Genomic DNA, 57,671 nt, shown 5'->3' on the forward strand with positions numbered 1-57,671 from the left:
GTCCGGCGGGGCTGCTGGGGGATGGCCCGGGTGGCGTCGGGGTCGCTGGGGGGCTGGTCCCCGTAGATCCACCCGAAGTCGGCCCCGTCGTCGGAGCCGCCACGGGAGCCTCCGGGGGGCGGGCGCTCAGGCATGGCCGCGACGCTACCGTGCCGCGCCCCGCCGGACCGGCCGTCCAGCCCGGTGGACCCGGCCCGGCGCGTCGGGAGCGCTGTGACGGATGGGACTGGTGATACTGGCCGACGTGCTGCCTTCCCCCAGTGCGAACCGACGTCCGAACGACCCCACCCGACCCACCGGCTCGCCCCGTCCCCCGCGCTACACCGCTGCTGAGCGGGCCCAGCGCGTCCGTTTCCGACGCGCCCTGTCCCTGATGGCGATGACGCTGGTGGTGCCGGGCTCCGCCCAGCTGCTCGCCGGCAACCGCCGTCTCGGGCTCGCGGCCTTCCGGACCTGGCTGGTGCTCGTCGCGGTGACGGTGGCCGTGCTGGTCTCGGTCGCGGTCGACCGGGACCTGGGCTTCACGATGCTCACCGAACCGGGCCTGCTCGGCGTCGTGCGCCTGGTGCTGATGGCGCTGGCGGTGTTCTGGGCCGTGCTGTTCATCGACGCCTGGCGGCTGGGGAAGCCGTTGACCCTGGCGATGGGCCACCGCCGCGCGGTGGTCGCGGTCAACGGCGTGCTGTGCCTCACGGTCGCCGGCACGCTGCTCACCGGCGCGCACCTCATGGGGGTGCAGAAGGACTTCATCACCACCATGTCCGGTGACGGCATCGTCACCGCCGCCACCGACGGTCGCTACAACGTGCTGCTGATGGGTGGCGACTCCGGTGCCGGGCGGGTCGGGCTGCGGCCGGACTCGATGACGGTCGCCTCCATCGACGCCGACACCGGGCGGACGGTCCTGGTCTCGCTGCCGCGCAACATGAAGGGGTTCCCCTTCCGTGAGGGCAGTGTGATGGACGAGGAGTTCCCCGACGGCTTCGAGGAGGACTACCTCAACGGCGTGTCCACCTGGGCCGAGGACCGCCCCGAGCTGTTCGGGAAGTCCGACCAGCCCGGCATCGACGCCACCGTGATGGCCGTCGAGGGCATCACCGGCCTGGACGTCAACTACTGGGCCATGGTGAACCTCGAGGGGTTCAAGGAGCTCGTCGACGCGGTCGGCGGGGTGACCCTGAACGTCCGCCAGCCGATCCCGGTCGGGGGCCTCGGCGACGACGTCGTGCGCTACATCCCCACCGGCACCCGCGAGCTCGACGGCATGGACACCCTCTGGTACGCCCGGGCCCGCGACGGCTCCGACGACTACTCCCGGATGGCGCGCCAGAAGTGCGTGATGGCCGCGATGGTCTCCCAGCTCAGCCCGCAGACGGTCGTGCGCAACTTCTCGGCCATCGCCGACGCCTCGGCCGAGCTGGTGCAGACCGACCTCCCGGTCTCGGAGCTGGACACCTTCATGTCCCTGGCCATGGAGGCCAAGGACGAGAAGATCGCGACGCTGTCGCTGGTCCCGCCGATGATCGACACCGCTGACCCCGACATCGACCTGATCCACGAGAAGGTCGACGCCGCGGTGCAGCGCTCCGAGGAGCCCCCGTCGCCGTCGGTCGGCAGCGGCGGACGCAAGAAGGCACCCACCGCGGTCACCGGCGGCTCGCTGGGCTCGATGTCCGACGGCTACGCCGCGAACCAGGCCCAGGACCTCAGCGCCGCCTGCTGAGCCTCAAGCAGGCCTCGAGCGGGCCTCAGCGGGGCGCGTCGAGGGCGCCGGTGCCCAGCGCCTCGCCGACCCGGCGGTAGGTCTCCTCGTCGGCGGCGCAGACCAGCGGTCCGCCGCCGGTCGCGCGGTGCGGGCGGGTCGGGTCGTAGGCCCGGCCGTCGGCCACGGCGGCCCGTCCGCCGGACTCCGTCAGCAGCAGCGTGCCCGGGGCGTGGTCCCACGGCAGCGCCCCGGAGTAGAGCAGGACGTCGGTGTCGCCGGCCACCAGGTGCGGGTAGTCGATGCCGCAGCAGACCCAGGTCAGGGTCATCGGGGCCGTGCCCTCCAGGCCGGGCAGCTCGCGCCCCACCCAGCCGCGTCGCGAGGTGGCGACCTTCCACGCGGCCGGGTCCGGGCCGGGGGAGGGGCGGGTGAGACGGACGCCGTTGCGCCAGGCGCCGGCGCCGCGCTCGGCGACGTAGGCCGCCTCGTGCTGCGGCTGCCAGATCCAGCTGCGCACGACCTCGCCGGCCTGCAGTTCGGCCACCATCACCGCGTGGTCGGGCGAGCCGTGCACGAAGTTCTTCGTGCCGTCGACCGGGTCGACGGTGAAGGCGTGGTCGGCCGCGGCGTACCGCTCCATCACCGAGGGGTCCTCGGCGTACGCCTCCTCGCCCAGCACGACCGCGCCGGGGTACGCCGCGCGCAGCGCCGCGGTGATCTCGACCTCGGCCTCCCGGTCGGCGACGGTCACCAGGTCGCCGGGGTTCTTCTCGGAGATGTCGGCGTCGTCCAGGGCGCGGAACCGCGGGGTGATCACCCGGGCCGCGACATCCTGCACGAGCTCGAGCACGGCGTCGGTGTCCACGGGTTCCAGACTAGGGTGGCGGCCGTGCGGGTGACGGCGGTGGTGGTGACCTACGACCGGCTGCCCCTCCTGCGGGTGCTGCTGGCCCGGTTGGCCGAGGTCCCCGGGCTCGACGAGGTGCTCGTCCTCGACAACGCCTCGACCGACGGCACCGGCGCGTTCCTGGCCGGGCTCGACGGCCACGACGGCGTGCACGCGCGCACCCTGCCGACCAACACCGGGGGTGCCGGTGGCTTCCACGACGGCCTCGCCTGGGCCGTCGAGCGGGGCGCCGACCTGGTGTGGCTGATGGACGACGACGGCCTGCCCGACCGCGACTGCCTGGACCTGCTGCTCGCGCACCGCGGCGACCTCGACTTCTGGGGCCCGGTCGTCGTCGACGAGGCCGACCCCGGTCGCCTGGTCTTCCCGATCCGGCTCCCCGGCGGCACCCGGACGGTGCGCCGGATGGACGACGTCGCCGCCGCCGCGGTCGACGGCCTGATCCGCGACGTGGTGATCCCGTTCAACGGCGTGCTGGTCACCCGCGAGCTGGTGGAGCGGATCGGGCTGCCGCGCGCGGAGTTCTTCATCTGGGGCGACGACCACGAGTACCGGCTGCGCGCCGAGCGGGCCGGCGGCCGGGTCGCGACCGTGGTCGGTGCGCGCGTGCTGCACCCGAGCGTGGGCGAGCTCGGGGCGCCGATGATGGGCGGGCGCACGACGTACAACCACAGCCCCAGCGACCTGAAGCACTACTGCATGGCGCGCAACAACCTGCTCAACCTCCGCGACTACCGCGGGTGGCCCCACGCGCTGGCGTTCGTGCTCAAGACGCTGTGGTTCTACACCGTCACCCGGCGCGACCCCGCCCGCGTCCGGCTGAGCCTGGGCGCGATGCGCGACGGGCTGCGCGGCGACTTCACCGGACACCGGAGGTTCCTGCGTGGCTGAGGGACGACCCACCCAGGACCGGGCGCCCGAGACCGTCGCGGTGGTCGTGGTGACCTACAACCGCGCCGACCTGCTCGAGGGCATGCTGGCCGGCCTGCGCACGCAGGAGCGCGCACCCGACGGCGTGCTCGTGGTCGACAACGCCAGCACCGACCGCACCGCCGAGGTGCTCCGGGCGGCGGTGGCCCGGGGGGACCTCCCGCTGGAGGTCGTCACGAGCCCCACCAACGTCGGCGGGGCCGGGGGCTTCCGGGCCGGGCTGCGGGCGGCGTACGAGCGTGGCTTCGACCGGTTCTGGCTGATGGACGACGACGTCGTGCCCGCCCCGTCCTGCCTGCGGGTGCTGATGGAGGCCGACGAGGACTGCCTGATGGCCGTGCGCGAGGACCGGCACGGCGCGCTGTGCGAGAAGGCGGCGCTGCGCTTCGACCTGCGCGACCCCCGGGCGCTGAAGCCGAAGACGGCGATGGTCGAGACGACGTACGGCACCCGCGCCGCGATGCCCGAGCGGGTCGAGCTGGAGAACGTCGCCTTCGAGGGCTTCCTGGTGCGCCGCCGCGTCGTGGAGCGGATCGGGCTGCCGGACGCCTCCTACTTCATCTTCTACGACGACGTCGACTTCGCCGTCCGCGCCCGGCGGGCCGGGTTCAAGATCTGGGCGCTGCGTGACGCGGTGCTCGTGCGCCAGCTCGACTTCGACCAGCAGCACGACCTGGCGGGGTGGAAGGGCTACTACATGTACCGCAACCTCTTCGCGGTCCACCTGCGCTACGGCGAGAACGCCGCGGTGCGGGCCAAGCCGTGGCTGGTGACCGCCGGCGTGGTCGCCCTGAGCCCCCTGCGGGGCGGTCGTGCCGAGGCACGCAACGTCATCCGTGGCCTGCGCGACGCGCGCCGGATGCGCGAGCAGCCGCCGACGACCGTAGAGTGATCCACCGTGTCAACCCCTGATCTCGTCATCGTCGGCTCCGGATTCTTCGGACTCACCCTCGCCGAGCGCTGCGCCACCGAGCTCGACCTGCGGGTCCTCGTGCTGGAGCGCCGCTACCACCTGGGCGGCAACGCCTACTCAGAGAAGGACCCGGAGACCGGGATCGAGGTGCACAAGTACGGCACGCACCTCTTCCACACCTCCAACGAGCGGGTCTGGGAGTACGTCAACCGCTTCACCGACTTCACGAACTACCAGCACCGGGTCTTCGGCAAGTACCAGGGCCAGGTCTACTCGCTGCCGATGAACCTCGGCCTGATCAACCAGTTCTTCGGGCGGGCCTTCACTCCCGACGAGGCGCGCGCGCTGATCGCCGAGCAGTCCAGCGAGATCGCCACCGCGGACGCCACGAACCTGGAGGAGAAGGCGATCAGCCTGATCGGCCGCCCGCTCTACGAGGCGTTCATCAAGGGCTACACCGCCAAGCAGTGGCAGACCGACCCCACCGAGCTGAGCGCGGACATCATCACCCGGCTGCCGGTGCGCTACACCTTCGACAACCGCTACTTCAACGACACCCACGAGGGCCTGCCGGCCGACGGCTACACCGCGTGGCTGGAGCGGATGGCCGACCACCCCAACATCGAGGTCCGCCTCGACACCGACTTCTTCGACGTGGCCGACGAGTACAAGGGCACGGTCCCGATCGTCTACACCGGCCCCGTCGACGAGTACTTCGACCACCGCGAGGGCCGGCTGTCGTGGCGTACGGTGGACCTGGAGGCCGAGACGCTCGACGTCGACGACTACCAGGGGACCGGCGTGGTCAACGCCAACGACCAGGACGTGCCGTGGACCCGGGTGCTGGAGTTCAAGCACCTGCACCCCGAGCGCACCCACCTGCCCGGCAAGACGATCGTGGTCCACGAGTACAGCCGGTTCGCCGAGGACGACGACGAGCCCTACTACCCGACCAACACCGCCGAGGACCGCGCCAAGCTGATGAAGTACCGCGAGCTGGCCAAGAAGGAGCCGCTGGTGCTCTTCGGCGGTCGCCTCGGCACCTACAAGTACCTCGACATGCACATGGCCATCGGGTCGGCGCTGTCGATGTTCGACAACAAGCTGAAGCCCTACTTCTCCGACGGAGCGGCCTGGGCCAGCGGAGGAGTGGACGAGTGACGATCACCGACACCACGGCCGGCAGCACCGGCCCCGGCACCGGGACGAGCCCCGCCCCGGCGGGCACCGTCGGCCCCACCGTGCGCCGCCTGATCCAGCAGCAGGTGCTGCCCGACGGCTCCGACAGCGACGTCGTCTCGCTCTACGTCGACACCGAGCCCGCCGCCGTCGAGGTCGACGGCGACGAGGGCGGCATGTCGCGGCGGATGCGCGACGCGGTCTCGGCGGCCATGGGCAGCGCCAGCGCCTCCGCGCCTGCCCTGCACCCCGACCAGATCCGTTCGCGACGCTCGGTCGTGGTGAGCTCGGGTGCGAAGCTGTCCTTCGGCACCTACTTCAACGCCTTCCCGGCCAGCTACTGGCGACGCTGGACGATCGTGGAGACCGTGAGCCTCGCCGTCACCGTGCGCGGCCCGGGCGCGACCGTGGTGCTGATGAAGTCCATGGCCAACGGCCGCTCCCAGCGCGTGGACGCCGCCTCGACCAGCGGCGCCGAGTCCGAGACCTTCAGCTGGGACCTCACGCTCAAGCCGTTCGTCGACGGCGGCTGGTACTGGTACGACGTGGTCGCCGGCGACGCCGACGTGCTCGTCGAGGACGCCCGCTGGACCGCCGACGTGCCCGAGGAGCGCGCCGAGCACGGAACGGTCGACCTCGCGATCACCACGATGAACCGCCCCGACTTCTGCGCCAAGCTGCTCGGCCAGATCGGCGACGACGCCGACCTCCGCCCGTACCTCGACGAGGTCCTGGTCATGGAGCAGGGCAAGGACCTGGTCACCGACTCCCCGGAGTTCCCCGCCGCGCAGGAGGCGCTCGGCTCCGTGCTGCGCGTCATCGAGCAGGGCAACCTCGGCGGGTCCGGCGGGTACGCCCGGGGCCAGCTGGAGTCGGTGCGCAAGGGCACCGCCACCTACCTGATGTGCATGGACGACGACGTGATCTGCGAGCCCGAGGGCATCATCCGGGCCATCACCTTCGCCGACCTCGCCCGCCGCCCCACCCTGGTCGGCGGCCACATGTTCAGCCTGTACGCACGATCGCGCCTGCACAGCTGGGGCGAGGTCGTCCAGCCGTGGCGCTTCTGGTGGCAGTCGGCCGCCGGCGTGCACTCCGACTGGGACTTCTCCGCCCGCAACCTGCGCTCCTCGCGCTGGCTGCACAAGCGCGTCGACGTCGACTTCAACGGCTGGTTCATGTGCCTGATCCCGCGCGTGGTGCTGGAGGAGATCGGGCTGTCGCTGCCGGTCTTCATCAAGTGGGACGACTCCGAGTACGGCCTGCGCGCCAAGGAGGCCGGCTACCCGACGGTGTCGTTCCCCGGCGCCGCTGTCTGGCACATCCCGTGGACCGACAAGAACGATGCGCTGGACTGGCAGTCCTACTTCCACCAGCGCAACCGGTTCGTGGCCGCGCTGCTGCACTCGCCGTACCCGAGCGGCGGCCGGATGGTCCAGGAGAGCCTCAACCACCAGGTCAAGCACCTGGTCTCGATGCAGTACTCCACCGTCGAGATCCGCCACCAGGCGCTGCTCGACCTGCTCGAAGGCCCGGAGTTCCTGCACCGCACCCTGGCGACCCGGCTGCCCGAGATCCGCGCGATGGCCAAGAAGCACACCGACGCCCGCCTGGTCACCGACCGCGACGACCTGCCGACGGTCAAGCGCAAGAAGCCGCCGCGCAAGGGTCGCGACGACGTCGGCCACCTCGGTCCGCGCCAGATCACGATGCGGGCGCTGCGCTCGCCGATCCGGCAGTTCTCCAAGCCGCGCGAGCTGTCGCGCCGCTACGCCGAGGCCGAGATCATGGCCATGGACGCGCAGTGGTTCCGGCTGACGCGCTACGACTCGGCGGTCGTCTCGATGCCCGACGGGACCAGTGCCGCGTTTTACCAGCGCGACCCCGAGGTGTTCCGCGACCTGTTCACCAAGACCGTCGAGATCCACCTGCGCCTGCGGCGCGAGTGGCCCCGGCTGGCGACCCAGTACCGGGCGGCCCTGACCGAGATCACCTCGCCGGAGGCGTGGGAGCGGACCTTCGAGCCGTGGACCGACGGCCCCCGGGACGGGGCGGATGACTGACGTCGAGACGCCGCACGCGGCGTCCGAGGGCGAGCCGCGCGCCGAGGTGCGCGTCGTCGACGCGCCGCTGCGGCCGCCGTCGGACACCACCGGCCTGATGGAGGTGTTCCGGCGCCGCTACCTGCTGCGGCTGCTGGTCAAGCGGGAGATCAGCGCGCGCTACCAGGGCTCGTTCCTGGGCCTGCTGTGGAGCTACATCAACCCGCTCAGCCAGTTCCTCATCTACTACTTCATCATGCAGATCGTGATCGGGCGCGGGCAGTTCGAGAACTTCGCGGTGCACGTCTTCTGCGGTCTGATCGTCGTCCACTTCTTCACCGAGACGTTCAACGCCGGCACCCGCTCGATCGTGCGCAACAAGTCCCTGGTGCAGAAGATGGCGGTGCCCCGGGAGATGTTCCCGGTGGCCTCCATGCTGGTCTCGCTGTTCCACGTGGTGCCACAGCTGGTGATCCTGGTGGCGGTGAGCCTGCTGTACGGCTACACCCCGGACCCCGGGGCGTTCGCTGCCGCGTCGCTGGCGCTCGCGATCGTGATGGTGCTCGGGACGGCCCTCGCGCTGCTCTTCAGCACGGCCAACGTGTTCTTCCGCGACTTCTCCAGCGCGGTCAACATCCTGACCAACTTCACCCGGTTCGGCGTGCCGATGATCTACCCCTACACGATGGTGCAGGAGCGGTTCGGCTCCGCCGCCGAGTACTACCTGTGGAACCCGATGGCCAACGCCGTGCTGCTGGTGCAGCGCGGGTTCTGGGTCGGGACGACCAAGGACCCCGAGGAGACCGCCCGGGTGCACCTGCCGGCGAACCTCTTCGAGCTGGGCCTGTGGTCCCTGCTGGGCAGCCTGGTGCTGCTCGTGGTCGCCCAGCGGGTCTTCTCCCGCCTCGAGCAACGGATCCCGGAGCGCCTGTGAGCGACAGCATCGTGGTGGACCACGCCACCAAGAACTTCACCCTGCGCTACCACCGCACCCTCAAGGACATCACCGTCGCGATGTCGCGCGGCCGGGCCATCAGCGACACCTTCCAGGCCGTCGACGACGTCTCCTTCACCGTCGGGCAGGGCGAGTCCATCGGACTGATGGGCCTCAACGGCTCGGGCAAGAGCACGCTGCTGAAGCTGATCATCGGCGTCATGCGGCCCGACTCCGGCGAGGTGCTCACCCGGGGCAGGGTCTCGGGCCTGATCGCCACCGGCGCCGGGTTCCACCCGCAGCTCACCGGACGCGAGAACATCTTCCTCAACGCCGCCATCCTCGGGATGACCGAGCAGGAGACCAAGGCGAAGTTCGACGACATCGTCGAGTTCGCCGAGGTCGGCCGCTTCCTCGACACCCCGGTCGGCACGTACTCCTCGGGGATGTACGCCCGGCTCGGCTTCGCGGTCGCGATCCACGTCGACTCCGACGTGTTCCTGGCCGACGAGGTGCTCGCGGTGGGGGACCGGCCGTTCAAGAAGAAGTGCCTGGAGCGGATGCAGGAGATCCGCCACAGCGGCCGCACCGTCTTCTACGTCAGCCACTCCGCCGGCTCGGTGCGCAAGATGTGCGACCGGGTGATCGTGCTGGAGAAGGGCCGGGTCGCCTACGACGGCGAGGTCGACGCCGGCATCCGGTTCCTGAAGTACGACGACCCCGGCCAGCCCGACCTCGACGACGAGATCGGCGCCGACATTTAGCTCGGCCGGTCTCTCCAGAAGTCCCCGGCCGGCCGGGGACTTCTGAGCTTGTCGGCCTTTGCAAAGGCCGACAAGTTCGAAACTTGCCCGTCATGTCGGGGCATCTGGGGCATCCGGGGCGGCCGGACGGTCACCCCCCGGTCGGCCCCGCAGGCCGGTACGGGCGGCGGCGCGACCCGTCGTCCTGGCAGCACCCCGACCGCGCGGCCGGACCGATTGATGAGGACCGTACGGCGTGTCGACTGGAAATTACATGCTTGTAGTTACTCACTTCCCCTTCCGCTGCCCTGTGGCGCGTGTGAAAGTTGCAGCCTCCTGTGACTCTTCCCCCGCTCAAAGGCTGTCCAGATGTCCCTTCCCCCCGCCCGCTCCCGGGCCGGTTTCGTCTCCGCGTGCCAGCAGGTGCTGGCGCTCGGCGTGGTGCTGGCGGTCCTGACCCCGGCCGCGAGCGTGCTGTCGCTCGACGTCGTGCGCGAGGCGCCGGCGTCGTCGGCGACCTCCTCCGGCGTCGCGCTGCCCGGCACCGGCCGGGCACCTGCCCCGGGCGCGGCCGTGGAGGCGGCCACCGTCCCGACGGGGCCGGTCGACGCCGAGGTCGAGGACCACCAGCTCACCGCCCCGGCCGGCGCCCGCGTCGCGCCGGGCCGGCTGGACGCGCGCACCCGGGTCGCCGCCGGCGCCACGCAGGTGCGCAGCGAGCCACTGGCCGTCGAGGACTTCGGCACCGTCGGGGTCACCTGGGCGCCCGGTACCGAGCTCGACCACGACGCCGTCGGGGTCCGCTACCGCGACGCCGAGGGAGCCTGGTCGCCCTGGACCGAGGCGGAGGTCGAGGAGGACCACGGTCCTGACGCGGGCACCCCCGAGGACCTGCGCACCCGCCCGGGCACCGACGCGGTCGTCGTCGGCGACGTCGACGAGGTCCAGGTCCGGGTCAGCTCCGCCGGGGACGCCCCGGCCGACCTGCGCGCGGTCGTCGTCGAGCCGGGGGAGGCCCTGGGCACCGCCCGCGAGCTGCCTGCGATCGACACCGCCGGCGAGGACGACACCAGCGACGCCTCCGCCGCCGGGGCCACCACCGACGACGCGCTGGAGCTGGCCGCCACCGGGTCGGCCCCGCGCCCGATGATCTACTCGCGCGCCCAGTGGGGCGCCGACGAGCGGCTGCGCAGCGGCTCCCCGTCGTACGGCACCGTCAACGCCGGCTTCGTCCACCACACCGTCAACGCCAACGAGTACGACCGCGAGGACGTGCCGGGCATCCTGCGCTCGATCTACGCCTACCACACCCAGAGCCGCGGCTGGAGCGACGTCGGCTACAACTTCCTCGTCGACCGGTTCGGACGGATCTGGGAGGGCCGGTACGGCGGTGTCACGCGCGCGGTCGTCGGCGCCCACACGCTGAACTACAACTCCTACTCCTTCGCGATGTCGGCGATCGGCAACTTCGACGTCGCCCGCCCGCCGCAGGTGATGGTGGACGCCTACGCCGCGCTGTTCGCCTGGAAGCTCGGCATCCACGGGGTCGACGCCGGCTCGATGCGTCAGCAGGTCGGCTCACGCACCTTCCCCGCGATCAACGGGCACCGTGACGCCGGGTCGACCGCCTGCCCCGGCCGCTACCTCTACGAGAAGCTGGCGGCGATCCGCCAGGGCGCGAACGCGCTGCAGGAGGCCGACCCCGAGCCCGAGCCGCAGCCGGAGCCGGAGCCCGAGCCGCAGCCCGAGCCGCAGCCGGAGGCGGCCCCGCTCGACTCCGACCTGACCGGCGACGGCTACCCCGACCTGGTGCTGCGCCGGGCCTCGGACCAGCAGGCCGTGGTCGTGCCGACCGGTGGCCTGACCGACTTCGGCCCGGCCGTGGCGATCGAGGGCGACTGGGCGGCCTGGCCCGAGGTGTCGCTGAGCCGCGACCTGAGCGGTGACGGACGCGCCGACCTGCTCGCCCGGGACGCGGACGGGACGACCGCGGTCGCCGTCGGCGCCGGGAAGGGCGTCTTCGCGACCCCGGCGACCGCTCCCGGCGGACCCGACGCCTCCCACGAGCTGGTCGTCGCGGTCGGCGACGCCGATGCGGACGGCTCCGCCGACCTCGTGGGCCGACGCACGGGCACGAGCCGGCTGGTGGCCTTCGTCGGTGACGGCGCCGGCGGTTTCACCCAGGAGCGCCTCGGCCTCGGCTGGGCACGCTTCGAGCGCCTGCTGCCCGCCGGCGACCTCACCGGCGACGGCGACCCCGACCTCCTGGCGCAGCAGGGCGACGGCAGCCTCTGGCTCCGCGCCGGCGCCGACGGCCAGGGCTACGACGCCCCGGTCCCCGTGCCCGGCACCTGGTCCCTGGACGACGCGGTCGCCCCGGCGGGCGACCTCACCCGCGACGGGCTCGCCGACCTCGTCGTCCGACGTGCCGTCGACGGCACCACCGTGGTGGTGCCCGGCCTCGGGGACGGCACCCTGGGCGAGGGCCTGGGCCGCCTGGCCCGGGTCCGCTCCGGCGAGGGCCTCACCGGCGGGGTCCAGGTCGGTGGCTCCGCACGGCCCGACCTCGTCGTACGCCGCGGCGACCGCCTCGTGTGGCTGGCCGACCGGGGCACGACCGAGACCCTCCCGGTCGTCGAGACCGGCCTCGACCTCACCTCCTCGGCGGTCGTGCTCAACGCCGGTGACTGGGACGGCGACGGCGCCGGCGACCTGGTCACCCGGAGCAAGGGCGTGCTCTCGCTGCACGCCGGCGACGGCACCGCCTCCTTCGCCGACCCGGTCGCGCTCGGCCGCGGCTTCGCGAAGGTCCGCAGCCTGCAGGCCGTCGGCGACGTCACGGGCGACGGCCGTGCCGACCTGACCGGGCGCCGTGACGGCGTGCTCCAGGTCTACCCCGGCGACGGGGCCGCCGGCATCGGCACCGGCGTCGAGCCCACCGGCGTACGGGACCCGCGCGAGGACGTCGACCCGGGCACCTACAGCTCGCTGGTCGGGGTCAGCGACCTGCGCGGCAAGGGGCCGGCCGACCTGGTCGGCACCGACCCGGACGGCCGGCTGTGGCTGCTCCCCGTCACCCGCAAGGGCGTCGGCGAGGCGTGGCTGCTGGCCGGGCCACCGGGACCGCCGACCGCCTCCGCTGAGGTCGGCGGGACCGGTCAGCGGTCGCGGGCCGTGGCCCGCTCCGCGGCGTAGGTCGCGTCGAGCCGGGACGCGTCGGCCCGGGCGACGAGGACCACCGAGCCACCGAGCACCAGCGGCTCGGTGAAGGAGACCAGACCTGGTGGGGAAGCCGGGTTGGTCTCCGTCAGCAGGCGGTCGCCGTCGGTGAGGGGACTCCCGGCGGCGGCCGCCCGCCACAGGTCGCCCTGCGTCTGCTCGACGCCGTCGACCTCGACCGCGACGTCGTGGTGGCCGGGCGGGTCCAGCGGGGTGAAGGCGTCGGGCTGTCCCCAGACCTCGATGCCGACGTCGTGCACCCCCGGGGGCAGCGGCTCGGCGAAGCGCACCCCCATCGGGCGCAGCGAGCAGGCCAGCACCGGGACGTCGTCGGCGTGCGGCGCCCAGCGGGCGAGGCCGTCGGGCCCGCAGACCACGGCGTCCGCCGGGTCGTCGCCGCCCAGGACCACCACCAGCCCGGCGGTCCAGGCCGCCCCGAGGAAGACCGGCCCGAGCCAGTGGACCGGCAGGTCCACCCGCAGGCGGTCGCCGCGCTCGAGGTCGTGCTCCTCGCACAGCAGCGAGGCGGCCTTGGCGACCCAGTTGGCGTAGGTGGTCACCGACAGCTCCACCCGCTCGTCGGTGACGTGGTCGTAGAACGTCACCAGCGGACGGCCGGGGTCGTGGGCCAGGGCGCGGGCGAGCACGCCGGCGAAGGTGGACGGCGGGGTCGTAGGCATCGGCCTCAGCCTAGGGTGCCGCCATGTCCTCCACGTCCTCCGCCGTGCCCCACCTGTGGGCGGTCGTCCCCGCCGGCGGCGCCGGCACCCGGCTCTGGCCGCTGTCCCGGCGCCACGAGCCGAAGTTCCTGCGCGACCTGACAGGGAGCGGACGCTCGTTGCTGCAGGCCACCCACGACCGGCTGGCGCCGCTGGTCGAGGACCGCTTCCTCGTCGTGACCGGCGCCGCCCACCGCGACGCCGTAATGGGGCAGCTCGAGGCCCTCGCCCCGTCCGCGGTCCTGGCCGAGCCGTCGCCCCGGGACTCGATGGCCGCCATCGGCCTGGCCGCGGCGCTGCTCGAGCAGCGCCACCCGGACGCCGTGATGGGCTCCTTCGCCGCCGACCACGTCATCACCGACGAACCGGCCTTCCGTGCCGCCGTGACGGCCGCGGCCGAGGTCGCTCGCGGCGACCGGCTGGTCACCATCGGCATCGAGCCGACCTTCGCCTCCACGGCCTTCGGCTACCTGCAGGTCGGGGCGGCCCTGCCGGGCTCGGGCGGCTACCGGGTCGAGGCCTTCGTCGAGAAGCCGTCCGAGGAGGTCGCCCGTGGTTACCTGGCCAGCGGCCGCTACCGGTGGAACGCCGGGATGTTCGTGGTCCGCCCCACGGTCCTGCTGGATCTGCTCGCCCGTTGGCACCCCGACTTCGCCCGCGACCTGCGCGCCCTGGCCGCCGGGGGCACCGACGGGCTCGAGGACCGCCTCGCGCAGGGCTGGGACGCGCTGCCGAGGATCGCGCTCGACCACGCGGTGGCCGAGCCGGCCGCCGACGCCGGCGTGGTGGCCACGGTGCCCGGCACCTTCGGCTGGGACGACGTCGGCGACTTCGACTCCCTGGCCACCCTGCTGCCCGAGCCCGCCGACGGCCCGCGGGTGCTCGGCGACGAGGAGCTGGTGACCGCGATCGGCACCACCGGCCTGGTCGTGCCCGCGGGCGGCCGCGTGGTCGCGGTGGTCGGCCTCGACGACGTCGTCGTGGTCGACACCCCCGACGCGCTGCTGGTCACCACCCGGGCCCGCGCGCAGGAGGTCAAGCAGGTGGTGGCCCGGCTCGTCGAGCAGGGCCGTGCCGACCTGACCTGAGCCGTGCCGACCTGACCCGAGCGGCTCAGCCGCCGTTCGGCTCGGGGGAGTCGAAGTAGGGGTACTCCTCCATGAACGAGGACAGCGCCTCGCCCGAGAACTCCGAGCAGTACTGCCACGCGCCGAGCTGGTCGCTGACCTCGGTGTTGCCCGCGCCGCCGGCCGACCAGTGGGTCAGGGCGACGTGCTGGCCGTCGGGGAACGGGTCGCCGTCCTCCTCGGTCCACGGGACGGCCTTGAACTTGTAGCGGTAGTTGTCGGTGCCGGGGAACTGGCTGGCCACCGCGCGCAGCTCGGTCATCGCCTCGTCGTCGGCGGCGATCGTCTCGTCGTACCAGACGAAGGTGTAGCCGTGCTCCAGGTTGTGCACCAGCTCGCGCAGGTCCGGGCGGTCGTCGTCGGTGTAGAGCTTGCGGTCCATCGTGTCCGGGGTGTTGTAGTGCGCGCCGAACGCCGGCGGGCTCTCCTCGTACTCGACCGGCGTGCCGTCGGGCACGTGCTCCTGGTTGCCGTTCGCCTTCTTCGTCTCGACCTCGCCGCAGGCGCTGACCGGGGCGCCGAGCGAGGCCAGCTCGACGTCCTCGAACTGGCGCAGCTCCCACCAGTTCGCGATCGGGCGGTAGGCGGCGGCCCCCACGATCAGCAGCGCGACGACCACGCAGACCACGACGATGGCCAGGCCCCGGCCGCGCTCGGCGGACCGCTGCTTCTTGGTCAGCGCGTCGATCTTGGCCTTGCGGTCGGTCTTCTGGCTCTTGGTGGACTTGGCCACGGCGCGGAGCACCTCCGGGTCTGGTGGGGGCGGGACGGGTGAGCAGGTGGCCCGCCGCGGTCACGGGACCGGGCGCGCCGACGGGCGGCTCGCTCGGGATCCGCGGCTGAGTCTACGGACTCGCCGGTGGGCCGGCGGACCGCGGGCGCAGTGCGTACGTGCTGCCCCCCGCGCCACGGTCGGCGGTCCACCCGTGGGCGAAGGCGACCGCGTGCACGCCGCCCTCGAGGAGGGTGTCGCCGCGGTCGGGGTCGGCGTCGAGGTGCAGCAGGTCCGGGCCCGCGGGGCGGACGACCGCACCGTCGCCCAGGGCGACCGCCAGCGCGGCGGCGAGGTCCTCGACGTCGGCGGGCACGCCGAAGGGGGCGGCGTCGTCCGCGGCGCCGCGCACGGCCCGTACGACCGCCTCGCGCGCGCCCCAGCCGAACAGGTCGGCGCCCTCGGGCCGCACCACCGCCCGGGCGCCGGGGCCGTGGTCCCCGGCGGCGAGGACGAGGTCCGCCCGGCCGCGCACGACGGCGAACGGGCGGGCGTGCAGCTTGCCCTGGGCGAGCTCGGCGGCTCCGGCGAGCTCGTCGGCCACCGCCGGCGCGGTCACCAGCAGCGGGTTGCCGTGGGCGTCGGTACGGCCGGCGTGGTCGTCGAGGACGACCAGGCCGGCGGCACCGACGGCGATGTCGGTCTGGCCCTCACGCCACGCGCGGCCGGCGGTGTCGGTGACCACCACGCCGACGGTGCGTCCGGTGCGCGCGAGCACGTCCTCGCGCAGGCGGCGGGCGGTGGCGTCGGGGTCGACGGGCAGCAGGACGACCCGGCCGGTGGCCACGTTGGAGGCGTCGATCCCGGCCGCGGCCAGGGTCAGCCCGTGGTGGGTGCGCACGATCCGGGTCGGTCCGCGGCGTGCCACCAGGCGGGCGGTCTCGGCGTCGAGGTGATCCTCCCGGGTCCCGTCGACGACGCGGCCCTCCGCCTTGGCCACGGCCTTGCTGGTGACGACCAGGACGTCGCCGTCGGCGAGGTCCAGCCCGGCGTGCCCCAGCACGGCGAGCACCAGGCCGAGCAGGTCGTCGCCGGCCGCGACCTCCGGCGTCCCGTCCGGGGCGTGGACCTCCAGGGAGCCGCCCGGCGTCACCCGCGGGCCGGGGCCGCGGCGGCCAGGTCGAGGGCGGCGCGCACCATGGCGGCGGTCGCCTCCAGGTCGGTCATCATCAGCGGCACCGCGCGGGCCGGCAGCCCGGCGGCCGAGACGCGCTCGGCGTCGGCGGCGTCGGCGGTGTCGACCAGCCAGCCGTCGAGCACCCCGCCCGCGGCGCGGGAGCCGTAGTGCAGGCCCACCCCTGCGGCGCTGACCTCGACGCCGACGGCCTCGAGCATCTGACGCGCCATGCCCCGCACGTGGGTCCCGCCGACGATCGGCGACAGCCCGACGACGGGGGCCGCGGTCGCCCGCAGGGCGTCCCGCACGCCGGGGACGCCGAGGATCGTGCCCACCGACACGACCGGGTTCGAGGGCGGCAGCAGGACGACGTCGGCCTCCGCGAGCGCCTCGAGCACCCCGGGGGCGGGGGAGGAGTCGTCCAGCCCGACGACGACGACCTGCTCGGCCGGGACGGCCGCACGGAGCCGGATCCAGTACTCCTGGAAGTGCACGGCCCGGCGCCCGCTCGGCGCGTCGGGGTCGGCGACCACCACGTGGGTCTCGACGCGGTCGTCGGTCATCGGCAGCAGGCGTACGCCCGGCCGCCACCGGCGGCACAGCGCCTCGGTGACGGCCGTGAGGGGGTAGCCGGCCTCGAGCATCTGGGTGCGGACGAGGTGGGTGGCGACGTCGCGGTCACCGAGCCCGAACCAGGTCGGCTCGACCCCGTAGGCTGCGAGCTCCTCCTTGACGCCCCACGTCTCGTCGCGGCGGCCCCAGCCGCGCTCGGGGTCGATCCCGTCGCCCAGGGTGTACATCACGGTGTCGAGGTCGGGGCAGACCTTGAGGCCGTGGACCCACAGGTCGTCGGCGGTGTTGGTCACGACGGTGACGTCGGCGTCGGGGAGCAGGTGGAGCAGGCCCTGGAGGAACCGGGCGCCGCCGATGCCCCCGGAGAGCACGGTGATCTTACGCATGTGCCTACTGTGCCGGGTGGGTTCTGCACATAGCAGATCCGGGCTTGACTTCCGTGGCACGACAGGCATGTAATTCCCACAGTGTCGTTCGGGTCCCCACCCTCTCGGCGCTGGGTCGGAACCACACCAGCAGGGTCGAAAGGGCGTGCACCATGAGAGAGCTTTTCCTCCTCGAACCCGAGATCGACACCGAGGGTTGGCAGGAGCGTGCCCTGTGCGCGCAGACCGATCCCGAGGCGTTCTTCCCGGAGAAGGGTGGGTCGACCCGCGAGGCCAAGAAGGTGTGCCTGTCCTGCGACGTGCGCACCGAGTGCCTCGAGGCCGCGCTGATGAACGACGAGCGCTTCGGCATCTGGGGCGGGCTGTCCGAGCGTGAGCGCCGCAAGCTGAAGAAGCTGGCGATCTGAGCAGACCCGTCCTGCGCCGCGTCCCGTGGCGCCCGGCGGTCCTCTGCGTTTGTACAGTGGTCGTCCGTGTCTCCGTCCCCGGCCGTCGCTGAGCCTGCCCCCGTGCCCGCTCCGGCGTCGGTCGCCGTGCTGCTGGTCAGCCACGACGGCGAGCGGTGGCTGCCCACCGTGCTCGACGGGCTCGCGGCCCAGGACCGGGTCGGACGGGTCGTCGGTGTCGACACCGGCAGCAAGGACGCCAGCGCCTCGCTCGTCGAGGCCGCCCTCGCCCAGGGCCCGCTGCGCGGCGAGGTCGTCCGCGCCGGCCCGGCCACCTCGTTCCCCGACGCGGTCCAGACCGGTCTGGACCGCCTGGCCGCCACCGGGGAGCCCCCCGAGTGGATCTGGGTGCTGCACGACGACGCCACCCCTGCCCCCGGCGCGCTCGACGCGCTGCTGGCGGCGGCCGCCGAGCACCCCGAGGCCGACCTCCTCGGGCCGAAGCTGCGGGAGTGGCCCTCGCTGCGCCGGCTGCTCGAGCTGGGCGTGACGATCTCGGGCACCGGACAGCGTGAAACGGGCCTCGAGCGCGGCGAGTACGACCAGGGCCAGCACGACGAGCTGCGCGAGGTGCTCGCGGTCAACACCGCGGGGATGCTGGTGCGGCGCCGCCTGCTCGAGGAGCTCGGCGGCCTCGACCCCGCGCTCCCGGTCTTCGGCAACGACCTCGACCTCGGCTGGCGCGCGGCCGCGGCCGGGCGTACGACCCTCGTGGTGCCGCAGGCCGTCGTGTTCCACGCCGAGGCCGCCCACCGCGGTGCTCGTCGGACACCGCTGACCGGCCGCCACACCCACTACCAGGAGCGCCGCGCCGCGCTCTACACGCTGCTGGTCAACGCCCCCGCCCGGCGACTGCCGCTGATGGTGGTGCGGCTGGCCCTCGGCACGCTGCTGCGGATGCTCGGCCTGGTGCTGGTCCGCGCGGTCGGCGAGGCCCTCGACGACCTCGCGGCCCTGCTCTCGGTGCTCTCCTCCCCGGGGGAGCTGCGTGCGGCCCGGCGTGCACGGACCGCCGCGCGGGGCGGGCGGGCGGCCGACGAGGCACGGGTCAGCCGGCTGCGGGCGCCGTTCTGGGTGCCGTACCGGCACGGGCTCGACGTCGTGTCGGACCTGGCCTCGGCCCTCACCGTCCAGGCCTCCGACGTCGCGGAGCGGCGGCGCGCGGCGACCGCCGCCCACGACCCGTCGTCGATGGCGGCCCGCCGCGCCGAGCCCGAGGACGACGACCAGGCCCTGGCCGACAACGGGGTGCTGGTGCGGCTGCTGACCACCCCGATCGCCGTCCTCCTGGTGGCCGTGGTGGTCGGGCTGCTCGTCGCCGGGCGCGCCGGCCTGGGCTCGGTCAGCGGCGGCGTGCTGTCGCCGGCGCCGGAGTCGGTCGGTGCCTGGTGGTCGCTGTACGCGGGCTCCTGGCTGCCGCTCGGCCAGGGCACCGCGGTCCCCGCCCCGGCGTACGTCCTGCCGCTCGCGCTGCTGGGCACCCTGCTCACGCCCACCGGCGCGGTGTCGGCCCTGCTGGTGCTCGCCGCCCCGCTGGCCCTGTGGGGGGCCTGGCGCCTCCTGCGGGTGGTCGGCCGGCTGGCCAGCCCGCGCGGGGCGTCGCGGTGGCTGCTGCTGGCCGGGTCGACGACCTACGCCCTGGTCCCGCTGACCAGCGGAGCCTGGGGCGAGGGACGGCTGGGACCGGTGGTGGCAGCGGTGCTGATGCCCTGGGCAGCGCACGCCTGCCTCGGCTTCGCCGACCCCGACCCGGACCGTCGCTGGCGCGCCGCGTGGCGGTCGGGCCTGCTGCTCGCGCTGGCCTGCGCCTTCGCCCCTGTCACCTGGTTCGCCGCCCTCCTGCTCGGGGTCGTGGTGCTGGCCCTGAGTGCGGCGCTGGCCCCGCGTGCCGTGCGTGAGCGGTCCGCGTGGGGCCCGCCGGCGGCGGCGCTCGGCGCGGTGCCGGTGCTGCTGCTCCCGTGGTGGCTGCCGCTGCTCGTGCACGGCGGCGCGGCCGGGCTGCTGCTCGAGGCCGGGGCCCCCGTGACGGACCCGTCGCTCGCCCCGGACGGCCCGGGCGCGCTGCTCGGGCGGGTCGGCGCGGCGGGCGCCGTCGGTGCCCCCGCCTGGCTCGGCGTCGTCCTGCTGGTCCTGGGCCTCGCGGCGCTGCTGCCCCGCCGCAGCCGGGTCGGCGTGCTGGTCTGCTGGCTGGTCGCGGCGGTGGTCGCGGGGACGGCCGCCCTGGTCGCGCTCGTCCCGCTCACCCTCGACGGCGTCACCGTCGCGCCCGGCCTCGGCGCCCTCGTCGTGCTGTGGCAGGGCTGCCTGGTGACGGCTGCGGTCCTCGGCGGGCAGGGCCTGCTCGAGGGCGGCTCGCTGCGGGCGGGCGAGACCGAGCGGCCCCGCCCGGTCGTCGCCCTGGCCGCGGCGGTGGCCGTGGCGGCGCTGGCGGTCCCGCTCGGCGGGATGGTCTGGGCCGTCCTCGACGGCCAGGAGGAGCTGGTCGACGACCCCGGCGGCGACATCCCGGCCTACATGCTCCAGAGCGCCGCGACCGGTCCCGAGCACGGGATCCTCCTCGTGCGCGGCTCGATCCAGGAGGGGCTGCGCTACACCGTGGTGCGCGACGACGGCGCGACGGTGGGCGAGGACGAGGTCCTCGCGCTGGCCTCCGAGGACACCGCGCTGACCGGCCTCGTCCAGGAGCTGGTCTCCGCGCCCACGCCGGCCGTGGTCGCCGGCCTCGCCGAGGACGGCGTCGAATACGTCGTCCTCCCGGCGCCCGTGGACGGCCGTGTCGCCGCCGGGCTCGACGCCACCAGCGGGCTGGCCCAGGCCAGTGCCGAGGACCGCAGCACCCGTGCCTGGCAGGTCGAGCGCGCGCTCGACCCCGACGCCGTCTCCGGCTCCGACGGCTGGTGGCGCCCGGTGCTGCTCGTCGTGCAGGCCCTGGCCGTGCTGGCCGTCCTCGTGCTCGCCGCGCCCACCACCAGGGAGGCCCGCCGATGAGCCACGCCACCGCCCCCGGCCGGCGCTCGCGGGCCACCACCCCCGGCCGGCGTCGACCCGACGTCACGACCGCGCTGGCGCTCGTCGTGCCGCTGCTCACCGTCCTGGCGCTGCTCGTCGTGGACGTCGACCCGGCCGCACCGGGAGCCGTACCGCCCGAGCGCGCGACCCTGACGCGGTCCACCACGACCTGCCCCGGGCTGGACGCCCCGGTGGTCGTGACCACCACCGGCGACGCGGCGGGCGAGGTCGAGGTGCGCCGGGGCCAGGACGTCGCCGACGTCGCGGTCGAGCCCGCCGTCCCCGCCACCGCGCCCGACGTGTCGGCGCCGGCCGCCTCGCTGCCGGCCGAGGTCACCGGCCAGGGCGACCTCGCGCCGGGACTGGTGGCCGGCCGGTTCCCGGAGGAGGGCGACCCCACGGCGCCGGAGTGCCGCGACCCGCGACCCGACCAGTGGTTCACCGGCGTCGGGGCCTCGCCCGGTCAGCCGTCGGTGCTGGAGCTGACCAACCCCGACGGCGGCCCGGCCGTGGCCGACGTGGTGGTCCACGGCCCGCGGGGGGTCGTCGACGCCCCGTCGCTGCGGGGGGTGGCCGTACCCGGTCAGGGCGTCGTCCGGATCGAGCTGGCCGAGGAGATCCCACGGCGCGGTGACCTGGCGCTCCACGTCACCACCACGCGCGGACGCGTCGGGGCCGCGGTCCTGGACCGGTTCGACGAGCTCGGCGCGGGAGCGTCGGGCTCCGAGTGGGCCGCCTCCCAGGCCGAGCCGGCCACCGACGTCCTCCTGCTCGGCCTGCCCGGCGAGGAGGCGCTGCGCGACCTCGTCGTGGCCAACGCCTCCGACGACGAGGCCCGGGTGGCGGTCTCCGTGGTCACCACGGACTCCGAGTTCACCCCGGAGGGGTCGCCCGAGCTCGACGTCGACCCCCAGGGCACCGCCTCGCTCGACCTCGGGGAGGTGCTGAACGGGGCGGCGCTCGACGACGTGGTGGGCCTGCGACTGGAGGCGTCCCGTCCGGTGACCGCCGCGCTGCGCACCGTCGTCGAGGGCGACCTCGCCGTCACCCCGGCCGCCGAGACCCTCGGCCAGGGCGGCACGACCACGGTGCTCCCGACCGGGGCGACCGAGCTGGTCCTCGCCGGGGCGACCGGCGGCGGCACCGTCGTGGCCACGCCCCGCGACGCGGACGGCGACGCGCTCGGCCCGCAGGAGGGTCTGCGGGCCGACCTGGCGCCCGCGCGGGCCTCGGTGCTCGAGCTGCCCGAGGGGACCCGCCTGCTCGAGGTCCGTCTGCGGGGCACCGCCGCGGCCGCGTCCGTGGTCGTCCGTGGCGAGGGCGGCGGCGGGGGAGCGGCGGTCGTCCGCCTGCACGACCTCGAGACCACCGCGCTGGTCGGCGCCGTCCGCCCCGCGCTGCCCTGAGCGTCCCCCCGCGCGCGCCGGAACCGTCACCTCGACGCGCCGCGAGCGTCACCTCGGCTGTCCGCGAGCGTCATCTCGGCTACTGGTCGGGCGGGTCGTCGGCGTAGTGGGGGTCGACGTCCTGCGGGGGGAGGCCGAGCAGGACCGCCACCTGCTCGACCAGGACGGCGTGCACCAGCGCGCGGAGGTCCTCGCGGTCCTCGGCCCGGAGCTCGAGGGGCCGGCGGAACAGCACCACCCGGGCCGGGGTCGCGCCGCTGGCGTGCACCAGGGCCGACAGCGGGACGGGGCTGCTGCCCCAGTCGGCACCCACCTGCGGCGCGTCCTCCACGGCGTACTCGACGAGCCCGAGGCGCTCGCGCCAGCGGTCCTCGATCCCGCTCACCGAGGCCAGCACCATCGCGTCGAAGCGGTCCGCCCGCGTGGGTGTCTCGGGCCGGCCGGGCACCCGCGGGAGGATCGCGGGACCACGCATCCCCCGTCCCCGGCGGTCGCGCGGACGAGGTCGGGGTGCCGGGTCGCTCGCCACGCCGCGAGCCTAGTCGGGGGGCCGGGCGCCGCCGGGTACGGTCGGCCTCGTGAGCCTGGCCCGTCGATGTTCCCGCACCCCGTGCGGTCGGCCTGCCGTGTCCACCCTGACCTACGTCTACGCCGACCAGACCGCCGTGCTCGGGCCGCTGTCGACCTACGCCGAGCCGCACGCCTACGACCTGTGCGAGCAGCACGGCCAGCGCCTGTCCGCGCCGCGTGGCTGGGAGGTCCTGCGGCTGGTCCGCGACACCCGCGACCGGGGCCCCTCCAACGACGACCTGCTGGCCCTGGCCGACGCGGTCCGTGAGGCCGCCCGGCCGCTCCCCCCGCGAGCACCGGAGCCGCCCGCCGGGGGATCGCGGGAGACCGGGCGGCGCGGGCACCTGCGGGTGCTGACCAGCGAGTGAGCCCCACCCCGGGGCGCGGCTAGGGTCCTCCCATGTCCTCCACCCTGGACCCCGCGAACCTGGCCGCCGTGTTCAAGGCCTACGACGTGCGTGGCACCGTGCCCGACCAGCTCGACGAGGAGCTCGCCCGCGCCGTCGGCCGGGCCTTCGTCCACGTCGTGGGCGAGTCCCACGTGGTGGTCGGCCACGACATGCGCCCCACGTCCCCGGGCATGGCCGGCGCGTTCGCCGACGGCGCGGCGGAGGCCGGGGCCGACGTGACGATGATCGGGCTGGCCTCGACCGACCAGCTCTACTTCGCCTCGGGCCACCTCGGCGTCGCCGGGGCGATGTTCACCGCCAGCCACAACCCGGCCGCCTACAACGGCATCAAGATGTGCCGCGCCGCCGCCGTGCCGCTGGGCGGCGACACCGGGCTGACCGCGGTCCGTGACCTCGCCGCCGCCGGCGGAGGGGCCCTCGCCGCGGTCGCCGGCTCGATCTCCTCCCACGACGTGCTCGAGGCGTACGCCGCCCACCTGCTGGGCCTCGCGCCGGTGGAGGGCCGCCGTCTCAAGGTCGTCGTCGACGCCGGCAACGGCATGGCCGGGCACACCGCCCCGGCGGTCTTCGGCCGGCTGGGGACGGACCGGGTCGAGGTCGTGCCGCTCTACTTCGAGCTCGACGGCAGCTTCCCGAACCACGAGGCCAACCCGATCGACCCCGAGAACCTGCGCGACCTCCAGGCCGCGGTCCTCGCCGAGGGCGCCGACGTCGGGCTGGCCTTCGACGGCGACGCCGACCGCTGCTTCCTGGTCGACGAGCGCGGTGCGCTCGTGCCGCCCTCGACGCTGACCGCGCTGATCGCCGAGCGCGAGCTGGCGCGCCACCCCGGCTCGACGGTCATCCACAACCTGATCACCAGCCGGGCCGTGCCCGAGCTGGTCACCGAGCTCGGCGGCGTCCCGGTGCGGACCCGCGTCGGCCACTCGTTCATCAAGGCGACCATGGCCGAGACCGACGCCGTCTTCGGGGGGGAGCACAGCGGGCACTTCTACTTCCGCGACTTCTGGCGCGCCGACTCCGGCATGCTCGCCGCGCTCCACGCCCTGGCCGCCCTCGCCGAGCACGGCGGCACCCTGTCGACGCTGCTGGCGCCGTACGAGCGCTACCGGCTGAGCGGGGAGATCAACTCGACCGTGCAGGACGCGCCCGGGGTGGTCGCGGCGATCGAGCGCGACTGGGGCGCCCGCCCCGGGGTGGGCACGGACCACCTGGACGGGCTGACCGTCAGCCACGAGGACTGGACCTTCAACGTCCGGTCCTCCAACACCGAGCCGCTGCTGCGGCTCAACGCCGAGGGGAAGGACGAGGAGACGATGGCACGCGTGCGCGACGAGGTCCTGTCGACGATCAGGGGGACGGCGTGAGCGCCGACGACCCGGTGGTCGAGCCGGTGCTCGACCCGGTCCTGCTCGACGTGGTGGTCTGCCCGGACTGCCGCTCGGCGCTGACGGTGGGCACCCCGCCCGAGGGGGTCGGCCACGAGCTGGTCTGCCAGGGCTGCGGGCTGGCCTACCCCGTGCGGGACGGCATCCCGGTGCTGCTGGTCGACGAGGCCGTCCGGCGATGACCCGGCCGTGAGCTGGTTCGACGAGGCGCGTCTGGACGACGAGTCGGCCCTGGCGTCGGTCGACCAGCGGCTGCGGTTCCTGGCCGGGTCCGGTGCCCGCGTGCGGCTCGACGCCGGCGAGTCGGCGACCGCCCTGGCCGGCGAGGCCGCGGTCGGGCTGCGTGCCGCGGAGAGCCGCCCACGGGCGGTGATCGCGGCCGGCCCCGACTCCCGGCTCCTGCGGGCCGTGCTCGAACCTGCCTGCCCGGTGCCGTTCGTCGCCTGGCCGCACCCCGTCCTGCCGGGCTGGGCCGGTGCCCTCGACCTCGTGGTCGTGCTCGCCCCCGAGGGCTCGGACCCCGGCACCGCCTCCGCGGTGGCGGAGGCCGTACGACGCGGCTGCCAGGTCGTCGTCGCAGGACCGCCGGGCTCGATGGTGGTGGAGCACGCCGCCGGCCGGGACAGCGCCGTGCTGCCGTGCACCACCCGCGACCAGCTGGCGGCGGCGGTGGTGGTCCTGGACTTCCTGCACCGGGTGGGGCTCGGGCCGCAGGCGGACCCCGAGACCGTGGCCGGCGCGCTCGACGACGTCGCCCGGTCGGCCTCGCCGCACCGCGACCTGACGGTGAACCCGGCCAAGGCGCTGGCCATCGCGCTGGCCGACACCACGCCGCTGCTCTGGGGCGGGTCCGTGCTCGCCCAGCGAGCCGCGCGCCGGGTGGCCGAGTCGATGCGGCGTACGAGCGGTCGCGCGGCCCTGGCCGGTGACGTCGACGTCCTGTGGCCCGTGCTGGCCGCGGCGCGCCCACGCGACCTCTTCGAGGACCCCGTGGCCGACGGTGCGGGACCGCCGCAGCCCGCCCTGCTGCTGCTCGACGACGGCGCCGAGGACCCGGTCACGCGGGAGCAGCGCGCGCGCCTGGTCGCGCTGGCCGACGAGCGTCGGCTGCGGGTGGAGGTGCTGGGGTCCGAGGCCACCGGCGAGGTGGCCCGCTACGCCTCGTTGCTGCTGTCGGGCACCTACGCCAGCGAGTACCTCGCCCTCGGCCTCGTCGACCGCTGACCGCGGCCGCCGGGTCAGCGACCGGGGGAGCGAGCGGGCGGGTGCGGAAATAGGGGGTCGTGAGGATTCTGTGGATGCGCGACGGCCGTCCTAATCTCGAAGTCCGCCGTCCGTCACCCCGTCCCGACGCCCTGTGCGTGGACTAAGGAGCACATCCCGTGGATTACAAGGTCGCCGACCTCTCCCTGGCCGACTACGGCCGCACCGAGATCACCCTCGCCGAGCACGAGATGCCCGGCCTCGTCGCGATGCGCGAGCGCTACGGCAAGGACAAGCCCCTCAAGGGCGCCCGCGTCGCCGGCTCGCTGCACATGACGATCCAGACCGCCGTCCTCATCGAGACCCTGGTCGACCTGGGTGCCGAGGTCCGCTGGGCCTCCTGCAACATCTTCTCCACCCAGGACCACGCCGCCGCGGCGGTCGTGGTGGGCCGCGACGGCACGCCCGAGCAGCCCGCCGGCGTCCCGGTCTTCGCCTGGAAGGGCGAGAGCCTGCAGGAGTACTGGTGGTGCACCCAGCAGATCCTCGACTGGGGCGTCGTGGACGGCGAGAACGTGTTCGCCAACATGATCCTCGACGACGGTGGCGACGCCACGATGCTGGTGCACCTCGGCGTCGAGGCCGAGAAGAAGGGCGAGGCGCCCGCGCTCGACTCCGCCAAGAGCGCCGAGCAGCGCATCGTCTTCGAGGTCCTCCAGGCCAGCCTCGCCGCGACCAAGGACCGCTGGACCCAGGTCGCCGCCGAGATCCGCGGCGTCACCGAGGAGACCACCACCGGCGTGCACCGTCTCTACGAGATGATGCGCGAGGGCTCGCTGCTCTTCCCGGCGATCAACGTCAACGACTCGGTCACCAAGTCGAAGTTCGACAACAAGTACGGCTGCCGCCACTCGCTCATCGACGGCATCAACCGTGCGACCGACGTCCTCATCGGCGGCAAGGTCGCGGTCGTGTGCGGCTACGGCGACGTCGGCAAGGGCAGCGCCGAGTCGCTGCGCGGCCAGGGCGCCCGCGTCGTGGTCACCGAGATCGACCCCATCTGCGCCCTGCAGGCCGCGATGGACGGCTACCAGGTCACCACGCTCGACGACGTGATCGGCCAGGCCGACATCATCGTCACCGCCACCGGCAACCGCGACGTGGTCACGGTCGAGCAGATGAAGCAGATGAAGCACCAGGCGATCATCGCCAACATCGGTCACTTCGACAACGAGATCGACATGGCCGGCCTCGAGGCCGACGGTGTCGCCTCGCGCAAGACCGTCAAGCCGCAGGTCGACGTCTGGACCTTCCCGGAGACGCAGAAGTCGATCATCGTGCTGTCCGAGGGCCGCCTGATGAACCTGGGCAACGCCACCGGCCACCCCTCGTTCGTGATGTCGAACTCCTTCACCAACCAGGTCCTGGCGCAGATCGAGATCTTCACCAAGCCGCAGGACTACCCCGTCGGCGTCTACGTGCTGCCCAAGCACCTCGACGAGGAGGTCGCCCGCCTGCACCTCGGTGCGCTCGGGGTCAAGCTGACCACGCTCAGCGACGACCAGGCCGCCTACCTCGGCATCCCGACCTCGGGGCCGTACAAGTCCGACGAGTACCGCTACTGACGCACCCTGCGACGGTCGGTCCCCGACCGTCCACAGCCCGGCCCCCGACCCCCCTCGTCCACCGGACGCGGGCGGGGTCGGGGGCCGTCGCTGTGAGCGTGGGGCAAGATGGGGCCATGAGCGCCTCCGCCGACGTCGACCTCCCCGGTGGCGCCGCGGCCCCCGCCCGGGGTCGCGTGCTGGTCGTCGACGACGATGCCGCCCTGGCCGAGATGCTGACCATCGTGCTGCGCCAGGAGGGCTTCGACAGCCGGATGTGCACCCGCGGCGACCTCGCGATGGAGCAGTTCCGCGACTACCGTCCCGACGTCGTGCTGCTGGACCTGATGCTGCCGGGGCGGGACGGGATCGACGTCTGCAAGGAGATCCGCGCCGAGTCCGGCGTGCCGATCGTGATGCTGACGGCCAAGGGCGACACCGTCGACGTGGTGGTGGGGCTGGAGTCCGGCGCGGACGACTACGTCGTCAAGCCGTTCAAGCCCAAGGAGCTCGTCGCCCGGATCCGGGCGCGGGTGCGTCGGGTGGACGGCCCGACCTCCGAGGCGCTGACCGTGGGCGACCTCGCGATCGACGTCGCCGGCCACGTCGTCACCCGTGACGGCACCCCGATCAGCCTGACGCCCCTGGAGTTCGACCTGCTGGTCTGCCTGGCTCGCAAGCCGTGGCAGGTCTTCAGCCGCGAGGTCCTCCTGGAGCAGGTGTGGGGCTACCGCCACGCCGCGGACACCCGCCTGGTCAACGTGCACGTGCAGCGGCTGCGCTCGAAGGTCGAGCACGACCCGGAGCACCCGGAGGTCGTGCTGACCGTCCGTGGGGTCGGCTACAAGGCCGGCGGCTGAGGTGCCACCGGCGCTCCCGACCGGCACGACCGCGGGCCTGCGCCGCTGGCTGACCTTCTGGCGGCGCTCGATCCAGGCCCGGGTGGTGGCCAGCACCCTGCTCCTCACCGCGGTCGTGGTCGGGGTGGTCGGGTGGTTCCTGCTGCAGCAGACCCGCGACGGGCTGCTCGACAACCGCGTCGACGCGGTCGTGACCGAGGCCGGGGACGAGACCACCGAGGCCGAGGCCCGCCTGGGCGCGGCCAGCGGGACCGAGAACAACTCCACCCGCCAGCAGCGCGAGCTCGCCGACCAGCTGATCTCGCGCGGGGACACCCGCGGGTTCGCGGTCGTCCTCGCCGGGCCGGTGGGAGGGCCGGACCTGGCCGACGGCGGCGCCGAGTACAGCCCCGGGCTCGAGCTGGACAGCGTCCCCGCCCCGCTGCAGGAGCACTTCTCCACCGTGGCCGCGACCGCCTGGACCTACACCTCGATCCGCACCACCGACGAGGAGGGCGTCGCCAGCACCCGCCCGGGCGTCGTGGTCGGCTCCCAGGTCAGGCTGCCCTCCGACGGCAACACCTACACGGTGTACTACCTCTTCCCCCTGGCCGAGCAGAGCGAGACCCTGGCCCTGGTCGCCCGGGCGCTGCTCACCGCCGGCCTGCTGCTGATCGTCCTGGTCGCCGGCGTCACGCTGCTGGTGACCCGCCAGGTGGTCACGCCGGTCCGCCTCGCGCGGCAGGTCGCCGAGCGCCTCGCGGCCGGGCAGCTGCAGGAGCGGCTGCGGGTGCGCGGCGAGGACGACATCGCCCGGCTGGCCACCTCCTTCAACCAGATGGCCAGCAACCTGCAGCGCCAGATCCGCCAGCTCGAGGAGCTCAGCCGGGTGCAGCGCCGCTTCGTCGCCGACGTGTCGCACGAGCTGCGGACCCCGCTGACCACCGTCCGGATGGCCGGCGACCTCCTCCACGACGCGCGGGGGTCCTTCGAGCCGACCACCGCCCGGGCCGCCGAGCTGCTGCAGACCGAGCTCGACCGGTTCGAGACCCTGCTGGTCGACCTGCTCGAGATCAGCCGCTTCGACGCCGGTGCGGCGGTGCTCGACACCGAGGACGTCGACCTGGTCGACGCCGCGGAGCGGGTGGTCGAGTCGACCCGGCCCCTGGCCGAGCAGCGGGGGGTGCGGGTGGTGGTGCTGCCGGCCGCGGGTCCCTGCGTGGCCGAGGCGGACGTGCGCCGGGTCGAGCGGGTCCTGCGCAACCTGGTCTCGAACGCCATCGACCACGCCGACGCCACGCGGGCCGGCGCGGGTGTCGAGATCCGGGTCTCCGCCGACTCGGACGGGGCGGCGGTCACGGTGCGCGACCACGGGGTGGGCCTGGCGCCGGGGGAGGCCGCGATGGTCTTCAACCGGTTCTGGCGCGCCGACCCGGCACGGGCGCGGACCAGCGGGGGGACCGGCCTCGGGCTGTCGATCGCCCTCGAGGACGCGCACCTGCACGGGGGATGGCTCCAGGCCTGGGGACGCCCGGGCCAGGGTGCCCAGTTCCGGCTCACGCTCCCGCGCCGGGTCGGTGCCGCCCTGCGCCACAGCCCGCTGCCCCTCGTGCCGGCCGACGCCGAGCCGGCCGCCGACGACGCACCGCTCGCCGGGGCGTCGTCATGAGTGGCCCCACGTCGTCCCGCTCCCGCCCGCCCACGCGTCCCTCCGCCCGCCGCGCAGCCGTGCTGGCCGCGGTGCTGCTGGTGCTCGGCCTCGCCGCGGGCTGCGTGCAGATGCCGGCCAGCGGTCCGGTCGTGGAGACCGACACCTCCTCCAGCGGCGACGACGGCCGGGCCACCGCGATCGACCCCGTGCCGCCGCAGCCCGGAGCCTCCGCGATCCAGGTCGCCCAGGGCTTCCTGGAGGCGATGACGGCCACCCCGATCCGCAGCAGCGTCGCCCAGCAGTACCTCGCCGAGGACGCGCGCACCAGCTGGGACCCGGACGCCTCGACGATCATCTACGCCGACTCGATGGCCCCGGTCAGCGTGCCCGGCGGCGCTGAGGTGGCCCTCACCTCCGCCGAGCGCCTCGACGACCGGGGCGCGTGGGTGGGGGACCTCGGGCCGGAGGCCTCGACCCTGCGGCTGCGGATGGTGATGGAGGACGGCGAGTTCCGCATCGCCGACCCGCCCGACGCCCTGGTCGTCCCGGCCTCCTGGTTCGAGCAGCGCTTCCGCAGCGTGTCGCTCTACTTCTTCGACCGCACCGGGCAGGTGCTGGTGCCGGAGTCCGTCTTCGTGCCCCGCGGGGAGCAGCTGGCCAGCAACCTGGTCAACGGCCTCCTGGCCGGCCCGGCGGGCGCCGCGCGCCTCGCCACGCGCTCGTTCCTGCCCGACGGCCTCGGGCTCGGGCTGTCGGTCCCGATCGACGACGACGGGGTCGCCGACGTCGAGCTGACCGGAGACGCACCGGTGCGCTCGGCGGACGCCAACGCGCTGATGCTGGCCCAGCTGGCCTGGACGATGCGGCAGGACACCTCGATCGCCGCGATCCGGGTCAGCATCGGCGGGGTCGCGGTGCCCCTGCCCGGCGACGCGTCCGCCTACTCCGTGCAGGGGGGCGCGCCGTACGACCCGACCGGCTACCAGAGCAGCAGCCTGCTCTACGGCCTCGACCAGGACGGCCTGCTCGTCTCGGGGGCGCCCGACGACCTCGAGCGGGTGTCCGGCCCGCTGGGCCAGGAGGACTTCGGCGTGCGCTCGGTGGCCGTGGACCTCGAGGGCACGGTGGCGGCCGCGGTCGGCGGCGGCGGCACCTCGGTGCTCCAGGCGCCGGTCCGTGAGGGTGAGGAGGCCGGACGGGTCCAGGAGGTGCTCAGCGGTGCCACCGACCTGCTGACGCCGGGCTGGGACGTCGCCGGACGGCTGTGGCTGGTGGACCGGACCGCCGACGGGGCGCGGGTGCTGCACCTCGACGAGGTCGGGTCCGGGGAGCCGCGCGAGGTGCGGGTGCCCGGGGTCACGGGCCGCGACGTCGTCGACGTCCTGGTCTCCCGCGACGCCACCCGGCTGGTCGCCGTGGTCCGCGGTCCGCGGTCCGACCGCCTGCACACCGCCCGGATCCTGGTGACCGACCAGGGCCGGGTCCGCGGCGCGGTCGCCGACACCCGGATCGTCTCGGAGGACGGGGGGCGGCTGCGGGTGCGCGACCTCGCGTGGTCCTCACCGACCACGGCCTCGCTGCTCAGCACGGTGCGCGACGACCTGGTCGAGGTGCGCACGATCACCGTCGACGGGGCCCCCAGCGGGCTGTCGACGCTGTCGACGACGGTCCGCGGTCCCGTGCGCGGGCTGGCCGGGAGCCCGGTGGTCGACCAGCAGACCTACGCCGTGGGCCGCTCCCGCCTGGTCGACGTCGACTCGGGCGGCGAGGTCCCGGTGACCGAGGTCGTCCTGCGCTCCCTCGGCTACGCCGGCTGAGCCTGCCGTGCACGGGGCCGTGGTCGATGCCGCCCTCGACCTGGTGGCGGGGTCGACCTGCTTCGGCTGCGCGACCCCCGGTCGGCCGTGGTGCCCACGGTGCGCGGCGGCCCCGGACCCGCACCCGTGGTGCTGCTGGCCGGACCCGCCGCCGCAGGGCCTGGTGCCGCCGTGGGCGGCCACGCCGTACGCCGGCGCCGTGCGCGACGCCGTCCTGGCCCACAAGGAGCGGCGCGTGCTGCCGCTGGCCGCCACGCTCGGGGGGTGGCTGGCCCTGGCCGTCGCCGCCGCCCTGGAGGACGAGCGGCCCGAGCCGGGGGAACCCGGCCCGGCGCCGGTCGTGCTCGTCCCGGTGCCGTCGCGGCGCGCCGGCGTCCGGGCGCGCGGCCACGACGCCACCGCGCGGATGACCCGTGCGGCCGCGACCCGGCTGCGCCCGGTCGTCGGCGTCCCGGTCGTCGTCGCCCCGCTGCTGCGCCTGCGCAGGGGGGTGCTGGACCAGTCCGGCCTCACCGCGTCGGCCCGGGCCGCGAACCTCGCGGGCTCGATGGCGTGCGACGCCCGCCGCGTGGGGCGCCTGGCGCACCGGGTGGGTCGGGCCCGGGTCGTCGTCTGCGACGACGTCGTCACCACCGGTGCCACGGTGCGGGAGGCGCAGCGCGCCCTCGAGGCCGTCGGCGTCCCGGTGGTCGCGGTGGCGGCGGTCGCAGCGACGACCTTGCGCCGAAAAGAGCCCTCCGGCCTTTCGCCCGACCCGGCCACCCACTAACGTCTCGTCATGGAGTCCGCCCGGGTCCGTGGTTGCGCCGACGTCGCGCCCACCAGGGCGCCGGAACGGCAAGCCGATGCCAGTCGCAGGCGAAACGGTCCACGTAAGTCCCGCCGGGGCATGCCCCGACCGGGACGATCACGGTGCGGCTTAGAGGTAAGTCCTGCCCCGTGCCACCGGTCAGACACCGGTGTCCGCGGGAGACGGCCAGTAGTGGCGCCAGAGATGGCAGACGAGCTGCGAACGCTGCCGCAGGCGGTTGTGGGGTCGAAGACCAGGTCGGCCGGGCGGGCTCCTTCGCACCACCGGAAGCACACGTCACACCCCACCCGGTCGGTGCCCCCGCCGACCGGGTCCTACGAGTGCAGGAGGTCCCCATGGAGGTCGTCGTCACCGGACGCCACTGCGAGCTGAGCGATCGGTTCCGCAGCCACGCCGAGGAGAAGCTGGCCCGGCTCGAGAAGCACGACCATCGCATCATCCGGGTGCACGTGGAGGTCGACTGCGAGGCCAACCCCCGCCAGCACGACCGCAGCACCCACGTCGAGCTCACCGCCTACTCCAAGGGGCCGGTGATCCGGGCCGAGGCGGTCGCGGACCACGAGATGGGCGCCCTGGACCTCGCGATGGACAAGATGGCCGAGCAGATGCGGCGCGCCTCCGACCGCCGCCGCGTGCACCGCGGGCGCCGGACGCCGGTCTCCGTGGGCCAGGCGCTGGCCGACGTCCCGATCGACCGCGACCTGCTCGGTGCGGCCGAGGACGAGACCGACGACGACACGGCGCGCGAGCACCGGGTCGGCCCGATCGAGGTCACCGGCGACGGTCCGCTCGTGGTGCGCGAGAAGTCGCACCCGGCGACCCCCATGACGCTGGACCAGGCGCTCTACGAGATGGAGCTGGTGGGCCACGACTTCTACCTGTTCGTCGACAAGGAGTCCGAGCGCCCTGCGGTCGTCTACCGCCGCAAGGGCTACGACTACGGGGTGATCGCGCTCGACCTCGTCGAGGAGTAGCCGCACGACGACGACGGGGTGTGGCCGGGAGGCCGCACCCCGTCGCCGTGCGATGATGCCGAGGTGGCCGCCCCCGTCTCGCCTGCCTCCGCCGCCCCGGAGCCCGTCCGCGTGATCGTGGTCGACGACCAGGAGCTCTTCCGCCGTGGGCTGACCATGCTGCTCGGCCTCGAGGACGGCCTCGAGGTCGTCGGCGAGGCCGGGGACGGCGACCAGGGCATCGCGCTGGCCGTGAGCACCGCGCCCGACGTGGTGCTGCTCGACGTGCGGATGCCGCGCCGCTCCGGGATCGAGGCCTGCCTGGCCATCAAGGAGTCCGTGCCGGCCACCAAGATCATCATGCTCACCGTCTCCGACGAGGAGAGCGACCTCTACGAGGCGGTCAAGAGCGGGGCGTCGGGCTACCTGCTCAAGGACTCCTCCATCGAGGAGGTGGCCCAGGCCGTCCGGGTCGTCGTCGAGGGCCAGTCGCTGATCAGCCCGTCGATGGCGGTCAAGCTGATCGACGAGTTCAAGCAGATGTCGCGCCCCGAGCGCCGCACCGCGGCGAACCTGCGGCTGACCGACCGCGAGATGGACGTGCTCCGGCTCGTGGCGCTGGGCCTGAACAACCGCGAGGTGGCCCGTCGGCTGACGATCAGCGAGAACACCGTGAAGAACCACGTGCGCAACATCCTCGAGAAGCTCCAGCTCCACTCCCGCATGGAGGCCGTCATGTACGCCTTCAAGGAGAAGCTGCTCGAGCTGCCCAGCTGACCGGTGCTCTCGCTCTCGACCGCCCAGGCGCGGCGGGTCGCGCTCGCCGCCCAGGGTTTCTGCGACCCGGCCCACGCCGCGCCCACGATGCGCACCCTGGACCGGGCCGTCGCCCGGACCGGCGTCCTCCAGGTCGACTCGGTCAACGTGCTGGCCCGGGCGCACTACATGCCGCTGTACGCGCGGATGGGGCCCTACGACCCCGACCTCCTGCACCGCGCCGCCGAGCGGTCGCCGCGTCACCTCGTCGAGTACTGGGCGCACGTCCAGGCGCTGATGCCGGTCGACCTGTGGCCCACGATGGCGCACCGCCGTGACCACTACCGTGCCCGGCGCGGGAAGTGGACCGTGCTCGAGGCGGGCACGGACCTGGAACGTGCGCTGCTCGCCGAGATCGCGGACCGGGGCCCCTCGACGGCCCGGGACCTCGACGACGGGCTGCCGCGCAGCCGGGAGCACTGGGGCTGGAACTGGTCGCGGGCCCGGCAGGTCCTGGACTACCTCTACCTCGTGGGGGACCTCGCGATCGCGGGGCGGACCGGCTCGTTCGAGGTGCTCTACGACCTCCCGGAGCGGGTGCTGCCACGCGCGGTGCTGGAGGCGCCCACGCCCTCGGTCGCCGACCAGCACCTCGAGCTGGTGCGACGCGCGGCCCGCTCGCACGGCGTGGTCACGCTGCCGTGCCTGCGCGACTACTACCGCCTGGCGCGGCTGGACCAGGTGCGCCCGGCGGTCGAGGTGCTGGTCGAGGCCGGGGAGCTCGAGCCGGTGCGGGTCGAGGGCTGGGACCGACCGGCCTGGCTGCACCGCGACGCCCGCCGGGCCCGCCGGGTCGCCGCCCGGACCCTGCTCAGCCCGTTCGACCCGGTGGTGTGGGAGCGCGAGCGCGCCGAGCGGCTGTTCGGCTTCCACTACCGGATCGAGATCTACGTCCCGGCCGCCGAGCGGCGCTACGGCTACTACGTCCTGCCGTTCCTGCTCGGCGACCAGATCGTGGCCCGGGTGGACCTCAAGGCCGACCGGGCCGCCGGGGTCCTGCGGGTGCCCGGGGCGTTCGCCGAGGACGGTGCGCCGGCGGGCACGGCCGAGGAGCTGGCCGCCGAGCTGGTGCGCCTGGCCGGGTGGCTGGGTCTGGCCGAGGTCCGGGTGGGGGAGCGCGGCGACCTCGCCGCGCCGCTGGCCGGGGCCCTGGCCGCGGGTTGGGGCGCTGTTCTCCCCCCTGGGTAGCATGGGCGGGCCGACGCGCGACGCCGTCGGCCCCCGATCCAAGGAGTCGCAGCACCGTGCCCGTCATCATCGACAAGCTGCTCCGCCTCGGCGAGGGCAAGATCGTGCGCCGCCTCGAGACCGTGGCGGCCGCCGTCAACGCCATCGAGGACGACTTCGTCGCGATGAGCGACGCCGAGCTCCAGGGCATGACCGACGAGCTGCGCGCCCGCTACGCCGACGGCGAGAGCCTCGACGACCTGATGCCCGAGGCCTTCGCCACCGTGCGCGAGGCGGCCCGCCGCGTCCTGGGGCAGCGGCACTTCGACGTGCAGGTGATGGGTGGCGCCGCGCTGCACCTCGGCAACATCGCCGAGATGAAGACCGGCGAGGGCAAGACCCTGGTCTCCACGCTGCCGGCCTACCTCAACGCGCTCACGGGCAAGGGCGTCCACGTCGTCACCGTCAACGACTACCTCGCCAAGTTCCAGTCCGAGATGATGGGTCGCGTCCACCACTTCCTCGGGCTGTCCGTCGGGGTCATCCTGCCGTCGATGCGTCCGGCCGAGCGGCGCGAGGCGTACGCCTGCGACATCACCTACGGCACCAACAACGAGCTCGGCTTCGACTACCTGCGCGACAACATGGCCGGCTCCCTGGAGGAGTGCGTGCAGCGCGGTCACCACTTCGCCGTGGTCGACGAGGTCGACTCGATCCTCATCGACGAGGCCCGGACGCCGCTGATCATCTCGGGCCCGACCCAGGACGAGGTGAAGTGGTACGGCGAGTTCGCCAAGATCGTCGCCAAGCTCGACCGCGACACCGACTACGAGGTCGACGAGAAGAAGCGCACCATCTCGGTCCTGGGGCCGGGCATCACCAAGGTCGAGGACCACCTGGGGATCGAGAACCTCTACGAGTCGGCCAACACCCCGCTGATCTCCTTCCTCAACAACGGGATCAAGGCCAAGGAGCTCTTCCGCAACGACAAGGAGTACGTCGTCATCGACGGCGAGGTGCTCATCGTCGACGAGCACACCGGCCGGATGCTCGCGGGTCGCCGCTACAACGACGGCCTGCACCAGGCGATCGAGGCCAAGGAGGGCGTCCGGGTCCGCGAGGAGTACCAGACCCTGGCCACGGTCACCCTGCAGAACTTCTTCCGCCTCTACTCCACGCTGTCCGGCATGACCGGCACGGCGATGACCGAGGCTAGCGAGTTCGACAAGACCTACGGCCTGGGCGTCGTGCCGATCCCGACCAACCGCCCGATGAAGCGTGAGGACCAGGCGGACCTCGTCTACCGCACCGAGACCGCGAAGTACGAGGCCGTCGCCGACGACATCGAGGAGCGCAACCGCGCGGGCCAGCCGGTCCTGGTGGGGACCGTGTCGGTGGAGAAGTCCGAGCTCCTCTCGCGGCTGCTGACCAAGCGCGGCATCGCGCACAACGTGCTCAACGCCAAGGTGCACGCCGACGAGGCCAAGATCGTGGCCCAGGCCGGGCACCGCGGCGCGGTCACCGTGGCGACCAACATGGCCGGTCGCGGGACCGACATCATGCTCGGCGGGTCCGTGGAGTTCCTCGCCGACGAGGAGCTGCGCCGCCGTGGGCTCGAGCCGCTCGGCGAGACCGCCGACGAGTACGAGGCCGCCTGGCCCGAGACCCTGGAGCGCCTCAAGACCCAGGTCTCGGCCGAGCACGACCAGGTGCGCGAGCTCGGCGGGCTCTACGTCGTCGGCACCGAGCGCCACGAGTCCCGACGCATCGACAACCAGCTGCGCGGGCGGTCCGGCCGCCAGGGCGACCCCGGCGAGTCGCGGTTCTACCTCTCCCTCGAGGACGAGCTGATGCGGCTCTTCAAGTCCGAGTGGGTCGACCGCGTGCTGACCATGATGAAGATCCCCGACGACGTGCCGATCGAGAACAAGCGCGTCACGAGCGCGATCGCCAACGCGCAGGGCCAGGTCGAGTCGCAGAACTTCGAGTCCCGCAAGAACGTCCTCAAGTACGACGACGTGATGGACCGCCAGCGCCGGGTGATCTACACCGAGCGCCGCGAGGTCCTCGAGGGCGCCGACCTGCAGGAGCAGGTCAGCGGCTTCCTCGACGACGTCGTGGAGGGGACCGTGCGCGGCTCCGCCCAGCAGTTCTCCGAGGAGTGGGACCTCGAGCAGCTGTGGACCGACCTGAACCAGATCTGGCCGGTCGGCGTCAGCATCGCCGACGTCGAGGCGCGGTCCGGCAGCCGGGCCGACCTCGACGTCGACGAGGTCGTCGCGGTGCTCAAGGACGACGCCCACCAGGCGTACGACGCCCGCACCGCCCAGGTCGGCGACGAGGTGATGCGCGAGCTCGAGCGCCGGGTGCTGCTGTCGGTGCTCGACCGCAAGTGGCGCGAGCACCTGTACGAGATGGACTACCTGCGCGAGGGCATCTACCTGCGGGCCTACTCGCAGCGTGACCCCCTGGTGGAGTACCAGCGCGAGGGCTACGACATGTTCACCGCCATGATGGACGGCATCAAGGAGGAGGCCGTCGGCTTCCTGTTCAACCTCGAGGTCACCGTCGAGGAGGAGCCCGAGCCGGTGCTGGTCGCCCCCGACGGTGCCGAGGCCGAGGTCGACGACGAGCCGATGCGTCGGGAGGTGCCCACGATCCGGGCTAAGGGCCTGGACCGGCCCACGCAGCCCCAGGGCCTCTCCTACACCGCGCCCAGCGAGGACGGCGAGGCGGAGGTGCGCGCCGAGGGTGCGGCGTCCGACGACGAGTTCGCCGGCACCACCCGCAACGCCCTGTGCCCGTGCGGATCGGGGAAGAAGTTCAAGCGCTGCCACGGGCAGGCGGGCGGACCGACCGGTCTGACCGCGCGCGCCAACGGCTGAGCGCCAGCGTCAGGAGAAGTCGAGGGCGGTGCAGACCCAGCGTCCGCGCCGCCGCTCGAACCGGGTGGCCACGGCCCGCGACCGCGGGCCGTGGGCGGCGTGCACGGCGGCGTCGACCACGCCGTCGGCGATGACGCAGCTGTGCACGCTGAGCACCCTCGGCCGCACCGGCTGGACCCGGGCGACGCCGGGGGTGTGACCGCCGGCGTGGGCCACCAGCCAGGCGCGGCGCTGCAGGTCGGCGAGGACCTCGCGGTCGACCCACCGCACCAGCTGGCTGGCGGGCCGGTCGCCGCCGACGATCTCGAGCGCGGCCTGGACCACGCGTCGGGCCCACGCCTCGACGCTCCGGGCGCCGTCGTCACCCGGGGGCACGACCGGTGTCGGCGGGGGCTCGCGCCGGGGGAGCAGGGCCAGGGCCAGCGTGCCCTGGACGCCGCTGACCGGCACGGGCGGGCGGATCGGGACGACGGTCGAGGACATGGCGGTCTCCTAGGGACGGGCCGGTCGGGGCAGGGGTCGCAGGTCGGTCAGGGTCGGTCGAGGTCGAGGTGCTGGCCGGGCAGGACCAGGTCCGGGTCCGGGCCGATCCGCTCGGCGTTGGCGGCGTAGATCTCCTGCCAGCGGGTCGCCACGGCCGCGTCGTCGACGGGTGCGCCCGCGGCGCGCAGCTGGGTCTCCGCGATCTGCCAGAGGGAGTCGCCCGGCGAGACCCGGACCGTCGTGCGCGCCGCCGGGGTCGGGCCGGGTCGCCGGGACGCCGTCGACCTCTGCCCCGCGGTGCCGGGGGCCTCCCCGGCGACGCGGTCGGGCAGCGGCAGGCCCCCGGGACCGGTGCCGGGCAGGTCGCCGGTGGCGGCGGGCAGCGCGAGGGCGGCGATCGGGTCCGTGCCGGGGCCGTCGGACCTGCCGGCGGCCAGCGCCGGGGCCGCCGGGGCAGCGACCAGGGCGACGCCGCACGCCGTCAGGACCGCCCGCCCCAGCCACGGCGGCAGGCCGGCCGGGACCGGCAGGTGGGCGGGCTCGACGGCCGTGCCGGCGGCGACGACCAGGCGCAGGACCCCGGTCCACCAGCACCCGCCGGCGGTCAGGGCGGCCACGGCGCACACCCGGACCAGCAGGTCCTCGAACGACACCGAGCGCCAGGTCCCGACCCGGGCGTCGGCGAGCGTCGTACCGAGTTCCGGCAGCGCGAGGGCGACGACGAGCAGCATCCCCGCCGTGGCCGCGACGGCCACGGCGAGCCTCCGGACGAGGGGGGAGCGAGAGGTCATCGACGGTCCTATGCATGCGTTTGCGTCTGTTTGCCTCAGCCAACGCCTGTTCGCATCGGTCGTCAACCGTCCATCCACAGTCACCCTCGTTCTGGCAGGCTGGCGCCATGGGCGCAGACGAGCGGCTCCTCGACCTCTTCGACGAGCTGGAGAGCCGGGCGGAGACGCTCTACGACGCCGACCGGGCGCCCGAGATCGCCGACCGCAGCCGCGCCGAGTACCGCGCGGTCACGCTCGCGAGCCGGCTGATGGCCTCCCTCGGGGACCCGGTGGTGGTCCGGGTGGCCGGGGTCGGACCGGTGGTCGGCACCCTGGAGCGGGTCGGCGACGGGTGGTTCCTGCTGCGGGGCGCCGCGCAGGACTGGGCGGTGCCGCTCGCGGCCGTGCAGTCGGTCAGCGGGTCGTCAGCGCGCTCGGTGCCCGAGGTGGCCTGGCCGCGGGTGGCCGCCCTCGGGCTGGCGGCGTTCCTGCGGCGGCTGGCCGAGGAGGGGCAGCCGTGCGTGCTGCACCTGCGGGACGGGGGACCTCACGAGGGCACGCTGCTGCGCGTCGGGGCGGACTTCGTCGAGCTGCAGGAGGGCGCGGACGCGGCGCACCGCTGCCTGGTCCCCCTCGCCGCGCTCTCCGCCGCCCAGGTCCGGCCCGACCAGCCGAGATGACGCTCGCGGACAGTCGAGGTGACGCTTGCGGACAGTCGAGATGACGCTCGCGGACAGCCGAGATGACGCTCGCGGACAGTCGAGGTGACGGTCGCGGTCCCGGCTCAGGTGGCCTCGGTGTCGTACGGCGGGACCTCGCCCTCGGCCAGCGTGCGCTGGGCGGTGCGGGCCTTCCGCTCCTCCTCGTCGGCCTCCTCCATCGCCTCGAGGATGTGCTTGCGCACCACCGCGCGCGGGTCGAGGTCGCGCAGCTCGAGGTCGGAGTAGGCCGGGCCGAGCTCGGTGCGCAGCTCGTCGCGCGCGTTGTTGGCCAGGTTGCGACCCTTGCGGATCAGCTGCCCCGCCTGCTTGGCGAGGTCGGGCAGCTTGTCGGGTCCGAAGACGACGATCGCGACGAAGGCGATGACGACGAGCTCCAGGAACCCAGGCACGCCTAGACCTTAGCGGTGGGGCTGAGGCCGAGCTGACGCCCGGCCAGTCCGCGGCCGCGTCGGCCCAGCGCGTCGGCCACGCCACGCAGCGCCAGCGCGGACGGCGAGGTGGGGTCGGCCTCGATCACGGGCTTGCCGACGTCGCCACCCTCCCGCAGGGAGAGGTCGAGCGGGATCCGACCCATGACCGGCACGTCGTAGCCGAAGCGGGACGACAGGGTCGCGGCGACGCGGTCCCCGCCGCCGGAGCCGAACACCTCCAGGCGGTGGTCCTGCTCGGGGGTGCAGTGCGGGCACGGCAGGAAGGACATGTTCTCCACGACGCCGATGACGCGCTGGTGCATCATCGAGGCCATCGTCCCGGCGCGCTCGGCGACCTCGGCGGCGGCCTCCTGCGGCGTGGTCACCACGATCACCTCGGCCCCGGGCAGGTGCTGGCCCAAGGAGATGGCCACGTCGCCGGTGCCCGGCGGCAGGTCGAGCAGCAGCACGTCGAGGTCGCCCCAGTAGACGTCGGAGAGCATCTGCACCAGCGCCCGGTCGAGCATCGGGCCACGCCAGGCCACGACCTGGTCGCGACGCGGCTTGAGCATCCCGATCGAGATCACGGAGACGCCGCTGGGCGTCGGCACCGGCATGATCAGGTCCTCGACCTGGGTCGGGCGGGCGTCGGCCAGTCCGAGCATGGCGGGCACGGAGTGGCCGTACACGTCGGCGTCGACGATCCCGACCCGCAGGCCCTGGGCGGCCAGCGCGAGGGCCAGGTTGACCGTCACCGAGGACTTCCCGACGCCGCCCTTGCCGCTGGCGATCGCGTAGACCTTGGTCAGGGAGTCGGGCTGCGCGAAGGGGATCTCGCGCTGCGCCTGCCCGCCGCGCAGGTGCGCCTGCAGGCCCTCGCGCTGCTCGGGCGTCATCACGCCGAGCTCGATCGCCACGTCGTCGACGCCGTCGACCCGCCCGACGGCCTCGGTCACCTCGCGGTTGATGGTGTCCTTCATCGGGCAGCCGGAGACGGTCAGCAGCACCTTGATCCGGGCCGTGCCGGTGTCGTCGACGACGACGGAGTCGACCATGCCGAGCTCGGTGATCGGCTTCTTGATCTCGGGGTCGTCGACCGTGGCCAGCGCGGCGTGCACCCGGTCGAGCACGGTGCTGCCGCTCGCACCGTCGGGTGCGTCGGCGGTCGGACGGTCGGAGGGGGAGCTCATCCTCCGAGTCTAGGAGACCGCGGGTCAGCCCCGGTGCCGGGAGCCGTCGTCGGGACCGTCACCCCGGCCGAGGTCATGATGCTCGTCACGTCGGTCCTCGCGCCGGTCGTCGATCTCGGCGAGCAGGGACCGCAGCTCGGAGCGCAGGAAGTCGCGGGTGGCGACCTCGCCGACCGCCATCCGCAGCGAGGCGACCTCGCGCGCGAGGAACTCCATGTCGGCGTGACCGCGGGCGTTGGCCTGCCGGTCCTGCTCGCCGATCACCTTGTCCCGGGCCTCCTGACGGTTCTGGGCCAGCAGGATCAGGGGGGCGGCGTAGGAGGCCTGGAGGCTGAGGATGAGGGTCAGGAAGATGAAGGGGTAGCCGTCCCAGCGCAGGTCCTCCGGCGCGAGCACGTTCCAGCTCACCCAGACCAGGACGAACATCGTCATGTAGGCCAGGAAGGTCGCGGTCCCCATGAACCGCGCGAAGGTCTCGGCGAACACCCCGAAGGTGTCGGAGTCGTACGCCGGGCGGCGCACGAGAGCCCGGCGGTGTGCCATCGGGGTGTCCAGGCGCTGACGGTTCTCCCGCTGCGCGGGGCGGGGCGTCCGCTCAGCCACGGGACGCTCCCGGGGGAGGGGTGCTGGCCGCGCCGGTCACCAGGCCGGGCCGGCGCCCGGAGCGCGTGCCGCGGTCGCGCCAGTTCTCGGGCAGCAGGTGGTCGAGCAGGTCGTCGACGGTCACGACCCCGATCAGGTGGCCCCCGTCGTCGGTGACCGGTGCCGCGACCAGGTTGTAGAACGCCAGGTGTGCGGCGACCTCGTCGACCGACGCCTCCGGCCGGACGTTCTCCAGGGTCTCGTCCATCGCCCCGGCGACCAGCGAGGACGGCGGCTCGCGCAGCAGGCGCTGGATGTGGGCGACGCCGAGGAAGCGGCCGGTCGGTGTCTCGAGCGGCTGGCGGCAGACGTACACGCAGGCCGCCAGGCTCGGGGTCAGGTCGGGGTCGCGGACCAGCGCGAGCGCGTCGGCCACCGTGGCGTCGGGCCCCAGGATGACCGCCTCCGGCGTCATCATGGCGCCGGCGGTGTCGTCGACGTAGGACATGAGCCGGCGCAGGTCCTTCGCCTCCTCGGGCTCCATCAGGTCCAGCAGGAGCTCGGCGGTCTCGGGCGGCAGCTCGTTGATCAGGTCGGCGGCGTCGTCGGGGGACATCTCCTCGAGCACGTCGGCCGCGCGCTCGGTGCCGATCCGGCCGAGGATCTGGACCTGGTCCTCCTCGGACATCTCCTCCAGCACGTCGGCGAGACGCTCGTCGTCGATCGCGGCGACGACGGCCAGCTGCCGGTCCTCGGGGAGGTCGTGCAGCACCGACGCGGCGTCGGCCGGCCGCATCTCGTTCAGCGCGTGCAGCAGCTGGGTGGCGCCCTGGGAGTCCTCACGCCGGGTCAGCCCGGTGACCTCGTCCCACGCCACCACGTGGCTCTGCCCGCGGCGGCGCAGGCCCTTGCCGGGCTCCTGGACCGCCACCCGGGACAGCACCCAGTCGCGGTTGCGGGCCTGCTCCATGGCCACGTCGTAGACCGTGCCCGACACGCCGGTGCCCACGATGGTCACCGAGTGGTCCAGCATCTGGCCGATCACCAGGGTCTCGGTGGAGCGCTGCTCGAAGCGGCGCATGTTGAGCAGCCCGGTCGTGTAGACCTGCCCGCTGTCGATGTTGGTGACCCGGGTCATCGGCACGAAGATGCGGCGGCGGCCGAACACCTCGGCCACCAGTCCCAGCACCCGCGGCTGGCTGGTCTCGGAGCGCAGCACCACCACGACGTCCCGGACCTTGCCCACCTGGTCTCCCTGGGGGTCGAAGATCGGCAGGCCCACGAGCCGTGCGGTGTAGACGCGGGTCGGGGAGCTGCTCACGCAGCCGAGGTTAGCGGGCCCCGGGGTCCCCCTCCGGAGGCGTAGGATCCTCGGATGAGCGGAGACCCCCGACCTGTTCCCCGCACGACCCTCGCCCGAGGACCCCGGCGTACGGGCGCGGCCCTGCTCGCGGTCGTACTCCTCGGCGCCCTCGGCGCCTGCGGCGGAGACGCCGACGAGGCCGCCGACCCGGCCGCCGCGGGCACGCCGTCCCCCTCGGCGCCCTCGTCGTCGGCCGCCGAGGTCCCGGCCGGGACCCCCGACTGCGCCGACGTGTGGTCGGAGGGGGTCACGATCCCGCGCTCCTACCAGGGGTGCGTCCAGGACGGTGCCCTCGTCGAGGACGACTCCCTGGCCTGCTCCTCCGGCCAACGGCTGATCACCTTCGACGACCGTTACTACGGCGTCGCGGGCGGTGACGTCCGCGTGTCGGAGCAGTCCCTGGCCGATGACGCCGACTACGGTTCGTCGGTCAGGTCCTGCCGCGCCTGAGGCGCGGCGGCGCGGGAACGTGCTTCACGTCCCTGTCGTCGACCTGACGTAGCCTGGCCGGGTCGCGCAGTCCACGGGTTGCGTCGCCATGCCCTCCCCGGGGCAGGGCGGGACCGCCACGGCCGGTCGGCACGACCACCCCCCACCACCCATGATCGAGGGGATCCATCCCATGCTCAGGACGCTCGTCCGAACGCTCGCACTGGTGCTCGCCACCGTGGGGCTCCTGCTGCCGATCGGCTCGGTCTCGACCGCGTCCGCGGCACCCGACAACTTCACCCCCAAGACGGGTGCCACGTTCAACAGCCCGTTGGGAGGCAGCAGCGAGCGCCGGGAGATCTTCCGCAAGGTGATGCGGTCGATCAACTCCTCGCCCAAGGGCAGCAACATCAACATCTTCACCTGGAACTTCCTCACCAGCGAGGGCAAGGACGCCCTCCTGCGCGCCCAGAAGCGCGGCGTGCGCGTGCGGCTGCTGATGGACGACCTCAACGTGAAGTCGGTCGACAACCCGCCGTTCCGCGCCCTGCGCGCGGGGCTGCAGCGCGGCAACAAGAAGGTGCCCGCCAAGCGCCAGAGCTTCGCCCGGGTCTGCGACAAGACCTGTCGCGGCGGCGGTGGCGCTGCGCACTCGAAGTTCTACATGTTCTCGAGGTCGGGCAAGGCCCGCAACGTCGTCATCCAGGGATCGGCCAACTTCACCCTGGCCTCCACGAACAACCAGTGGAACGACATCTACACCCACGTCGGCAACCAGAAGGTCTATGACTGGGCCGGCCGGATCTTCCAGCAGGCCGTCCGCGACAAGCGGGCCAAGAAGCCCTACGCCGACCGCAACTTCGGCAACTTCCGCCTGATGATGTTCCCCAACACGGGCAAGAACGTGCCCGACCCGGTGATGCAGACGCTGAACCGCGTCAAGTGCAAGGGCGCCACGAACACCGCCAGCAACCGCACCCGGATCCGGATCTTCCCCGACGTGATGCGCAACCCCCGCGGCAACGCCCTGGCCCGCAAGGTCAAGAGCCTGTGGAACAACGGCTGCGACATCCGCATCGGCTACACCGTGATGGGCATCGACACCGGCAAGATCCTGCGCTCGGGCGGTGGACGCGGCCCCGTGCCGATGCGCCACATGGTCCAGGACACCAACGGTGACGGCCAGTTCGACAACTACTTCCACATGAAGTCGATGTCGATCGTCGGCAACTACGGCGGCGACCGCTCCGGCTACGCGCTGCTCAACGGCTCCGCCAACTGGTCCGGCCTGGCCAAGGTCAGCGACGAGAACCTGGGCCTCTACCGGAGCAAGGCGACCACGCAGCGCTACCAGGAGCACATGAACTACTGGTACGACCGGTTCTCCGGGCGCGCCCGCCTGGTCTTCGGCGCCGGTCGCGACGCGGTCTACGAGGACGGCACCCAGGTCAGCCCCGGCGGCGCGGTGGACCCGTTCGCCCGCGTGGCCACGGACTGACCCAGGTGGCACCCCTCACCCGGGTCCGTCGGGTCGACGACGACGGGATCGGTCTGCTCACCACGGCCGACCACCCGATCGACGTCTGCCTCGACGGACGCCGGGTGTGGACGTTCTGGAGCCTGCGCGACACCGACGGGACCGCCGCGGTGCTGCGCCGCGTGGCCTGGCCGGCGACGCTGGCGCGGCACCTGCACGGCCACGCACGCGTCGTCCTGCGCGACTCCGCGACCGGGCAGGTCTTCTGGGACCGCGAGCAGCCCCTCGGCGACGCCGGGCAGGACGGCGCCCGGATCGCGGTCCGCAACCCCCAGGGCGTCGAGCTCGGCATCGACAAGTCCGGCAAGCTGGTCCCCACCTTCGCCGGACGGTCCCGCAGCGACATCGCCAGCCTGGTCGAGGCGACCGCGTCGGTGATCGAGGCGCTCCAGCAGACCGGCATCGAGCCGTTCCTGGCCTACGGGACGCTTCTGGGTGCCGTGCGCGAGGGGGCGGTGCTCGGTCACGACTCCGACGCGGACCTCGGCTACGTCAGCACCCACACCGACCCCGTCGACGTCTGCCGCGAGTCCTACGCGGTGCAGCGCGTCCTGAACGCCCAGGGCTGGCGCACGACCCGCTACAGCGGCGCCGCGTTCAAGGTCCTGGTCACCGAGGCCGACGTCACCCGTGGTCTCGACGTCTTCGGCGGCTTCCTGGACGGCGGTCGGCTGCACCTGATGGGGGAGATCGGCGAGCCGTTCGAGCGCAGCTGGATCTTCCCGCTCGGCACCGCCACCCTCGAGGGGCGCGAGATGCCGGTCCCGGCCGAGCCGGAACGGCTCCTGGCCGCGACGTACGGGCCGGGCTGGCGCGTGCCCGACCCGGCGTTCCAGTTCACCACCCCGGACCGCACCATCCGCGAGCTCGAGGACTGGTTCCGGGGGACCCAGCCGATGCTGCGCTTCTGGGAGCGTCGCTCGACCTTCCAGCCGGCTGCCACGCCCCCCGCCCCCTCGGTGCTGGCCAAGCGGGCCGCGGCGCTGGCGGCGAAGCACGACGCCGAGGTGCTGGACGTAGGTGCCGGCCGCGGCTGGGACAGCCTCTGGATGGCCCGGCAGGGCGTCGCCGTGCGGTCGCTCGACTACACGCCGCGCGCGCTCGAGCACGTCGCCCGGACCGCCGCCGCGGAGGAGCTCGACCTCGAGGTGCGCCACGTCAACCTGACCGAGCTCCGCTCCACCCTGGCCGAGGGCGCCCGCCTGGCGCACGACCCACGCCCGCGGGTGGTCGTCGCCCGGCACCTGCTGGACGCGACCTCGGCCTTCGGGCGCGAGTCCTTCGTCCGCCTGTGCTCGATGGCGCTGCGTGAGGGCGGGTGGCTGCTGGCCGACGTCCACGTGGTGCCGGACGCCGAGCCGGAGCAGCGGGCCGAGTGGATGGTGGGCCGGGTCGACGTCGACAACGTCGCTACGCTGCTGCGCGGTGCCGGCGCCGTGGACGTCACGATCGAACGGCTGTCCCGCAAGGGCCGGCCGACCGTCAGAATCCTAGGGAAGTGGGACAGGTGCAGCTGAAGTCGATGCTCGGGCCGAGCGCGGGCAACGAGGCCGTCCGGAGGCTCGAGGAGCGCGTCGCCGCGCTCGAGGAGGACCTCGCGGCCCTGCGCCGTCACAACCTGCGGCTCGCCGAGCTCACCGACGTCGTCCAGGAGCTGCTCGTGCCGCTGGCCTCCCGCGACGAGGCGAGGGTCGCGGGGGCGATCGAGCGCTTCCGGCAGTCGCTGTAGTGCGCCGCTCGCCGGCACCGGTCCGGGGGCCGCGCTAGTGGTCGACCGCGTCTTCCTGCACATCGGGCTGCCGAAGACGGCCACCTCGTACCTGCAGACCATCATCTGGTCCCAGCGCGAGGTGCTCCGCGAGCGGGGGCTGGTCGTGCCGGGCACCGAACGGCGCGACCACCTGTGGGCCTCCCGCGCGGTCCGCGGCGACCTGCGCGACGACGCCCCGGCGCAGCACCGCACCGCCTGGCCGCGTCTGTGCGCCGAGCTGGCCGACGCGCGGGGGACCGGGCTGGTCAGCCACGAGTTCTTCGCCGCCGCGTCGTCGGACCAGGCGCGGGCGGTCGTGGCGGCGCTGCCCACCGCCGAGGTGCACGTCGTGGTCACCGCCCGCGAACCGCTCGGGCTCTTCGCGGCCAGCTGGCAGGAGAGCCTGAAGAACGGCGCGACCACCCCGATGGCCGACTACGCCCGCACCGAGTCGCCGCGGTCGAGCGCCATCTGGAACTGGCGCACCCTGGACCTGCGGCTCGTGCTGGAGCGCTGGGGCGAGGCGGTGCCGCCCGAACGCACCCACGTGATCGTGCTCGACCCGGAGGCCGCCCGCGAGGACGTCTGGCACCGTTTCGGATCGGTGGTCGGTCTCGACACCGACGGCGTCGACGTGTCCCGGTCGTTCCCGAACTCCTCGATGGGCGTGGCCGAGGCCGAGACGCTGCGCCGGCTCAACGGCGCGCTGGACGGCTTCGGCTCGGCGTTCGACCGGGGCGTCTGGATCCGGACGTTCCTGGCCGACGAGCGCCTGGTGCCGCGGCGCGGCGACCGCTTCTGGCCGGACCCCGACCAGGTGCAGGAGTGCCGCGAGCGCGGTGCTGCGGCGATCGCCCACCTGGCCTCCCGCCCCTACGACGTGGTCGGTGACGTCGCGCACCTGCAGGTCCCGCTCGACCTCGAGCCCCGGCGGCTGACCTCGTCGGTGACGGAGGCCGAGGTCGCCGAGGTGGCCGTGGGCCTGGCCGCCACCCTGCTCGGGGACGTGCGGTCCGCGACCCGGCAGGCCCGGCAGGCACCCCCGCCGTCCGTCCCCGAGGCTCCGGCCCGGCGTCGCGCTGCTGTCCGTCGGGCAGCACGGGCAGCACGGGCGGCCCGGTCGCGGGCCGGCGCCTGGCGGCGTCGGCTCAGCCCGGGTCGCTGACCGCGCGCGAGCCGCGCAGCAGGCCGCGCACCCGCCCGGCCGGGCCCGGTGGTGCCGTCTCCTGGCCCGGGGGAGGGGAGCGGCGCTCCTCGACCAGGTAGCCGCGCTTGGGTCCCTCGCGCAGCTCGTCGACGCGCGCGGCCAGCCCGGCCGACTCGGCCGGTCCCAGCGCGGTCCCGGCCGTACGGGCACCTCCGGCCTCGGGGTCGACCTCCACCAGGAGGCCGAGCTCCCGGAGGGTCGCCACGTCGTCGCGGGTGGTGAGGTCGTAGACCCGGCGCAGGTAGCGCGCCCGCACCTCGTCGGGGAGGTCGGCGGTGACCAGGGTCGACAGCGCCCGGGCCACCGGGGCGCGTGACGCCCGGTAGCGGGCCGGGCCGGCGTGGGCCAGCCGCTCCCACTTGCGGACGAACTCGGCGCCCGAGACGGCGTCGTAGTGCAGCAGCGCCAGCCGGTCGTCCTCGTGGCGCGGCTGCTGCGTGCCGTCGGGGCCGACCGCGTGGTGGAGGCTGAGGCCGAGGCCCGAGGCGGGGCGCACGCCCGACTTGCCCATGACGTGGCCGTGGAAGTAGGCCTGGTTGGTCGGCTCGCGCACCACCCCGAGGACCTGCAGGAGGCTGAGCTCGTCCTCGTCGAGCAGTCGCTTGAAGGAGGTGGGGCGGGTCGCCGGCTCCGGCTCGCTGACCGCCTCGAGCGGCGCCAGCCAGACCGCGTCCCGGTCTGCCGGCACCGCGGCCAGGGCCTCCCCGTCGAGCCGCGCCACCTCGTCGCCGTCGACGTGGAAGAGCCACTGCGCCCACGGCAGCGCCTCGAGCACGGTGCGCAACCAGTTCACGTTGACCTGCTGGCGGACGTTCAGGCTGCGCGGTCGGTCGCCCTGCCACCAGCCGCGGCCGGTGGGCAGGCAGGTGACGGCCGGGTGCGCGTCGAGGAAGGCCGCCACCTCGGGCTGGCCCGGGTCCCGGGGCGCGTCGAGGAAGACGACCATGTGGTCGACGCCCGAGGCGAGGTTGGCGGCGACGAAGAAGCGCACGTTCTCCAGCGAGTCCTTGACCGTGGAGCCCGTCAGCAGCATGGCCGTCACCCTAGCGACCGGTCCGCCCGCGGGGCCGAGGACGAGGCTCGAGAACTACACGCTTGTAGTTCTCTCGAAGTCGTTGTCTGTGTCTCGTGGGGGTGTTGTGATGCGTGGGACGTGACCGGGTCCCGCGGTCCGCCGAGCCGAGGAGCCCCCCGCCCATGTCCTCCCCCCTGCCCTCACGGGCTGCCCTGACGAGCGCGCGCCCCCGCGTGCGCCGCCTGACGGCGCCGGCCCTCCTGGCCGCCTCCGCCCTGAGCCTGTCGCTGCTCGTGGTCCCCGCGGGTGCCGTCGCCGACGAGAGCGTCGGCGGCACGCCGCCGGCCCCCCTGATCACGGAGCCGAGCGACCCCGAGGTGCCCGCCGACCCCGAGGTGCCGGTGGAGCCCGAGGTGCCGGTGGAGCCCGAGGTGCCGGTGGTGCGTCCTGGCACCAGCGACGTCACGATGGTCCAGGCGAACGTCCCGATGCGGCTCGGGCCGGCGGACTTCGCCTCGGACCTGCGCACCGTCTTCGCCGCGGACCCCGACTTCATCACCTACAACGAGGTGGAGCGCCGCTACGACTCGGTGATCGCGCCCGGCTCGTACGACGTGTTCCGCAACCCCAAGAACCGCTACACCGCGGCCACCGCGGTGGCCTGGGACACCGAGCGCTGGACCGAGGTGGCCTCCGGCACGAAGCGGCTGTCGAACTACCGGAAGGTGCCGCCGGGCTGGAACATCCGGCTCGGTCTGCGCTTCGCCAACTGGGTGACCCTGGAGTCGCCGGACGGGCGCCGGGTGTCGGTCGTCTCCGCGCACCTCGCGCCGATCACCCGGGGGATGCCCGACCTCGTCCGGCCCTCGGCGACCCAGCTGGGCGGACTGGTCCGCACGCTCGCCCCCCAGGGGCCGGTCCTGGTCGGTGGCGACTTCAACGTCCACTACACCAGCAGCCGCTACCCCCGGGACCTGTTCGACGCCGCACAGATGGTGCCGACCTACGACACGATGGGTGGCTACTTCTCCACCGGGGACCACCAGGGCGCGACCATCGACTACCTCTTCAACCGGGGCAACGGCCAGCTCGTGGCCGACCGTCACTCCAAGAAGGAGCTGAAGTCCGACCACGACGCGGTGTTCGGTGGGTTCTCGTGGCTCACCGACGTGCCGTCCCAGACCACCCAGGTCGTCAGCGACCCGTTGGTCAAGGGGGAGCCGCGGCGTCGGGCGGTGCTCGCCCTGCTGCGGACCGTGCGCGACCTCGGCGCCGGCCAGCAGCTCGACCTGGTCACGTCCGGGCTCGGCCTCCGGGGCGTCTACAAGGAGCTGCGCCGCGCGGTGACCCGCGGGGTGGTCCTGCGGCTCACGACCCGCAGCAAGGAGATGACCGCCCGCGAGGGCAGGCTGGCCACGGCCGTGGGGGCCCGGGGCGCGACCGGCAGCGAGGTCCGGCGCTGCCGGGAGGCCTGTCTCAAGGCGGTCCGCAAGGCCGGCATGCCCCGCACGCTCGTGCTCGTGCGCAGCGCCGGCGGGACGCCCCTGGCCCGGCTGGACATGAACCGCAACCTCAACACCGCGATGCTCCAGCGCCGCACCACCGTGGTGACCCGGACCGGGCAGGTCGGACTCGCCGCCGGCGTGCAGCTGGTCGACACCGTCGGCTGACGGCGCCGGCGGGAGCGGACCGCTGCCGCACCGGGTGGGGCGTCGCCCCACCCGGTGCAGCAGCGTGCACGGCGATGCCGTAGGAACTCCTCCATGCCCACGAGCCGCCGCCTCTACGTCCACGTCGGGCTGCAGAAGACCGGGACGTCCTACCTCCAGGGCGTGCTGCGGGCCAACCAGGGCGAGCTCGCCCGTCAGGGCCTCGACCTGGTGCCGGCCGGCACGGGTGACTCCTTCGAGCTGATGCTGCAGGTCCGTGGGCGCTACAACCCGCAGCGCGACCCGGCCTCGGTGGCCGACGCGCTCGAGCGGTTCGAGACGACCCTGGCCGCGGCGCCGGGCCCCCGTGCCCTGCTGAGCCAGGAGTCGCTGGCGGCTGCCACGCCCCGCCAGGCCGCCCGGCTCCTCGCGGCCGCGGGCGGGCGTGAGGTGCACGTCGTGCTGACGGTCCGCGACCTCGGCCGGTCCCTGCCGTCGCTGTGGCAGCAGGAGCTGAAGGCGGGCCACGACGTCGGCTACCGGCGCTACCTGCGCCGGCTCCGCACGTCCCAGCAGCGGGGCCGCACGGGCCACCCCTGGATCCAGCTGGACGCCGCCGCGGTGGTCGCCCGCTGGTCCGAGGTGGTGCCCGCCGACCGGATCCACGTGGTCACCGTGCCGCCCCCGGGCAGCCCGCCCACCCTGCTGCTCGAGCGCCTGAGCCGGGTCCTCGACCTCGACGCCTCCCGCCTCGACGCCGGGCTGGAGGCCAGCAACTCCAGCCTGGGCCGGGTCCAGGCCGAGCTCCTGCGGCGGGTGAACGCGGGACTGCCGGAGGAGCTGCGGCGGCGTCAGGTCTACGGCGACGTCGGCAAGCGCTTCCTGGCCGCCCGCGTGCTCGCCGCGCAGGAGGGACGCCGGATCCTGGTGCCCGAGGAGCTCCGGGCGTGGTGCGAGGAGACCACCGCGGCCCAGGTCGCCGCGCTGGTCGCCGCGGGCTGCCGGGTCGAGGGTGACCTCGAGGACCTGCGCTGCCGACCGGAGTCCTTCGACGTCTCCGACGCCACCCCGTCGGAGAAGGAGGTCGCGGCCGCTGCGGTCGCCGCGCTCGTCGACGTCCTGGTACGCCGGGCCGCCGGCCGGGGCACGTCGGCCGGGCGGAGCGCCGGGCGCCGCGCCCCCGGCGCTGCGGGAGGGAACGCGGCCGGGTCGAGGAGGAGCAGCCCGGTGCGGGCCCTCCGACGACGGGCCCGTCGCCTCGTCGCCAGGCCCGGCCGGTCGGGCGAGTCGCGCTGACGGCACCCCGCGGCCCTAGTCTGTCGTGCGACAGCAGCCCGGCAGCGGAGGGGACCGGCGTGACCGAGCAGGACGAGGGGCCACGGCCCGACGGCGCCCAGGACGTGCCGGGGCAGCGGCAGCGGCTGTTCTTCCACGTGGGCCTGCCCAAGAGCGGGTCGACCTACCTGCAGACCGTGCTCGGGACGCACCGCGCCCAGCTGCGCGAGCACGACCACGTCTACCCGTTCGTGGGCCGTGAGGGCATGTTCCACGCCGCGGTCGAGATGGCCGGCACCCCGGCGCGCTGGGGCCTGGACCCCGACGAGATCGACGGCACCTTCGCCCACCTGCTGCGCCGCGGTCGCCGCCTGGGCGGGACCGTCGTCCTCAGCCACGAGATCTTCGGCGCCGCGACGCAGGACCAGGTGGACGCCATCGCGCCCCTGCTCGCGGAGTTCGACCTGCACGTGGTCGTCACGGCGCGCGACCTCGGCCGGAGCGTCACCGCCGCCTGGCAGGAGGAGGTGAAGAACGGCCGTGTGCGCACGTTCGCGGAGTTCAGCGACGGACTGCTCGACGAGGACGCCACCGCGCCGGACGCCGGCCGCACCTTCTGGCGCTCCCAGCACCTGATGAACATCCTGGCCCGGTGGGGTGCGCTGGTGCCGCCCGACCACGTCCACGTCGTGCCCTGCCCGCCCCCGGGCACGGCGCCGGCCCTGCTGTGGGAGCGGTTCGCCGAGGCCATCGACCTGCCGGCCGACGCGGTCGACCTGAGTGCGATCCCCACCCGCAACGAGTCGCTGGGCGCGCCGCAGGTGGCCTTCCTGCGTGAGGTGCTCGAGGCGGTCGACGACCGCCTCGAGCAGCCGTGGCACGCGCGGGTGGCGAAGCGGTGGTTCGCGCAGACGTTGCTCGGCGCGGTCCCCGCCGCCAAGCCGGTCGCCCCGGCGGAGCTGACCGAGCAGCTGGCCCGCATCGCGCGGAGCTGGGTCGAGGAGGTCGGGGCGGCGGGCTACCGCGTCCACGGCGACCTCGAGGACCTGGTGCCGCGCCCCACGGCCTCCGCGCACCCGCACCCCGACGACGTCCGGGCCGAGGACGTCCTCGCCGGCCTGCCCGGCGTGGTGGCCGAGATGCTGGTCCGGGTCCGGGGCCTGCACGAGGACGTGGGTGCGGCCCGCGCCGAGGCCGACGCGCTCGTGGTCGAGCGCGACCGGCTGAGCTCCCGGGTGGAGGAGCTGGAGGCCGCGGCCGCCGAGCCGCCCCCGCCCCCGCCGCCGGTCACGCGCTACCCCTGGGTGCCGCGTCGCGTCCGTGCCCTGCGACGTCGCCTCCGCCGGGGGGCCTAGCGGGCCGAGCGTCCCCGGTCGCGCAGCCCGCCCAGGGTGCGCCGCGCGCCCCGCAGGGCGCGCCTGGCCTCCCCGGCGGCCGTGGCGGCCGCGCCCTCGCCGGGGGTCCCGGCGCTCGGCGGGGTGGTCGGGCCCGCAGCCTTCTTCCCGCCGGCCTTCCCGCCGGTCTTCTTCCCGCCGGCCTTCCGTCGCTGCTTGGCCTTGCGGCGGGCCTGCCGATGCTGCTTGGCGTGCTCACGCGCCAGCTCGGCGATCACGACCGCGGCCGCGGTGGCGGCCTCGGCGTCCGTGACCGGCGCGTGGTCGTCGCCGGGCAGCGTCGGCCGCAGGAAGCCGTCGACGTCCCCCACCACCTCGGCGCCGTGGGCGCGCACCTCGTCCAGCTGGCGCCGGGACTCCTGGGCGGCCCAGTCCTCGAGGTCGCGGGGCAGGCGGATCCGGCCACCGGGTGAGCGCCGTCGCCGCATCATCGCCTGGACCCCGATGAACTTGCGGACGCTGTAGCGGTAGTCGCCGCGCAGGTCGGTGAGCGCGTCGCCGAGCGCCAGGTTGACCCGGCGCAGGACCTCGGCGTCCTCCCTGCTCAGCGACTGGTTGACCACGCGCGAGGGCACCCGCAGCTGCGCGCGGTCGATCCCGACCAGGTCGCAGAAGAGGTCGAGCAGGTCGGGCCGCGAGGTCCGGTCGTGCGGGACCAGCAGGACGTGCACCGTCAGCGGGCGGGCCCCGGCACGCCAGCGGCGTACGACGTCACCCACGTCCTGGCGCCGGCGGAAGAGCGCCGCCTCCTCGGCGGCCTCCGGCGTGGCGCCGGCAGCGTCGCGGACGGCCTCGGCGTAGGCGACGTACTCGCCGGTGTAGCGCGACTTGAGCTGCTGCTGCCACTCGCTGGGGATGGTCAGTGCCCAGGGTCGCGCCGTCACGACCACGTGGGTGTCGAACTCCGCCAGCCCGTCGGCGACGATCGCAGTGGCCACGGCCGGCAGCTCGGCCATCGCCTCGAGCGTGATCAGGTGCCGCGGCCGGTCGCTGGCCCGGATCCGGTCGGCCAGGGCGGTGATCGCCGCGCGGGCCGGGGCGGGGTCGCCCGCGGCGGCGGTGCGCAGCGGCTCGACCAGGTCGCGGGTGGTCGAGCCGCGACCGAGCAGGGGCTGGGCCAGGCCCTGCTCCTCCAGCGCCTCCACGCTCCTGCCCAGGGCGTTCTGGAGCGCCGAGGTGCCCGACTTGCGGCACCCCACGTGCAGGTACACCGTCTTGACCGGGTGCGTGCCCGGGCCCTCGCTCTGGTCGGCCATGCGCTCATCCTGTCCGGGGGGTGCGAGCGGCGACAAGGCGGGACCCGGCGGTGACCGTTGTCACAGGGTGGCTGCGGGCTACCCGGCGGTAGGGTCGTGCGAACCGCTCGAAGGGAGCCGACCCATGGGACGCCTGTGCCAGACCGACGGACTGACCGAGGACCAGCAGGAGATCCTCAAGGCCGTCCGGGCCTTCACCGAGGAGAAGATCATCCCGGTGGCCACCGAGCTCGAGCACGCTGACGAGTACCCCACGGAGATCGTCGAGGGCCTCAAGGAGCTCGGTGTCTTCGGCCTGATGATCCCCGAGGAGTACGACGGCCTCGGTCAGTCGCTGCTGACCTACGCCCTGTGCGTGGAGGAGATCGCGCGCGGCTGGATGAGCGTCTCGGGCGTCATCAACACCCACTTCATCGTCGCCTACATGCTGATGCGCCACGGCACCGAGGAGCAGAAGCGTCGCTACCTGCCGCGGATGGCCACCGGCGAGGTCCGCGGGGCCTTCTCGATGTCCGAGCCGGGCCTGGGCTCCGACGTCTCGGCGATCAAGACCAAGGCAGTGAAGACCGACGAGGGCTACGAGATCACCGGCCAGAAGATGTGGCTGACCAACGGTGGCTCGGCCAACCTGGTCGCCGTCCTGGTGCGCACCGACGAGGGTGCCGACTCCCCGCACAAGAACATGACGACCTTCCTGGTGGAGAAGGAGCCCGGCTTCGGCGAGACCGCCCAGGGCGTCACGGTGCCGGGCAAGATCGACAAGATGGGCTACAAGGGCATCGACACCACCGAGCTGGTCCTGGAGGGGCACCGGCTCGGCGCCGACCAGGTGCTCGGCGAGGCGCCCGGCCAGGGCTTCTACCAGATGATGGACGGGGTCGAGGTCGGCCGCGTCAACGTCGCGGCGCGGGCCTGCGGCATCGCGAACCGGGCCTTCGAGCTCGGCATCGACTACGCCCAGACCCGTGAGACCTTCGGCAAGCCGATCGCCCAGCACCAGGCGATCCTCTTCCGCCTCGCCGAGATGGCCACCAAGGTCGAGACCGCCCACACCATGATGGTCCGCGCCGCGACCATGAAGGACGCCGGGCAGCGCAACGACGTCGAGGCCGGGATGGCCAAGATGCTCGCCTCGGAGTACTGCAACGAGGTCGTCCAGGACTCCTTCCGCATCCACGGGGGCTACGGCTACTCCAAGGAGTACGAGATCGAGCGGCTCTACCGTGAGGCGGCGTTCATGCTGATCGGCGAGGGCACCTCCGACATCCAGAAGATGGTCATCGGGCGACGCATGCTGCAGGAGTACGCGCAGCGCTGACCGGGCCGCGCGATGTCCTAGAGTCGTCTGCCGGTCGATCCCGACCGGTGGACGGCCTGCGGGCCAGGAGCGAGGAGCGACGTGGCAGAACGGGTCGTGCTCCACATCGGCACGATGAAGTCGGGCACCACCTACCTGCAGACGCTGCTGATGGGCGAGGGCCTCGAGGGGTCGTCGGGCTTCTACGTCGGGCAGAGGTTCGGGGTCCAGACGGCGGCGGTGCTGCGCCTGATGCGCGGCGAGGGTGAACGGCGCACCCAGGCCTGGGACCGGTTGGTCGAGGAGGTCGGTGCCCGCGACGGCGTCGCGGTCTTCTCCCAGGAGTTCCTGGCCTTCGTCGGCCAGGACCGGGTCTCCGAGATCGTCGGCTCGTTCGCCGGCACCCCGGTCGAGGTCGTGCTGACCGTGCGGGACCAGCACGGGGCGCTGCCGGCGCAGTGGCAGAGCTACGTCCGCAACGCCGGGACCTCCGACCTGGCCGCCTACCTGCGCGAGCTCGAGGGCGGCGACCGCTCGCTGAAGTCGGTGCGCAGCTACCGGCGCGCCCAGCACGTCCCGGGGATCGTGCGGCGGTGGGCCCGCCACCCCGACGTCTCCTCGTTCACCGCCGTCGTCGTCCCGGCGCCGGGTGGGGACCGCTCCGAGCTCTGGCGCCGGTTCAGCCGGGCCGCCGGTCTCGACGGACCGGACTCCCCGGACCCGCGTTCGCGGACCAACGAGTCGCTGGGGCAGGCCTCGTGCGAGGCGCTGCGGCTGCTCAACGAGCACCTCGCGGACCTTCCGCGGGCGGGCTACGAGACCGCCCGCGACGAGGTGCTGCCCGCGCTGCTGCCGCTGCGTGCCGAGGAGGAGCGCGCCGAGCTCGACTCGCGCGGCTCGGACCTGGCCTGTGCGTTGAACGCCGGCATCCGGCGCGCCCTGGGCACCCAGGGCGTGAGCGTGGTCGGGTCCCTCGACGAGCTCCCCGTCGAGCGTCCTGCCGGTACGCCTCCCGGGCACCTCGGCTGCGTGCGCCCGCCCGACCCGGCCGCGGTGCACCGCGCGCTCGCGGCCGTCCACGGCACGGTGCTGCCCGGCGCC

Annotated in this window: 50 protein-coding genes (1 of these 50 only partly in view); 36 read left to right on the plus strand and 14 right to left on the minus strand. The window is 73.9% G+C overall.

Annotated features, from left to right (window positions below; all coding sequences use genetic code 11):
* Positions 1-373: 373 nt before the first annotated feature.
* On the plus strand, positions 374-1,723 hold the full coding sequence (locus tag GV155_RS05225; protein WP_236554014.1) for an LCP family protein: 1,350 nt from the start codon (positions 374-376) through the stop codon (positions 1,721-1,723).
* 25 nt (positions 1,724-1,748) lie between these two features.
* Here the strand turns inward: GV155_RS05225 and GV155_RS05230 are convergent, their stop codons facing one another.
* On the minus strand, positions 1,749-2,570 hold the full coding sequence (locus tag GV155_RS05230; protein ID WP_160005901.1) for an inositol monophosphatase family protein: 822 nt from the start codon (positions 2,568-2,570) through the stop codon (positions 1,749-1,751).
* A 24-nt stretch (positions 2,571-2,594) separates the two neighbouring features.
* Between GV155_RS05230 and GV155_RS05235 the strand changes: the two genes are divergently transcribed.
* The 7 genes from GV155_RS05235 (at position 2,595) to GV155_RS05265 (ending at position 12,548) form a co-directional block, all read left to right on the plus strand.
* On the plus strand, positions 2,595-3,503 hold the full coding sequence (locus tag GV155_RS05235) for a glycosyltransferase (RefSeq protein WP_236554016.1): 909 nt from the start codon (positions 2,595-2,597) through the stop codon (positions 3,501-3,503).
* Positions 3,496-4,434: a glycosyltransferase family 2 protein gene (locus GV155_RS05240; RefSeq protein ID WP_160005905.1), complete on the plus strand. Its 939-nt coding sequence runs from the start codon at positions 3,496-3,498 to the stop codon at positions 4,432-4,434. Before GV155_RS05235 ends, GV155_RS05240 begins: the two co-directional genes overlap by 8 nt.
* Positions 4,435-4,440: 6 nt before the next feature.
* A complete protein-coding gene (gene glf / locus GV155_RS05245) occupies positions 4,441-5,616 on the plus strand; it encodes a UDP-galactopyranose mutase (protein WP_160005907.1) in 1,176 nt (391 codons plus the stop codon).
* The gene (locus GV155_RS05250; RefSeq protein ID WP_236554018.1) at positions 5,613-7,697 is read left to right on the plus strand and encodes a glycosyltransferase; all 2,085 of its coding nucleotides are present in this window, start codon (positions 5,613-5,615) and stop codon (positions 7,695-7,697) included. Before glf ends, GV155_RS05250 begins: the two co-directional genes overlap by 4 nt.
* A complete protein-coding gene (locus GV155_RS05255; RefSeq protein WP_160005909.1) occupies positions 7,690-8,610 on the plus strand; it encodes an ABC transporter permease in 921 nt (306 codons plus the stop codon). Before GV155_RS05250 ends, GV155_RS05255 begins: the two co-directional genes overlap by 8 nt.
* Complete coding sequence (locus tag GV155_RS05260) at positions 8,607-9,374, plus strand: ABC transporter ATP-binding protein (RefSeq protein ID WP_160005911.1); 768 nt, start codon at positions 8,607-8,609, stop codon at positions 9,372-9,374. Before GV155_RS05255 ends, GV155_RS05260 begins: the two co-directional genes overlap by 4 nt.
* A 348-nt stretch (positions 9,375-9,722) precedes the next feature.
* A complete protein-coding gene (locus tag GV155_RS05265; protein WP_160005913.1) occupies positions 9,723-12,548 on the plus strand; it encodes an FG-GAP-like repeat-containing protein in 2,826 nt (941 codons plus the stop codon).
* On the opposite strand, the gene GV155_RS05270 is transcribed toward GV155_RS05265, so the two are convergent.
* Complete coding sequence (locus GV155_RS05270; RefSeq protein ID WP_160005915.1) at positions 12,512-13,252, minus strand: TIGR03089 family protein; 741 nt, start codon at positions 13,250-13,252, stop codon at positions 12,512-12,514. The genes GV155_RS05265 and GV155_RS05270 overlap by 37 nt on opposite strands.
* Before the next feature lie 23 nt (positions 13,253-13,275).
* Here GV155_RS05270 and GV155_RS05275 point away from each other — a divergent pair, with 23 nt between their 5' ends.
* Positions 13,276-14,379: a mannose-1-phosphate guanylyltransferase gene (locus tag GV155_RS05275; protein ID WP_160005917.1), complete on the plus strand. Its 1,104-nt coding sequence runs from the start codon at positions 13,276-13,278 to the stop codon at positions 14,377-14,379.
* A 25-nt stretch (positions 14,380-14,404) separates the two neighbouring features.
* On the opposite strand, the gene GV155_RS05280 is transcribed toward GV155_RS05275, so the two are convergent.
* The 3 genes from GV155_RS05280 to cofD all read right to left on the minus strand — a co-directional run bounded on the left by GV155_RS05280 (position 14,405) and on the right by cofD (position 17,266).
* Positions 14,405-15,151 carry a DUF3105 domain-containing protein gene (locus GV155_RS05280; RefSeq protein WP_160005919.1) on the minus strand — a complete coding sequence of 249 codons (747 nt, stop codon included), beginning with the start codon at positions 15,149-15,151 and terminating at the stop codon, positions 14,405-14,407.
* Between the two features lie 112 nt (positions 15,152-15,263).
* On the minus strand, positions 15,264-16,283 hold the full coding sequence (locus GV155_RS05285; RefSeq protein ID WP_160005921.1) for a coenzyme F420-0:L-glutamate ligase: 1,020 nt from the start codon (positions 16,281-16,283) through the stop codon (positions 15,264-15,266).
* Positions 16,280-17,266 (minus strand): 2-phospho-L-lactate transferase, encoded by a 987-nt coding sequence (cofD, locus tag GV155_RS05290; protein WP_160005923.1) that lies wholly within the window; start codon positions 17,264-17,266, stop codon positions 16,280-16,282. Before cofD ends, GV155_RS05285 begins: the two co-directional genes overlap by 4 nt.
* Positions 17,267-17,418: 152 nt before the next feature.
* Here cofD and GV155_RS05295 point away from each other — a divergent pair, with 152 nt between their 5' ends.
* From GV155_RS05295 to GV155_RS05305, 3 genes are all read left to right on the plus strand, one after another.
* Positions 17,419-17,673: a WhiB family transcriptional regulator gene (locus GV155_RS05295; RefSeq protein ID WP_160005924.1), complete on the plus strand. Its 255-nt coding sequence runs from the start codon at positions 17,419-17,421 to the stop codon at positions 17,671-17,673.
* A 102-nt stretch (positions 17,674-17,775) separates the two neighbouring features.
* Complete coding sequence (locus GV155_RS05300; RefSeq protein WP_160005925.1) at positions 17,776-20,700, plus strand: glycosyltransferase; 2,925 nt, start codon at positions 17,776-17,778, stop codon at positions 20,698-20,700.
* Positions 20,697-22,127 carry a DUF5719 family protein gene (locus GV155_RS05305; RefSeq protein ID WP_160005926.1) on the plus strand — a complete coding sequence of 477 codons (1,431 nt, stop codon included), beginning with the start codon at positions 20,697-20,699 and terminating at the stop codon, positions 22,125-22,127. The genes GV155_RS05300 and GV155_RS05305 overlap by 4 nt, the downstream gene beginning before the upstream one ends.
* A gap of 79 nt (positions 22,128-22,206) precedes the next feature.
* Here GV155_RS05305 and GV155_RS05310 read toward each other — a convergent pair whose 3' ends face one another.
* Positions 22,207-22,656 (minus strand): metallopeptidase family protein, encoded by a 450-nt coding sequence (locus tag GV155_RS05310; RefSeq protein ID WP_236554024.1) that lies wholly within the window; start codon positions 22,654-22,656, stop codon positions 22,207-22,209.
* Positions 22,657-22,705: 49 nt separating this feature from the next.
* Here GV155_RS05310 and GV155_RS05315 point away from each other — a divergent pair, with 49 nt between their 5' ends.
* The 13 genes from GV155_RS05315 (at position 22,706) to secA (ending at position 38,241) form a co-directional block, all read left to right on the plus strand.
* Positions 22,706-23,065: a DUF3499 domain-containing protein gene (locus GV155_RS05315; protein ID WP_160005928.1), complete on the plus strand. Its 360-nt coding sequence runs from the start codon at positions 22,706-22,708 to the stop codon at positions 23,063-23,065.
* A gap of 32 nt (positions 23,066-23,097) precedes the next feature.
* The gene (locus GV155_RS05320) at positions 23,098-24,474 is read left to right on the plus strand and encodes a phosphomannomutase/phosphoglucomutase (RefSeq protein ID WP_160005930.1); all 1,377 of its coding nucleotides are present in this window, start codon (positions 23,098-23,100) and stop codon (positions 24,472-24,474) included.
* Positions 24,471-24,677: a Trm112 family protein gene (locus GV155_RS05325; RefSeq protein WP_236554028.1), complete on the plus strand. Its 207-nt coding sequence runs from the start codon at positions 24,471-24,473 to the stop codon at positions 24,675-24,677. The genes GV155_RS05320 and GV155_RS05325 overlap by 4 nt, the downstream gene beginning before the upstream one ends.
* Before the next feature lie 7 nt (positions 24,678-24,684).
* Positions 24,685-25,719 (plus strand): SIS domain-containing protein, encoded by a 1,035-nt coding sequence (locus tag GV155_RS05330; protein WP_160005932.1) that lies wholly within the window; start codon positions 24,685-24,687, stop codon positions 25,717-25,719.
* 158 nt (positions 25,720-25,877) lie between these two features.
* Entirely contained in the window at positions 25,878-27,323 is a 1,446-nt protein-coding gene (ahcY, locus tag GV155_RS05335; protein WP_160005934.1) for an adenosylhomocysteinase, read from the plus strand.
* Between the two features lie 116 nt (positions 27,324-27,439).
* Positions 27,440-28,162, plus strand: coding sequence for an MtrAB system response regulator MtrA (gene mtrA, locus GV155_RS05340; RefSeq protein ID WP_160005936.1), 723 nt, complete (start codon positions 27,440-27,442; stop codon positions 28,160-28,162).
* A 1-nt stretch (position 28,163) separates the two neighbouring features.
* Entirely contained in the window at positions 28,164-29,810 is a 1,647-nt protein-coding gene (gene mtrB, locus GV155_RS05345; RefSeq protein WP_160005938.1) for an MtrAB system histidine kinase MtrB, read from the plus strand.
* Entirely contained in the window at positions 29,807-31,609 is a 1,803-nt protein-coding gene (locus tag GV155_RS05350) for an LpqB family beta-propeller domain-containing protein (RefSeq protein ID WP_160005940.1), read from the plus strand. The genes mtrB and GV155_RS05350 overlap by 4 nt, the downstream gene beginning before the upstream one ends.
* Positions 31,610-31,628: 19 nt before the next feature.
* Positions 31,629-32,378, plus strand: a complete 750-nt coding sequence (locus GV155_RS05355) for a phosphoribosyltransferase family protein (protein WP_160005942.1) — start codon at positions 31,629-31,631, stop codon at positions 32,376-32,378.
* A gap of 377 nt (positions 32,379-32,755) precedes the next feature.
* Positions 32,756-33,394: a ribosome hibernation-promoting factor, HPF/YfiA family gene (hpf, locus tag GV155_RS05360; protein ID WP_160005944.1), complete on the plus strand. Its 639-nt coding sequence runs from the start codon at positions 32,756-32,758 to the stop codon at positions 33,392-33,394.
* Between the two features lie 63 nt (positions 33,395-33,457).
* A complete protein-coding gene (locus tag GV155_RS05365; RefSeq protein ID WP_236554030.1) occupies positions 33,458-34,150 on the plus strand; it encodes a response regulator in 693 nt (230 codons plus the stop codon).
* 3 nt (positions 34,151-34,153) lie between these two features.
* Positions 34,154-35,377: a winged helix-turn-helix domain-containing protein gene (locus GV155_RS05370; RefSeq protein WP_160005946.1), complete on the plus strand. Its 1,224-nt coding sequence runs from the start codon at positions 34,154-34,156 to the stop codon at positions 35,375-35,377.
* Positions 35,378-35,433: 56 nt separating this feature from the next.
* A complete protein-coding gene (gene secA, locus GV155_RS05375) occupies positions 35,434-38,241 on the plus strand; it encodes a preprotein translocase subunit SecA (RefSeq protein ID WP_160005948.1) in 2,808 nt (935 codons plus the stop codon).
* A gap of 9 nt (positions 38,242-38,250) precedes the next feature.
* On the opposite strand, the gene GV155_RS05380 is transcribed toward secA, so the two are convergent.
* Entirely contained in the window at positions 38,251-38,724 is a 474-nt protein-coding gene (locus tag GV155_RS05380; protein ID WP_160005950.1) for an Rv3235 family protein, read from the minus strand.
* Positions 38,725-38,771: 47 nt separating this feature from the next.
* Entirely contained in the window at positions 38,772-39,515 is a 744-nt protein-coding gene (locus GV155_RS05385; RefSeq protein WP_160005952.1) for a LysM peptidoglycan-binding domain-containing protein, read from the minus strand.
* Positions 39,516-39,622: 107 nt separating this feature from the next.
* Here GV155_RS05385 and GV155_RS05390 point away from each other — a divergent pair, with 107 nt between their 5' ends.
* Positions 39,623-40,174, plus strand: a complete 552-nt coding sequence (locus GV155_RS05390; RefSeq protein WP_160005954.1) for a hypothetical protein — start codon at positions 39,623-39,625, stop codon at positions 40,172-40,174.
* Positions 40,175-40,278: 104 nt separating this feature from the next.
* Here GV155_RS05390 and GV155_RS05395 read toward each other — a convergent pair whose 3' ends face one another.
* The 4 genes from GV155_RS05395 to GV155_RS05410 are packed head-to-tail and all read right to left on the minus strand — an operon-like array spanning position 40,279 to position 43,719.
* Positions 40,279-40,605 (minus strand): sec-independent translocase, encoded by a 327-nt coding sequence (locus GV155_RS05395; RefSeq protein ID WP_160005956.1) that lies wholly within the window; start codon positions 40,603-40,605, stop codon positions 40,279-40,281.
* 2 nt (positions 40,606-40,607) lie between these two features.
* Entirely contained in the window at positions 40,608-41,816 is a 1,209-nt protein-coding gene (locus GV155_RS05400; RefSeq protein ID WP_160005958.1) for a P-loop NTPase, read from the minus strand.
* Between the two features lie 24 nt (positions 41,817-41,840).
* On the minus strand, positions 41,841-42,359 hold the full coding sequence (locus tag GV155_RS05405; RefSeq protein WP_160010863.1) for a DUF1003 domain-containing protein: 519 nt from the start codon (positions 42,357-42,359) through the stop codon (positions 41,841-41,843).
* A gap of 52 nt (positions 42,360-42,411) precedes the next feature.
* Positions 42,412-43,719, minus strand: coding sequence for a magnesium transporter MgtE N-terminal domain-containing protein (locus GV155_RS05410; protein WP_160005960.1), 1,308 nt, complete (start codon positions 43,717-43,719; stop codon positions 42,412-42,414).
* A 54-nt stretch (positions 43,720-43,773) separates the two neighbouring features.
* On the opposite strand from GV155_RS05410, the gene GV155_RS05415 reads away from it, so the two are divergent.
* The 5 genes from GV155_RS05415 (at position 43,774) to GV155_RS05435 (ending at position 48,642) form a co-directional block, all read left to right on the plus strand.
* On the plus strand, positions 43,774-44,211 hold the full coding sequence (locus GV155_RS05415) for a hypothetical protein (protein WP_160005962.1): 438 nt from the start codon (positions 43,774-43,776) through the stop codon (positions 44,209-44,211).
* A gap of 172 nt (positions 44,212-44,383) precedes the next feature.
* Positions 44,384-45,688, plus strand: a complete 1,305-nt coding sequence (locus GV155_RS05420) for a phospholipase D-like domain-containing protein (RefSeq protein WP_160005964.1) — start codon at positions 44,384-44,386, stop codon at positions 45,686-45,688.
* A 5-nt stretch (positions 45,689-45,693) separates the two neighbouring features.
* The gene (locus tag GV155_RS05425) at positions 45,694-47,244 is read left to right on the plus strand and encodes a class I SAM-dependent methyltransferase (RefSeq protein ID WP_160005966.1); all 1,551 of its coding nucleotides are present in this window, start codon (positions 45,694-45,696) and stop codon (positions 47,242-47,244) included.
* Positions 47,226-47,456 (plus strand): DUF6752 domain-containing protein, encoded by a 231-nt coding sequence (locus GV155_RS05430; RefSeq protein WP_236554031.1) that lies wholly within the window; start codon positions 47,226-47,228, stop codon positions 47,454-47,456. The genes GV155_RS05425 and GV155_RS05430 overlap by 19 nt, the downstream gene beginning before the upstream one ends.
* Before the next feature lie 37 nt (positions 47,457-47,493).
* A complete protein-coding gene (locus GV155_RS05435; RefSeq protein WP_160005968.1) occupies positions 47,494-48,642 on the plus strand; it encodes a hypothetical protein in 1,149 nt (382 codons plus the stop codon).
* Here the strand turns inward: GV155_RS05435 and GV155_RS05440 are convergent.
* Positions 48,626-49,717 (minus strand): glycosyltransferase family 2 protein, encoded by a 1,092-nt coding sequence (locus GV155_RS05440; protein ID WP_160005970.1) that lies wholly within the window; start codon positions 49,715-49,717, stop codon positions 48,626-48,628. The genes GV155_RS05435 and GV155_RS05440 overlap by 17 nt on opposite strands.
* Positions 49,718-49,881: 164 nt before the next feature.
* Here GV155_RS05440 and GV155_RS05445 point away from each other — a divergent pair, with 164 nt between their 5' ends.
* The 3 genes from GV155_RS05445 (at position 49,882) to GV155_RS05455 (ending at position 53,978) form a co-directional block, all read left to right on the plus strand.
* Positions 49,882-51,369: a hypothetical protein gene (locus GV155_RS05445; RefSeq protein WP_160005972.1), complete on the plus strand. Its 1,488-nt coding sequence runs from the start codon at positions 49,882-49,884 to the stop codon at positions 51,367-51,369.
* Between the two features lie 93 nt (positions 51,370-51,462).
* A complete protein-coding gene (locus GV155_RS05450) occupies positions 51,463-52,644 on the plus strand; it encodes a hypothetical protein (protein ID WP_160005974.1) in 1,182 nt (393 codons plus the stop codon).
* Between the two features lie 59 nt (positions 52,645-52,703).
* Positions 52,704-53,978 carry a hypothetical protein gene (locus tag GV155_RS05455; protein ID WP_160005976.1) on the plus strand — a complete coding sequence of 425 codons (1,275 nt, stop codon included), beginning with the start codon at positions 52,704-52,706 and terminating at the stop codon, positions 53,976-53,978.
* Here GV155_RS05455 and GV155_RS05460 read toward each other — a convergent pair.
* Complete coding sequence (locus GV155_RS05460; RefSeq protein ID WP_160005978.1) at positions 53,975-55,273, minus strand: hypothetical protein; 1,299 nt, start codon at positions 55,271-55,273, stop codon at positions 53,975-53,977. The genes GV155_RS05455 and GV155_RS05460 overlap by 4 nt on opposite strands.
* Positions 55,274-55,397: 124 nt before the next feature.
* Here GV155_RS05460 and GV155_RS05465 point away from each other — a divergent pair, with 124 nt between their 5' ends.
* Both GV155_RS05465 and GV155_RS05470 read left to right on the plus strand, forming a co-directional pair.
* A complete protein-coding gene (locus tag GV155_RS05465; RefSeq protein WP_160005980.1) occupies positions 55,398-56,591 on the plus strand; it encodes an acyl-CoA dehydrogenase family protein in 1,194 nt (397 codons plus the stop codon).
* An 81-nt stretch (positions 56,592-56,672) separates the two neighbouring features.
* Positions 56,673-57,671, plus strand: the 5' portion of a protein-coding gene (locus GV155_RS05470) for a hypothetical protein (RefSeq protein WP_160005982.1). The gene runs 75 nt beyond the window's last position; 999 of the gene's 1,074 nt are visible here — the first part of the coding sequence; it begins with the start codon at positions 56,673-56,675; the stop codon falls past the right edge of the window.

The sequence above is a fragment of the Nocardioides sp. AX2bis genome (genome assembly GCF_902506435.1).
Classification (GTDB): Bacteria; Actinomycetota; Actinomycetes; order Propionibacteriales; family Nocardioidaceae; genus Nocardioides.

What these genes read in the sequence shown, in the direction of transcription:
- GV155_RS05450 (WP_160005974.1), top strand. Translation starts at nt 51,463, where the DNA reads ATGCCCACGAGCCGCCGCCTCTACGTCCACGTCGGGCTGCAGAAGACC.
- GV155_RS05440 (WP_160005970.1), bottom strand. Translation starts at nt 49,717, where the DNA reads ATGCTGCTGACGGGCTCCACGGTCAAGGACTCGCTGGAGAACGTGCGC.
- GV155_RS05305 (WP_160005926.1), top strand. Translation starts at nt 20,697, where the DNA reads ATGAGCCACGCCACCGCCCCCGGCCGGCGCTCGCGGGCCACCACCCCC.
- GV155_RS05385 (WP_160005952.1), bottom strand. Translation starts at nt 39,515, where the DNA reads ATGACCTCTCGCTCCCCCCTCGTCCGGAGGCTCGCCGTGGCCGTCGCG.
- GV155_RS05320 (WP_160005930.1), top strand. Translation starts at nt 23,098, where the DNA reads ATGTCCTCCACCCTGGACCCCGCGAACCTGGCCGCCGTGTTCAAGGCC.
- GV155_RS05405 (WP_160010863.1), bottom strand. Translation starts at nt 42,359, where the DNA reads ATGGCACACCGCCGGGCTCTCGTGCGCCGCCCGGCGTACGACTCCGAC.
- GV155_RS05465 (WP_160005980.1), top strand. Translation starts at nt 55,398, where the DNA reads ATGGGACGCCTGTGCCAGACCGACGGACTGACCGAGGACCAGCAGGAG.
- GV155_RS05255 (WP_160005909.1), top strand. Translation starts at nt 7,690, where the DNA reads ATGACTGACGTCGAGACGCCGCACGCGGCGTCCGAGGGCGAGCCGCGC.
- GV155_RS05265 (WP_160005913.1), top strand. Translation starts at nt 9,723, where the DNA reads ATGTCCCTTCCCCCCGCCCGCTCCCGGGCCGGTTTCGTCTCCGCGTGC.
- GV155_RS05445 (WP_160005972.1), top strand. Translation starts at nt 49,882, where the DNA reads ATGTCCTCCCCCCTGCCCTCACGGGCTGCCCTGACGAGCGCGCGCCCC.
- mtrA (WP_160005936.1), top strand. Translation starts at nt 27,440, where the DNA reads ATGAGCGCCTCCGCCGACGTCGACCTCCCCGGTGGCGCCGCGGCCCCC.
- GV155_RS05225 (WP_236554014.1), top strand. Translation starts at nt 374, where the DNA reads ATGGCGATGACGCTGGTGGTGCCGGGCTCCGCCCAGCTGCTCGCCGGC.
- GV155_RS05270 (WP_160005915.1), bottom strand. Translation starts at nt 13,252, where the DNA reads ATGCCTACGACCCCGCCGTCCACCTTCGCCGGCGTGCTCGCCCGCGCC.
- GV155_RS05295 (WP_160005924.1), top strand. Translation starts at nt 17,419, where the DNA reads ATGAGAGAGCTTTTCCTCCTCGAACCCGAGATCGACACCGAGGGTTGG.
- GV155_RS05460 (WP_160005978.1), bottom strand. Translation starts at nt 55,273, where the DNA reads ATGGCCGACCAGAGCGAGGGCCCGGGCACGCACCCGGTCAAGACGGTG.
- cofD (WP_160005923.1), bottom strand. Translation starts at nt 17,266, where the DNA reads ATGCGTAAGATCACCGTGCTCTCCGGGGGCATCGGCGGCGCCCGGTTC.
- GV155_RS05400 (WP_160005958.1), bottom strand. Translation starts at nt 41,816, where the DNA reads ATGAGCTCCCCCTCCGACCGTCCGACCGCCGACGCACCCGACGGTGCG.
- GV155_RS05415 (WP_160005962.1), top strand. Translation starts at nt 43,774, where the DNA reads ATGAGCGGAGACCCCCGACCTGTTCCCCGCACGACCCTCGCCCGAGGA.
- GV155_RS05275 (WP_160005917.1), top strand. Translation starts at nt 13,276, where the DNA reads ATGTCCTCCACGTCCTCCGCCGTGCCCCACCTGTGGGCGGTCGTCCCC.
- GV155_RS05420 (WP_160005964.1), top strand. Translation starts at nt 44,384, where the DNA reads ATGCTCAGGACGCTCGTCCGAACGCTCGCACTGGTGCTCGCCACCGTG.
- GV155_RS05380 (WP_160005950.1), bottom strand. Translation starts at nt 38,724, where the DNA reads ATGTCCTCGACCGTCGTCCCGATCCGCCCGCCCGTGCCGGTCAGCGGC.
- GV155_RS05390 (WP_160005954.1), top strand. Translation starts at nt 39,623, where the DNA reads ATGGGCGCAGACGAGCGGCTCCTCGACCTCTTCGACGAGCTGGAGAGC.
- hpf (WP_160005944.1), top strand. Translation starts at nt 32,756, where the DNA reads ATGGAGGTCGTCGTCACCGGACGCCACTGCGAGCTGAGCGATCGGTTC.
- GV155_RS05350 (WP_160005940.1), top strand. Translation starts at nt 29,807, where the DNA reads ATGAGTGGCCCCACGTCGTCCCGCTCCCGCCCGCCCACGCGTCCCTCC.